The organism is Shewanella sp. SG44-2 (assembly GCF_014164215.1).
Taxonomy (GTDB): Bacteria; Pseudomonadota; Gammaproteobacteria; order Enterobacterales; family Shewanellaceae; genus Shewanella; species Shewanella frigidimarina.
Window position 1 is genome coordinate 173,015 of record NZ_JACJEU010000004.1, and the last position, 57,671, is coordinate 230,685.

A 57,671-nucleotide genomic window follows, 5' to 3' on the forward strand; every position below is an offset into this window, starting at 1 on the left:
CCGTAGTCTAGGCCGTGTTTGGCTAGTGCTTGTTTCTCAAAAGCGGCTACATCGGTAATTTCGGTGCCTGCTGGAATTGAATGCCATTCCATATCAAGTAGCGCAGCAGCTAAGTATTCAACTGTACCAAAACCTTGGTTAAAGGTGTGGGCTTTTAACACTTTGCCTAATAACTCTGCAGGGATCGGCTCACCAGTTTGGTAGTGTTTCGCGTAGTTGGCTAGCACGGCAGGGTCGATGCTCCAGTCTTCGTTAGCTTGTGATGGAAACTCAACAAAGTCACGTGCTGTTAAAGTACCGGCTAGGCTTGGGTAGTTAACTTGTGAATATAAACCGTGAATGGCATGGCCAAACTCGTGGAATAACGTGCTCACTTCGTCAAAGGTTAGCAGTGTTGGTTGACCTTCAGCAGGTTTTGGCACGTTAAGTGCGTTGTATACCACTGGTTTTGTATTTTTTAAGAATGACTGGCTAACGAACTCATCCATCCATGCGCCACCACGCTTACCAGGGCGTGCGTACATATCGAGATAGAATAAACCAATTGAGCTGCCGTCTTTGTTAAAGATTTCATAGCCTGTGACGTCTTTGTGCCACACAGGAAGGTCGTTACGTGGTTTAACTGTAATGCCGTACAGCTTTTCCATTGCGAAAAACAATCCGTCGTTAAGCACTGTGTTCATTTCAAAGTATGGCTTAACTTGGTTGTCGTCTAGGTCATATTTGGCTTTACGTACTTTTTCTGCGTAGTAAGCCCAGTCCCATGGTTCTAAAGTAAAGTCTTTACCGTCTTTAACGATTTCGGCTTGAATGTCTGCCGCTTCAATTTTGGCTTTAACCAGTGCTTTTGGCGCTAAGTCATCAAGAATGCCATAAACCGCTTCTGGGTTTTTGGCCATTTGGTCGCCTAGCGAGTATGCCGCCCATGTTGGGTAGCCTAATAGTTTGGCTTTTTGTGCACGCAGTTGAGCAATTTTGATGTTTAACGGCGCGTTGGTGTCCATGGCGCGATATGCTGAGGTTTCCCATAGCTGTTTACGTACATCGCGGTTTTTAAGGCTAGAAAGCAATGGTTGAGTGGTGGTGTTCACTAAAGTGATCATGTAACCCGTTTTACCAGCAGCTTTAGCGGCAGCAGCTAATGATGCAATGTCGTTGTCTGATAAGCCATCAAGCAGGGCTTTATCTTCAATTATGATCACATCGTCATTAAATGACTTTAATACGTTTTGTGAGAAGCTGGTTTCAAATTTGGCTAGCTCACCGTTTAACTCACGCATTGTTGTTTTGTCAGCGACTGATAATTCAGCACCGGCACGGACAAAGCGGTCGTAATACACTTCAACTAAACGTAAGTCTTCGCCTGTTAATGTGGCTTTGTTTTTATAAATCGCTTGGATGCGCGCAAACAGTTTTTCATCAAGATAGATGTTGTCTTGGTGTGCTGTGAGTTTAGGCACAATTTGCTCTTCAACACTGATGAAGTTGTCGTCTGAAATAAGCCCTGAAAGGTTGAAAAATACCCGTTGAGTGCGGTCTAAAATCGCGCCGGTTTTTTCAAGTGCGACGATGGTATTGTCAAACGTGGCAGCTTCAGTGTTGTTAGTAATGGCAGCGATTTCTGCTTTGTGCTCTTGCATGCCTTGTTCAAATGCAGGTAAGTAGTCGCCCGCATTAAACTTGTCGAACTGTGGTGCCATGTATTGTAAAGGGCTTGGTGTTAATAGTACGTTGTCGGCAGTAGCAGGCGCTTTGGTCATTGTTGTTGATGCATCTGTTGTGGTTTTGGCTGCCATGGCGGTGTCTGCTGATTGCTCTGAACACGCGCTGAGCATCAGTGCAGCACTAACTGCAGTCGTGATAAGTGTTTTACGCATTGAAATATCCTTGGGTCTTGGCCCTTTTAGGTGTTTTTATGCCTATTCAAAATGTGTTGTGCGGCTGAATAGTGACAATAAAAACATAAAGTAATAACCCCAGTACAATACCAAGCCTGCGCCTTGCAGCAAAGGTTAATGGTATTAACTAAGATTAATTATTGTAACTAAAGTTACTAATAGTGATATTTGTTAGATTTTGCGGCATTCCGGCTGTAATTGTAGTGGTAATTTGTGGATATTCGCGTAGCTTAATAGCAATAGATAGCACTACGAGGGTGATAGATGAAAGCGGGTAAACACGATACAAAACTGCTCAAGCTCGCGATGGAGATTGGCATGGGATACGCGCAAAAGCGTGGTTTTGAAGATTTTGGCAAAGGCATTTCGCCAAAAGATAAAGTGGAATGTATTTATCGATTATTAGTGCAAGACAATTTAATCCAACCATTAGCCGAAGATAAAGATGATGGTCCGAATCGTAAACATAAATTGATATTGTGGATTAGTAAGCAACTGCCTAAAGAACATGAATTATTGAACTAAGGTTACCAACCTACACACTAAATTAAGCCCAAATGAAACGATATTTCATTTGGGCTTTTTGTCTTTAGCACCTGTATGTACAGGCGCTAATATCGATTTTACTAACGTGATTCAATTTCAATAATTTTTAAGCTGATTAACTGCTTTTGCCATTGCTGCTTTTTAACACCTTCTACCCAAATTGTATCACTTTGGCGATGCTGACCTTTACGCAGGTAAGTTTCTGGCATACGGAATATAGCTTCCCAGGCTTCAAGCTTTTCTGTTTTGAGCAATGCACCGTTGTCATTGTAAAAACTCACTTCAACTTCAACAACTGTGACATGTTCGTTACTGGTGCTGTCAAAATCGAACACTAAGCCGAGCTTATCGCCTTTCCATTTTGTGTCTGCAAGGGTGATTTTAATGCCGTCTTTAGCCGTACTGCCTAATAATTCTGGTTGTGCTAACGCCGCTGCAGTTAAGCGTGTGGTTGCTACTTGAGAATTAACTGCAGGCGCAGTAGGCATGGCAACCGATTGTGCTGCAACAGGTGTTGTTACTGCAGCTACCGACGCTGCAGGTGCAATTGCAGGCGGTGTTACTCCGTTTGCTTGCTCTGTGATGTCTGCTTTAGCAGCTTGCACTGGTTGGGTTACTGTTTCGGTGATGATGTATTCCCAAGTGAAGTCGTCTTTTAGACGAACATTGGCACCATTTTCTAAGGTGATAACAGCAACATTGGCGGCCATTGCTGCTGGAGCGAGTAATAAAAATAGGGCTGATGCGATCGCATTAAGTTTGGTTTTCATCTATTCATCCTGATTGAAAGTCTTTAACTCTTTTGCTCATTCTACGTACTTTTATAGTAGAAATGGAAATAAAGTGTGGTTCGATATTCATATTTCACAGCCGCATGTTGTAGCGCAATATTTTATGCTTATGTCGCTATTGATAAGTTATGTGTGAATTCATTTTACAATGTTAATTTTAGGTTATAAATCATACTAATTTAAACGCTGTTTGTTGATGTTGATCAAATTTAACTACCCCTTTGTAGGTAACACTAGTCGTGTTTCAAATACATTGAGGACATGTGATGAAAACTTATTATTCAGTATTAATGTTATCTTCAGTTTTATTGCTGAGCGCTTGTGGCAGCGATAGCGATAGCACAACCGATGTAGGGCAATTCTCTTTAGGAGTGTCTGATGCTCCTATGGTTGGAGTGTCTCGATTAGGATTAGTGATGAATGAACTTGTTATGACGGACGCTAAGGGAGAAATACACCGTTATAGCTTACAACATAGGGAGTTCAATTTACTCGATTATCAGGGCATGAATAGGCATCTTGCCATTGATAATATCGATCTACCTGTTGGCCAATATCATAATGTCCACGTGACAATTGATCAGGGCGATGGCAATCAGGGTTGTTACGTTGAAGATGGTCAAGGCCGTCATAGTTTACAAGTTGAAAATGGTTATTTGCCAATAGATGATGTGCAGATTATTGCTAACCGAGAACGTGTGATGACGTTGGAAATTAATTTATTTCGGGGTTTGTTGATGGAGCAAGAGCAATACCAATTGCGTCATCGTGCAATGTGGTCAGTTGATAACAGTCAAATGGGCCATTTAATTGGCGAAGTCGATCCGCAATGGGTTGCCAGTTGTGAAATGGACTACGCAGATCTCACTCCAGTTGGCGGGGAATTTTATCATTTAGCTTATTTATACCCAGACAGTGTCACTTCTATTGATCAAATGGCCGATATGGGAACAACACCTCCAACAGGGCTAACGGCTCCGTTATCGGTGAGCCGATTGTTACAAACTACTGATGGGGATTGGTATTTTGCAATGGGATATTTACCCGAAGGGAACTACCGTGTGGGTTATAGTTGTTTAGGTCATTTAGATGATCCAATCCTTGATGACATTAGCGCAGGCCCATTTATAATGTATAAAGATGCAGACACTATAACGATTGAATCAGGCCCTCTTGGTGGACAACAAACGATACATGAGTGCGGCAACGGCAATGGTGGGCATCATGAAGGGCATGGTGGCCACGGAGGCTAGTGCTGAGGTTAATAGATCTTTCTATCGTTTTATTAATGCTTTATTTGTTCCGGCAAAAGACTTTTTTAACTATTTAATTTGGTCAATCAACTAAATCAGTAAGACATACAGTTAATGATGTCTTACTGACTCTAGCTACGTTATTTTCCCTATATTCATGTTCATTATGTCGCTATAGATATTGATTTTAGCGCGCCATACCCTCCGTTTTCATTCAACAAATACCAATCAATATTAGCGATTGCTGAAGGTGATATGGCTCATAAAATCTAACATTGCTACCAAAAACGGGTTTTGATTTACAGTGTAAAGAGTAAACTCGCTTCTAACATGTAAAATTTATACATGAATAATATTTGAGGAGTAGAGTTATGTTTTGTGTGCAATGTGAGCAAACCATTAGAACACCAGAAGGCAATGGCTGTAGTTACTCGCAAGGTATGTGCGGCAAGTTAGCGTCGACGTCTGATATTCAAGATTTATTAATCTATATGCTGCAAGGCGTGTCGGCTTATGCAGTGAAAGCGCGTGAGTTTGGCATTGTAGACAACGACATTGACACTTTTGTGCCGAAAGCCTTTTTTGCCACGTTAACTAACGTAAACTTCGATGATGAACGCTTAATTGATTATGCCTACCAGGCACAGACGTATCGCGACCAATTAAAAGCGGCTTACATTGCTGCTTGTAAAGGCCAAGGTGTCGAGCCAGAAATGGTGAGCGGCCAAGGTGAGTTATTACTTGCTACCTCAAAACCTGAGATTTTAGCCCAGGCGCCAATTGCACTGCTTAACGGCGGAGACGTAAATGAAGACATTTTAGGCTTACGTTTATTATGCCTATATGGCTTAAAAGGCGCAGCGGCTTATATGGAGCATGCTCGCGTATTAGATCAAACTGATGTCGATGTGGCTGCTGAGTTCCATAAAATCATGGCATTCTTAGGCGAAGACTCTGTTGATGCTGACAAGTTATTTGCTACAGCAATGGAAATTGGCCAATTAAACTACCGCATTATGGCGATGTTAGATTTAGGCGAAACCACCTCTTTTGGCCATCCTGAGCCAACACAAGTGAATACCAAATCTGTTAAAGGTAAAGCGATTTTAGTGTCTGGTCACGACATGAAAGATCTAGAGCTTATTCTTGAGCAAACAGCAGGCAAGGGCATTAATGTCTTTACTCACGGCGAAATGTTACCAGCACTTGCTTACCCAGCATTTAAAAAATATTCGCATTTAGTCGGTAACTACGGCGGCGCTTGGCAGAATCAGCAAAAAGAATTTGCCACTTTCCCAGGTGCAGTAGTGATGACCTCAAACTGTATTATCGACCCTACAGTTGGTGAGTACTCTGACCGAATTTATACCCGCAGTATCGTAGGTTGGCCTGGTGTAACTCACGTTGAAGGTGATGATTTCAGCGAAGTGATTAACAAAGCCCTTGAACTTGAAGGTTTTGCTTATGATGAAATTCCACACATTATCACCATCGGTTTTGCCCGTAACGCCTTAATGGCAGCAGCACCAACCGTAGTTGAAAACGTTAAAAATGGTTCTATTAAGCACTTCTTCTTAATTGGTGGTTGTGATGGCGACAAGTTAGAACGTAATTACTTTACCGATTTAGCTAAATCAGTGCCTGACGATTCAATTATTTTGACCCTAGGCTGCGGTAAGTACAAGTTCAATAAATTAGACTTTGGTGACATCAATGGTGTGCCACGTTTACTTGATGTGGGCCAATGTAACGATGCCTATTCTGCTATTCAGTTAGCGTTAGCGTTAAAAGATATTTTTGAGTGTGACCTTAACGATTTACCGCTGAGCCTAGTGTTGTCGTGGTTTGAGCAAAAAGCGATTGTGGTGCTATTAACCTTGTTATCGCTTGGCGTGAAAAACATCCGTACAGGACCTACTGCGCCAGCGTTTTTATCTGAAAATCTAATGAATATTTTAGAGCAACAGTTTGGTTTACGTGGCACTACCGATGTTGAGTCAGACTTAAAAGCCATGATGAACGTGGCGTAATTAGCCCTAAAAATCGTGCATTTATGTTACCCGTATTTGCACGATAACGATTAAAGCCGATATGAGATTTTCATATCGCGCTCTGTGTTTTTTACTGCGTTAAAGGTGTCAAAATGAGTAGTACTCCCTCAATTGGTTTTTCATTTTCACAAGCGCTTTCTGCCCAAGCGGCAAAAAAGGTGACTCCTGTTATCGAGGCCCCCGTTATCGAGACTCCGCCTACGGTGCAACCACCTGCGTTGACAGGCTCGAAAGCACTTTTGGCTGCTGAGAACTGGCAACGAGGTGAGGTGCAACTGCGCTGTGTTGAAAAATGGAATGAAACCCATGATGTGGTGAGTTTTCGATTTCAAGGGATTGAACCGGTTAAGTTTAATTTTAAACCGGGACAGTTTATTACCTTTAAACTCGACATTAATGGCGACAAGGTTTACCGCAGTTACACTATTTCATCGTCACCTTCACGACCATTTTCGTTAGTGGTTACGGTTAAAAAAATCGCTGGTGGTTTGGTGTCTAATTACTTAACTGAGTCGCTCAATGTTGGCGATGAAGTGACGGTTACTGGCCCTGATGGAATATTTAACTTGATCGACATTGAAGCCGATAAGTACTTATTGTTAAGTGCTGGTTGTGGTGTCACACCTATGCATTCTATGTCGCGCTGGCTTTGCGATACCACTACCGACAGTGATATTGCCTTTGTACACAGTGCCAAAACGGTTCATGACATTATGTTTGCCGATTCGATGGCGTCAATGGCATCACGAAGCCCGAGTTTTAATCTTAATTATGTACTTGAGTCAGACAGTAATAAGCAAGATTTAACCGATAAACATACTTCTACAGGTTGCGAAGGTGGCCGCTTAAGTTTAGAAACCTTAGTCAAGTTAGTACCAGATTATCAACAACGTACGGTATTTGTGTGCGGACCTGAGCCCTACATGGCTGCGGTAAAATTAATGCTTGAAGCTGCCGAATTTGATATGAGTCAGTTTAATCAAGAAAGCTTTGGCGCAAGTAGCGCTCTGGGTTTAAAAGCGGCGCTAGACAGTAATCCATCAACAGAACGGTTTATGCTGAGTATTGGTGGTAAGCAGGTGCAGTTAACTGGCGATCAAAGCCTGCTTGATGGCATAGAGTCTGCAAAATTACCGATGATTGCGGCTTGCCGAACGGGTGTATGTGGTGCATGTAAATGTCAGGTTGTTTCAGGCACTACTGTATCGTCTAGCAAAATGGCATTAACCGCTGAAGAAATCGCTGCAGGTTTTGTATTGGCGTGCTCGACTAAAATGACTTCGAATGTGCAGTTAAAAATGTGATACGGCTTACCGTAGTAAATACAAGCCGACTTTGTATCGGTCGGCTTATACGGTACTCGTTGAGTGCGGAACTATTGCGACACATGCAGTAGATTAAAATAGAGGTGTCATTGAGGGAATTAAGTATTGCTGGGCAAAATCATTGGCATCTACAGGTTTCCCCAAATGATAACCCTGCCATATGTTGGCACCTTGCTTAGCCACAAAATCGGCTTGGAATTGATTTTCAACCCCTTCTGCTACCAACGATAATTGTAAATTATTTGCCATGGCGATAATGGTGTTAACTAACTGTCGGCTTTGTTCTGAAGTTTCAAGATTACGTATAAAACTGCGATCAATTTTAACCGAATTAAACGGGTAGTTTTGCAAATAACTGAGTGATGAATAGCCGGTACCAAAATCATCTAAAGACAACCGGATCCCATGATGGTGTAACTTATTTAATATTTCTTGGGCATGTGTAGCATCGTGTATAAACGCATTCTCTGTTAGTTCTATTTCAAGTAAGTTGCCAGGTATTTTATATAACTCCAGCAGTTGCACAATCTTATCTATCAAGTAACTATCTTTGAGCTGTACAGGAGAAATATTAATCGCTAGGTAAAAGTCTCGGTTATATAATTCACGCCAGTAAGCTAATTGTTTCAACGCATTTCTCAACACAAAATAACCGATTTCAATGATCTGTCCAGATTGTTCAGCATTTTCAATAAAGTCGACCGGTGACACTTGACCTAAAGTTGGGTTATACCACCTGATAAGTACTTCGGCACCAATAACATTTTGGCTTTGGGTGTCGACAAAAGGTTGGTAATTTAACGACAGCTCATCGCGGTTAAGCGCACCTCTTAATAATGACTCCATTTGTATACGATTAGAGAGTTCGGATTCCATTTTGGGGTTAAAGAACTTATAGCCATTGTTATTACTTATTTCACAGTGTGAAAGTGCTGCGCTGGATTTTCTGGAGAGCTCCATAAAACAACTACCATCGTTAGGATAAAATGATACGCCTATTGCGGTGGTAATGGATGCTGGGAAGTCATCAACATGGATAACTTGAGCAAAATGTTGACACAAACGACTGCAAAAAGCCGCCATCTTATCGGCATATAGCTGTTTCTTGGTGGAAATGACGATGCAGAATGTGGTTTCACTGACAGTAGCAAGGTAGGCGTTATTAGTAATAAAGCGCTGTAGCTTCTGAGCCACTAAATTACGCACTTTTTCACTCATGTCATAACCTAAACCGTCTTGAATGACTTTTAAGTTTGTGATGCTGAAATGGACTACTGAAATACTGGTAAATTCATTTTTGGTCGTTAGTTGGTTAAACATCGTTTCGAGCTGGTTGAATTTGGGTAATCCGGTGACAGTGTCGAAACGTTGCTGAATATCGAGTAGTTTTTCTGCCGCTATTCGTGAGTCGATTTCTTGCATTAAATCATTGTTAAGCTTTTCTAATTCAAAAGTGCGCTGTGCAATACGGGTTTCTAATTGTAAATTAGCTTGTGCCAGCTTTTCCTTTTGATCGAGTATTTCTAGATTACTTTCAACATTTTTACGAAAGCACTCCAACAGCATAACAAGATCGGCTGAGTAACCTTTTGCTTTTTTGTCGAGTACACAAATGGTGCCAAAGGCCTCGCCGTTAGGCCAATTGAGCGGTAAGCCGTAATACGAAATCATACCAACAGCAAGATCTGGATTTTGGCGCCAACGAGTATCGGTTAATGCATTTTCAACATGTAATTCAGTTTGTTGCTCAATGACTGATTCACAATATAAGCCATGACCCAGCTTGTCCTTCATCCCAGGAGAATATGGGCTGTCGGTGTTATTGTTGGCAACAAATACTTCCATTTCATCTGCATGCAGTTTCATGATTAATGATGCCGGCACTTTAGCGACCTTAGCGATGAGGTCTACTGTAGTTTGCCAAGACATTAGCATTTCTGGTGGTATCGAAATCGTGTTGTTTTTCAACAGCGGGATTACCTCTTCTATATAGTATTGCGACTCAATAAATAAACCTTAGTTCGATAGATTTAACGATTATAAATACGCTTAATAGTCTATCGTTCTGTAAATTCGATTGTTATGGCTGATAATAGAAGTTTTAAAAACTAAGCCTATAAAAATAAACGAATTTTACTTATACGATGCAAGGCATGTCATTGGAGCTGTAGAGGCTATGGAATGAAGGGGAAATACGGGCAGTGTAATTTCGAAAGCATCCGTGTCTTTGCTGCGTAACGGTTCTGGCTATGCTAAGCGCAGTGGAGGCTCTTCATCCATGAATCTCTTACATTTCTTACATACCATCATAAATATGTCATATAACGGTGTTGAGCATAAATGTTGTCCGAAGACTTAAATTTATGCAGTTGTTATTCATAAACTACTTAAATAATCTAGTTTATGCAAACATTAGTTAAACCGATATTGGGTGAAAAACATTCATTTTGTGATGAGGTTCACGTAAGAGGTTGAGCGTAAACAAACAGCTATGTTGTTTTTATTCTTGATGGCATGCAGATATTTTTTGCGTTTTATATGTGATTTTTAACTTTACATGGCTTTAGCAGATACATAAGTAAGCCTTTAGCGTGCTTATTTGTTGACTTCATCATGCATCACCCGAGACGTTAATATTGATAATTGATAATTGAAAATTGATAATTGAGAAGTGAAGATAGACAGATCTCCTAACTGGCGATCTGAATCTATATTACTAAATATAATCAGAAACTAACAAAGCTAAAGCATGCAGTGTAACGATTTGGGAAAATTCATATGCCACTATAAATGTTTAAATTAGCTTGGGGAACAAAGCTTCGAGATATGCCTTTAAAACAGGATACTTGGCATTCTTTACCAAGCGGCAAGTGGGGAAGTCTAAATCAACTGTATAACTCACCTGTCCGAAGTGCCATTATGGAAATGCATAAAGAGTTATATGGTAAAGCTATAGTGCCCGAATCGTGGGTATTTAATGATTTTGGGCTAATTGCTATTCGTTGGTTTAAAGACCTTAATGGCAATAAATTGCTTGATAGTATAGAGAGTCTTTCTGGTCAAATTTTTCATACTACATCGGATAACGAGGCGGAGACTACATTAGTGTCTCCTGTGCGTCTGACGCTTTCACATGGTTGTATTCATTTAAAACCTAACGATAGAAATCGTTTATTTGCAATTGGTGCGTTTAAACGAGGAACTTCATTTACGGTGCATCAATATCATGAACGTTATAAAGCGAATTAAATTAAGTCGGCTTGTAGGCATATTATTCTGGTGTGCCTTTTATAGCATTAGTGGTTGTTTCGCAGCCGCTTCTATATTTTTGTTGCCAAATGGCGAACGTATTTCGACAGAACTTGACAGCATCGATATCGTTTTCAGTTCGAATAATGGTTGGCTACTTGGTGGTTATAAGGTTGAAAAAAATGGCAATAATCTTGCTTTTGTAAGTTTTATTCCAAGTAACGGCGATCCTGCTGCATATTGGCCTTTGGATGAAGGCTATGCTTCTCAGTTCTTTAAGCATAAGAATGAATTCTATGTGATGAGTTCTGCTGGAAAGGTAATGGAAATTAATGCTTCTGGGCTTTCTGCTACAGACTTTGTCGTTAAGCCTAAGTCTATATTGATTATGGATGAACCTGATTTAATTGCATGCAATCCAAGAGGTTGGGCTAAGTTAAGTGCTACGAATATCGGCAGCTGTTATAGGTTGGACGGTGCTTGGGATATTAAATTATCTTGGACTGACATCGGTTTCCCCCCCCAAATATGTAATGGTGACTTAAACGTATTGGTAACAACCAACAAGAATCGACAGCTAGAGATTTTTGTTATTGATTCAGAGACAGGGGAATTACTTTCAACTAGAAAAATTGATAAGCCTGAGAAAAATCAGTCAATATGTGAGTTATAGAGCCTTTATCCACTAGAGGCTTCTTTAAATTGTTAACGTTTAAGGAGCCTTAGTTCGGCATTGGTTTTTATTTCAAGTTAAACTTTATGAGTCTTTAATAAAATCTCATAACGATTAATGGTGAATTCGCCATCTTGGTATTGAGAGTGATATGTCATGCCTAGTTTAGTGGCCACATTGATTGAGCCGCTATTGGCATCGACAACATCGGCATAGACGATGCCTAAATCCATGTGTTGTTTGGCATATTCGATACAAGCTAGGTTGGCTTCTGTCGCTAAACCAATGCCCCAGTAATCCGGGTGTAAGCGATAGCCAATATCGACGGCATTAATACGAGTTTCATTTTTAAAACCGCAAAACCCAATAACAGTATTGGTCTCTTTAAGTACCACAGCCCAACGGCCAAAACCGTATTGCTGATATTCAGCTAACCAAATATTGGTAATGATGTTTTCTGCGTCGGTTAGTGTTGTGCACATTCCTGCGTCACCGGTATAGAGGCTGACTTGTTCTGGAGCATTAAAATGCAATACTGCAGGTGCATCTTCAAGGGTAAATTCTCTTATAATTAACCTTGGTGTTTCAGTAATGACTGTCATTGGTTTCCCTTATTATTATTTCTCTGACCACACTGACTTAATCACTATGCCACGATTAACCTTATCCCTTAACTTGCGGTTACCTAAAACCCATTACAAAGTGGCTTAAGCTTATGGTAGGTTAACATATTCAAATCCCGACAATTAAGAATAATAATATGACCTGCTTACGTGTTGCGTACCCCTTATTGGCGTTAGTGTTTTCAGCTTCGTCGTTGTCTGTTACTGCTAGCGCGAGCGATCTTGATCTCTCTGTAAGTAAAGTATTACCAAAGCTTGAGCAGCTTTATTTACATCTTCATCAACACCCTGAATTGTCATATCAAGAAAAAGCTACTAGCCAACGTATGGCGCAAGAACTCAAGCAATTAGGCTTTGAGGTTACGTCTAATTTTGGTGGTTATGGTGTGGTTGGTATTGTCAAAAACGGTAATGGACCTGTGGTGATGATCCGTGCAGATATTGATGGCTTGCCCATTATTGAGCAAACGGGAAAAGAGTACGCATCGACCGTGACAACCCTTAATGCGGACAACAGTACCGTTGGTATTATGCATGGTTGCGGCCACGATATTCACATGACCAGTTTAATTGGTACTGCACAGCAACTGATGCTTCACAAAGCCGACTGGCAAGGTACTTTGATGATGGTGGCTCAACCAGCAGAAGAAGTCGGTGGCGGTGCCAAAGCCATGCTTAAACAGGGTTTGTTTAGCCAGTTTCCAACACCAGACAGCATTATTGGTTTGCATGTTAGTGCGTCAATTCCTGCAGGAAAAGTAGGCACGGTAAGTGGTTATGCCCTGGCGAATGTTGATTCGGTTGATATTACCATTAAGGGCAAAGGTGGCCATGGCGCCTATCCGCACGTCACTATCGATCCTGTGGTACTTGCAGCGCGCACAGTACTTGCACTGCAAACCATTGTTAGCCGTGAAGTCTCGCCGTTAGAGCCTAATGTGGTTACTGTTGGGTCTATTCATGGCGGCTCAAAGCACAATATTATTTCAGATGAAGTGAAGCTTCAGCTCACCTTACGCTCGTATAACCCTAAGGTTCGTGAGCAGCAAATAGCGGCGATTAAACGTATTACTACCGGTATCGCGATTAGTGCTGGCTTGCCAGATGACCTTATGCCTGTGGTGTATGTACATGATGATGAAACCATTCCGTCAACCTATAACGATCCTACGTTAGCCGCTAAGGTTAAAGCCAGTATTGAAGCCGAGTTAGGCAGTGACAATGTGCTGGTGGCACCGCCAGTAATGGCTGGCGAAGATTTTGGTTTATATGGGCTCACACCACAGAAACGCCCGATTACTTTATTCTGGCTGGGCGGGGTAGAACCTAGCCAGTATCAAGCGAGTGTTGAGTCTGGCAATACCTTACCGTCTTTGCATTCTAGCCAGTTCGCGCCAGATTACCCGTTAACCATTCGCACTGGGGTTAGGGCGATGACACGCACCGCGATAGATTTATTTAATCAACCAGCAAAATAAACGAACAGTATTAAAGGATAGGATTTCATTCAACGATAAGTGCAATAGCCGCCTTCGGTTCTATAGAATATAATGGCGGCTATTCTCATTTTTGGAACATGGCCGTATATGATTATCTTTAGCACCAACCTTGGCGATTTTACCGTAGAGCTTGAAATGGAACGTGCGCCGGTTTCTTCAAAAAACTTTTTAAAATACTGCCAAGATGGTTTTTATGAAGGCACTATTTTTCATCGCGTTATTAAAGGTTTTATGGTGCAGGGTGGTGGCTTAACCGCCAAAATGAAAGAAAAGCCAACCCGTGACCCGATTGCCAATGAAGCCAATAAAGGTTTGAACAACGTGTTAGGTACTTTGGCGATGGCACGTACAGATGCGCCGCATTCAGCTACTGGGCAATTTTTTATTAATGTCGCCGACAATGATTTTCTAGACCACGCTGCAATGACTAATGCGGGTTGGGGTTATGCAGTGTTTGCAAAAGTGACTGCCGGTATGGATGTTATTCAGCAAATGGAGCGAGTTAAAACAACGACGATGGCAGGCCATGAAGATGTACCGCGTGAGCCGATTATTGTTGAGAAAGTGACGATTGTTGACGAGAAACCTGTCGCTTAAGTGCACTGCACTATGTAAACACTCGTTATTAAACATTAGCTATTAGAACTAGCTTAAAACAACGCAATAAAAAAGGTTCGACATCACTGTCGAACCTTTTTTGATCGGTTTGTTAAACCACAGTACTCACATTAAAGAGTGAAACGAATACCAATGGCAACGCCGTCATCTTCAGACACTTCCATTCTGGCTTGCTGTGCTTTGTCTGCACTAGTGAAATCGCTGTAATCACGGCGAGCTTCAACATATAAAACAGTATCTGGGTCAAATACATAATGTAAACCTACTACGAAAAACTGACGTTTGAATACGTCATCTGGATCGGTATTGTAGTTAGGTTGGATCACGTAGTTAGAGCCAGCATCAAGAATATTGTACGAAATAAAAGTACGAATATTATTATCGAACTTATATGAGAACAATGATTCAACACCCACAGCGTCGTTAATTAAACGACCGATATTGTCGGTGTCATGATTTTCGTTTTTGTTTACGTTGGCAGCAGCATAAAAACCATTTTGCTCAAAGTTGCCCCAAGTGATACCCATGCCGTAAATAAGATCAACAGCAGTGGATGTTCCACCGTTACCAAAGGTCACATCAAACTCACCACGGTTAACACCGGCTGTTAGCACTAGCTTATCAGTTGCTTGGTAAGTTACAGCACCACCATAGGTATAGTTATACTCAACTTGTTGTGCCGACGTTGAACTTGTTGCCCATAACTCTTCACAGGCATCTTGAGTAATATTTTCTACATCACAAGTATAGAAAGCACGGTTTTTAAGTTGAGCTTGCACGGCAAAACTTACGTCGCCAAAGCTGTTACGGTACTGAACTGTTTTGTCGCCACGACCGACACCGTTTACCGCGCCGTCATCTTTGTTATAAGTGTAAACACCCGCAGTGTTTCCGTCCCACACAAAGCCATAGTTTGTGCTGTACACCACGTCATACCAAGCACCCCACTGCTTGCCAATTGTGATGCTACCGTATTTGTCATGCGATAAACCGGCATAACCAAGACGGTTATAGAAAAACTCTTCTTGAATTGATTCAAAGCGATTGTTGTAAACAATGTCTGTGCTACCGACCGGATTTACACCCCACTCAAGCAAGGCGTAAGCTTTCCAGTCATTTTGGAGTTGACGACTAAAACCAAAATTAATGCGTGAAGCACCGTTAACAACTTCTGTTTCACCTTGAGTATTGATCACGCGCGCATCAATAAAGCCGCCAATTTTAACCGCGTTGACATCATCTTTATAAACTTCGATTGCCGACGCTGCAGGTGCGATAAGAATTGTTGAAATCAATGCTGCAATTAATGTTCTGTTCATTTTAATCTCTTGTCTTGTTGTTTGAGTAAGCACAGCTTAGTCCGTTAATATATCTTTCCATTGAGGCGACGGAGAATATCAAACCAATGAGTGACTCACAAAGTGAAATATGCTTGAAAAAGGCGATATAGCTCATAAAATACGTTGTTCAATGACTTAGTAAAATTAGTGTTAGTTTTTGGTTGTCTTTTGGTTAACAGGTGTAAGTGAATGTTGCTTGATGAATGCTTGTACACTTAATATGGTTTTTAACTATTTATTGAGGTGAGTGTTTTTTAAGCGTTTATTTGATGCAGATCGCGACTTTATTTCACCAATGGCATACGCTTAATTTAGCAATGTTATCGATTTTATCGGGGGCGACATTATGGACATGACTTTACAGTTTCACGGCGCAACTCAAGAGGTCACTGGATCTTGCCATTTACTCACCGTCAAAGGGCAGCAAGTGCTACTTGATTGTGGATTAATTCAAGGGAGTAAAGCTGACGCGTTACGTAATCACGATCCTTTTCCATTCGATGCAACACAAATCCATGCCGTGGTATTAAGCCATGCACACATTGATCATTCCGGCCGTCTGCCTTATTTGATTAATCAGGGGTTTACTGGACCTATTTATACTCAAAAAGCCACCGCGCAGTTATGCGATGTCATGTTGCGTGATGCAGCCATGCTGCAAGAAAGAGATACCGACAGGCAAAATAAAAAACGTGCAAAACATGATTTAGAACTGCTAGAACCGCTATTTACCGAGAAAGATGTTGATCAAGTGATGGCGCAGTTTGTGATGGTAGATTATGGTCAACGCGTACAGGTTGCCGATGCGGTAGAGGTTTGTTTATCAGATGCAGGACATATTTTAGGTTCTGCTGTGGTTGAGTTGTGGTTAGGCAATAAACCTGAACAGAAAAAACTGGTTTTTAGTGGTGATTTAGGTCGTGCAGGCATGCCGGTTTTGGATGATCCAACGTTTATTGAACAAGCTGATTTAGTGCTAATGGAAAGTACTTACGGTGATAGATTGCACCGCAGTTGGGAAGATACATTGGTTGAACTGAAATCAATTTTTAAACGAACAACTCGTGAAAGTAGAGGCAATATTTTGATCCCGGCATTTTCTGTTGGCCGATCTCAAGAGCTGCTTTATCTGTTCCATCTATATGCCAAAGAGTGGGACTTATCGCGTTGGCGTATTTGTTTAGACAGTCCAATGGCGATTAAAGCAACTGAGGTATATGTTAATAATTATCCGTTGATGGACGATGACTTTAAGCGTTTTACCCGCATGTCACCAGGCAACCATCCGTTGTTATCTAGTGCTGAATTTGTGTGTAGCACCGAAGAGTCGATAGAGCTGAACGATATTCATGAAGGGTTAATCATTATTGCAGGTAGTGGTATGTGTAATGGTGGCCGAATTCGTAATCATTTTGTGCATAATCTATGGCGTAAAGAAGCCGATATTATTATTTGTGGTTTTCAGGCAATGGGAACGCCAGGGCGAATACTAGTCGACGGCGCTGAAGAGCTGACGATTCATGGCCAAAGTATTAAAGTGGCTGCCAGTATCCATACTGTCGGTGGGTTATCAGCCCATGCCGACCAAGCCGAGTTATTGTCTTGGTATCGCCATTTTGAGCATTCTCCCGCAGTGATATTGGTACATGGTGAACTAGAAGCACAGCAAGTATTGATTGAAGCGCTTAATCAAGACAGTGACAATAAACCGAAAAATAGTGCGATTGCCCAACGAGGAGATTGCCTAGACTTAAACGCGTTACCTGAGTTTGTGTGGCTGAATACGGCGAGTGGGTCTAATGAGCCATCAGAAACTTAATTTGAGTGAATGTGTTATGAGCTGAACGATTGCTTAGCCTGCGGGCTAAGCATCAATTTCGTGTTGCAGCTTTTCAATATCATCTAATATGCGCATAAATTTTTGGCCAAATTCGGTCACTTGGTATTCTACTCTCGGTGGAATTTCAGGGTAATTAATTTTATTCAAAATGCCAAATTCGATGTTTTTTTTCAAACATTGATTGAGCACTTTGGTGCTGAGCCCTTCAACTGATTTTACCATTTCACCAGGACGGTTAATGTTATTGGCTAATAACTGATACACAGTTAATGACCATTTACAGCCGTAAATGGTTTCGACCATACGGGCACTTTTCTCTGGGGCAGACTTTCGCAGAAATAATTTTTCTTTTGTATTCATTAATATGTACCTAAAAGTACCTATAGGACTTAATTGTACTTACTATTCAATCAGATAGTTTGCCAATAAGCTTAACACACTTACTCTTTTATTAGGTGTGTTCAAATGACGAATTCAACTCAAACAACAGCGCTGATTATTGGCGGTACAAGTGGTATCGGTTTTGAAACGGCCAAACAACTCGTGCTTCAGGGTGTTGATACCATTATTGTTGGCAATAAAGCCGACAAACTCAATGCTGCAGTGGCGCAACTGTCTCCACTTGGAAATGTCAGTGGCTTTCAAGCCAATTTATACGATTCGCAAGATCTCAGCCGTTTGATCAATATGATCAACACCATCGATCATAAAATTGATCATTTAGTTAATGCTGCCGGTTATTTTAATCCTAAGCCGTTTTTAGATCACCAAGTGAGCGATTACGATATCTACATGGAGCTTAACAAAGCCATTTTTGTGATTTCACAGGCAGTAGCCAGAAACATGATTAAACATCATGGCGGTAGCATAGTGAACATTGGTTCTATGTGGGCTAAACAAGCGATTAAAGCCACACCATCAAGCGCATATTCTATGGCTAAAGCGGGTTTACATGCATTAACTCAACACATGGCAATGGAGCTGGCGGAGCATCACATTCGCGTTAATGCAGTATCACCAGCCGTTGTGAGTACGCCAATTTATCAAGCCTTTATTGAACCGCAAGATATGGCCGCTGTGCTTGATAGTTTTAATTCATTCCATCCAATTGGTCGAGTAGGTAGTCCGGCCGATGTAGCAAACAGCATAGTATTTTTGTTATCAGAGCAAGCCGCTTGGGTGACGGGCTCGATATGGGATGTAGATGGCGGCGTGATGGCTGGTCGTAACTAATATTCCGCTTACAATCGGGCATTGCCTATTTGAATGATGAATTAATGGGGAGCGATCTTGGTCGCTCCTGATTATCAACTCACTTACCCCCAATAGCATTAGATTAAATCACACTTAATAAGCGTTAATATTTCATTCTATAAATAGCTGTGACGCGTTAAGCTATAGATAAATAAGTGATGTGAGCGGCGTGATGAAGTTAGTTACAATTAATAAAAGCCAGTATCGTTCGGTTAACAATCAAGTACAGATAGGTTTAGTGGCAACATTGGCTATTTTGTCTGTGATATTTGGTCAGTTGATGATCTATTTTTTTGGCGTTAAGCCATTACCCGGTGCAGAGGCTACTGGCAATTTTCATCTTAATTTTACTGGGGTGATTTTGGCGCTAATGGTATGCAGCCTATTAATACGTAACCTGCGTACCAAACAGAAATTTTATGAAGTCTATTATGTGTGGCAACTGAAGCAGCTGCAGAACAAAATTTACCGCAAGCTGAAATCTGTTCAACAAGCTGCCAAAGACAATAACCGTAATGCATTAGTGATACTCAGTTTTTATTATCAAAGCTTGGCACTAGTGTATGAGTTAGATAACAACACGTTAACTATTTCAAACGTCAATAATGAGTTAAATAAACTACAGCAATGTATCGATGCCGCCGGTGTTTCTGTTGATGCTGATGAGTTTACTCCCGAGATGCTACAAGCCTTTTAGATCATCATCTGTTGAAAACCTTTCTTACTAGCTCGACAGCTTGGTTTTCAGTGGATGCCATCAATTCTTACCTTAAATAAGGAGCCATGATGTCAATATTGGCAGATATTCCTTTTTCATTACTCGAACTCGCGCCGATGCGCGAAGACGCCAGCGTCTCTGAAACATTACAAGGTAGCCTACGTTATGCCCAACATGCCGAAAATGTTGGTATTAATCGTTTTTGGTTGGCTGAACATCACAATATGCCAGGCATTATTTGTTCGGCAACCTCGATATTAATTGGCTATATAGCAGGTGGGACTCAACGTATTCGTGTTGGTGCTGGCGGGATCATGTTACCTAACCACGCACCCTTAGTGGTTGCAGAGCAGTTTGGCACCTTGGCCAGTTTGTATCCCAACCGTATCGATTTAGGCTTAGGCCGCGCACCCGGTAGCGACCAAGTGACGAGTCGTGCATTGAATCGTGATGATAGCCGAGCTGAACACTTCCCAGAAGAAGTGAGCGAACTACAGTCATTATTAGGTCCGCGATCGCAGCGTCAACAAGCTGCATCCGCCCAAGTGAGAGCGATTCCGGGCGAAGACACTAATGTGCCAATTTGGTTATTAGGCTCAAGTTTGTTTAGCGCTCAATTGGCTGCTAAACGTGGATTGCCGTATGTATTTGCAGGCCACTTTGCACCGCGTTTTTTATATGATGCAGTTGAGCTTTATCGACGTGAGTTTATTCCTTCAGCAGTATTGAGCAAGCCTTATGTTATGTTGGGATTACCTTTGGTCGCCGCCCCAACAGATGCTGAAGCAGAATACCTTAGTACTAGCTCGAAACAACGTATTTTGGCGTTAATTCGTGGCAATGAAATGTGGCTTAAACCGCCTGTCGATAGTATGGATGGGTTGTGGAGCGAGCAAGAGAAAAGCTACGTTGATAACTTTTTAAGTTTGTCGGTGTGTGGCGGACCAGCAACGATTAAACATCGACTTGAAGTGATTGTTCAACAGCTAGGTGTTGATGAGCTTATGTTTACCAATGACTTATATGACAGTGAACATCGTTTACGCGCCTTGGATATTTTAATGAGCGTGAAACAATAGCGCCGCTAAAGTCATCGAGTTGACTAAGTCAGTGTTGATGGGTTGGCACAAATACAAAAAAACCAAGACATCTGTCTTGGTTTTTTGTTTGTAAGTCAGTAAAACGGGTTTACAAAAAGCTTAAATCGCTTGACCGTTTACGGTTATTTTTACATCGATGTTGCCACGTACTGCGTTTGAATATGGGCAAACTTGGTGCGCTGTTTTCACTAACTGTTCAGCTTCTGCTTGGTCTAAATCAAGTTCAACTGCTAGCGCTACTGTTAATGCAAAACCACCATTTTCATTGGCACCTATACCGACAGTTGCTGTAGTTGGAGCAGCCTTGATAGCGACTTTACTTTGGCTGGCTACATGCAGAATCGCGTTAGAAAAACATGCGGCATAACCTGCAGCAAATAACTGTTCTGGATTAGTAAATTCACCGCTGCCACCCATTTCTTTTGGGTAACTTAACTGTAAATCAACTTTTTTGTCGTCGGTAGAAACTTGACCATTACGGCCTGCTAATGCTGTTGCTGAAGTGGTATATAGTGCTTTCATAGTAAACCTCATGTAAAAGTAAATTAATTTAAGTTGCGCGCAATCTAATTGTGTTCACTATAGCTAAGCCAAAAATAATTTGCAACTACATTGTGCGCAATTTAATTTTTATTGTTGTCTTGTTCTCTAAAAATCACTATCTAAAAATCATTATTCAATGGCTGTAAACCTTAGTTGTACTTCAGTATCAATTTGATTAGCTTGTCATTCTTCTGTCACCTTTATGTCATCATTAGCTCTCACAATAGCCACTCATTAGACCTCTTAGGCTGTGCTAAGCATCGCCACATAATATGCGAACGATAAAAAATAAGGATAGGCTATGAAACGATTTGTAACTCGTCGTGACTTTTTGGCTATGTCAGCTAAAGGTGCTGGGGCAGTAGTGGTGTCTTATGGATTAATGGGCTGTAGCAGTGATGATGACGATGTCGTATCGGGTCAGTTTTTGCAAGGGATTGCCAGTGGCGACCCAGCTGCAGATGCGGTGATTTTATGGACTCGCGTTACGCCTGATGTGGAAGGTGACATTACTGTGTCATGGGAAGTCGCCACCGACAGCAGCTTTAGCCAATTAGTTACTAACGGCCAAATGATAACGAATCAAAACCGAGATTATACCGTTAAAGTTGACGCAGTTGGACTTGAAGCGGGCCAACAGTATTTCTATCGTTTTAAAGCGGGTGAAACGGTATCTGAAATGGGGCAAACACGTACATTACCTGAAGGTAGCGTGGCGTCTGTTAAGTTGGCGGTAATGTCATGCGCTAACTTTCCTGCTGGATATTTTAATGTGTATGAAATGGCTGCACAGCAAAATGATTTGGATGCTGTCGTGCACTTAGGCGATTATTTATATGAGTATGCTCGTGGTGAATATGCCAGTGAACATGCTGTCGAGCTTGGGCGTGAAGTGTTGCCAGCCGGTGAATTATTTTTATTAGACGACTACCGCACCCGTTACAGTCAATATCGTAGTGATGCGAGCTTACAAAAGCTACATGCCAAAGTACCATTTATTACCGTGTGGGATGACCATGAAGTGGCCAATGATACGTGGAAAGACGGTGCTGAAAACCATAACGATGGTGAAGGTGATTTTGATCAACGCAAACAAGCCGCACTACAAGCGTACTTTGAATGGTTGCCAATTCGTCCATGGAGTGAAGGTAATCATGAAGAAATTTACAGAAGCTTTAATTACGGTAACTTGGTTGATTTGCACATGCTCGATACTCGGGTATTGGCTCGCGATAAACAATTAGAATATAGCCAATATATTGATGCGACCACAGGTGCATTTAACAGCAGCACATTTCTAGCGGATGTAACCGATACTGACCGCACCCTGTTAGGCCAGACTCAACTATTGTGGTTACAACAAACCTTATTGCAGTCTACTGCTAAGTGGCAAGTATTAGGTCAACAGGTGTTAATGGGCAAAATGTTAATGCCTGCGGCTATTGCGACTCAGCAAATGAGTATTCCGCAGTTTGCTGAGCTTGGCGGATTAGCGCAGCTAGCGGGCCGTGTTAAAGCGAGCGATCCAACGTTAACCGCAGAAGAGTTAGCTTACTTACAAGCGAATCAAGCCAAGCTGACGCCAGAGGTGATTGCATTACTTCAGCTACCAGCCATTCCATACAACTTAGATGCGTGGGACGGTTACGCCTACGAGCGCGAAGTGATTTTAGCGACAGCAAAGTCGTTACAGCATAACTTGGTGGTTATTGCCGGTGATACGCATAATGCCTGGGCCAGCGATTTAACCGATAGTGATGGTGATATTGTCGGAATAGAATTTGCCACAAGCTCGGTGTCATCCCCAGGGCTTGAGTATTACTTAGGCTTGTCTGATGCTGAAATGCCGGCAACTGAAGCGGCAATAGTCGGTTTGGTCGCCGATCTTAAATACGCTAATTTGAAGGATCGTGGTTACTTATTACTGACATTTACTGAAAATGAAGTCCGCAGTGATTGGCAATACGTTGATACGATTTTAGATAAGACATTTGTTCAGTTAGACGCCCGTGGTTACAGTGCAACCAGTACCGCTGGTAGCCCTAAAGTCACGCCGGTGTCGTAATCAGCTGATGTGAATTCGCAGATACAATTCAGCCACCGTAAAGGTGGCTGAATGATTTTTATAAGCGGCATATCGCTTAATTAAACATATAACTAATTTACTGTTAGTCTATTGTTAGCACGACAATTTTTAACGGATGGTTGTCATCAAATGCGGGGAAGTCTGGGTGGCAATCTAACCACTGAGTCGCAGTGACTTTACGGCCCTGCTTTTCTACACAGCGGACTAGGCTGTCGTACCATGCTTGGCGGTCAACTTTAGCGACATTATTACAGCAAACAATTTTACCGCCGACTTTGGTGGTTAATACTGCTGGTTTAAATAAGCCTTGGTAATCATTGACTAAGTCGACAATACCAAAGGCGCTTTTAGCAAACCGTGGTGGATCTAAAAACACTAAGTCGAACTGAGCAACACGCAGTTTAGGGTATTTAGGCAGCTTTTGATTACGACGACCGCCAATAGGCAACCCCGCTAATTGACGCAATGCCGGAAACGCATCACTTTGCACAAATTCACACACATCAGTGACATTGTTTAGCTCAGCATTTTTTTGTCCCGCAGCTAATGCAAATGATGAAAAGTCGATATTCATGACTTTACGAGCACCGCCCATCGCTGCAGCAGTACCAATACCACAAGTGTATGAAAACAAGTTTAGAACACTCTTACCTTGGCTGTTAGCGCGTACATATTCACGCCCAATACGCATGTCTAAAAATAGCAGCGGATCTTGACCTTCATGGCGCAACTTGGAGGTAAAAGCGATGCCATTTTCATGGATAACTTGCTCTGATTGCGAGAAGTCTTGGGCTTCATTTTCGGCATGATTGACCACACGAGAATGGCTGCCTGAGCGATCGTTATAGACGATATGATAGTCCGCGTGAGCAGTCAGTAGGCTTGATATGTCTTCAAGTTGCTGAGCCGATAAGGTTTGGTGAAATGTTTGAATCAGCCATGCATCGCCGTAACGGTCGATGTTAAGGCCATTTTCACCTTCAACGGTACCGTGAAAAACCCGATAACAATCAGTATTATCTTTGGCAGCTTGCTCAAAAAAAGTGGCACGCTTGGCTAAAGCATCGGCTAAAACAGCTTGAATGGACATGAGGGCTCATTAAATGGTGTGGCTATTGGCGCGGATTATAGCAAACATTCTAACTTAGTGAAGTTGCAGTACAGACTATTAAGCGTCGCAATTAATCTGGTAGATGCACCTTAAAGGTTTTGTCTGCAATGATTTTGCCATTTAACTCCAGCGTCATGCGCCAGTTCCCGACTTTATAAATACCAATCCGCATTGAAGTTTGTTCTTTTAGCGAAAATTATTAGTGTGGTATTCGCGGCAGTCTTTTGAAGCCATAGTTGTTCTACGTCAAGAAAGACTAACAAAGAAGAGCGCACTAATAAATTCGCCCTTCGGGGCGGTGTCACAATACCAATTACTGCCTCAAATGCCCTTGATGGAGATGACTACACCATCAGTCATTTGAATTGTACTTGGTACTGTGACGACGCCTAAAATAGACCATACTTCAATAAGGATTGGTATATTGGCGCCCAAATGCAATCGCCCAGATAAAAGCGCCAATCGTTTTCTTTGATAAATATCTCACCATCAAACGGTGGGCTAACATTACCGTCGTCATCGGTAATGTTAGGGTGGTAAATACAATAAGTGAGTACTTGGTTTTTAGCCTTTTTTATGCGCGTGATAAAGCCAAATTCGGTGTCGATAATCGCAGGCACATGAACTGTTGCCGCTAAAAATCGCGGTAATTCATCACTATCGCTATTCCATTGGCTAAAGAGTCCGCTATAAATAACGCTTACATCGGCTTTTAACTTACTCAAGGGCTATCCCTTTATAGAATGATATTTAGTGTTTATCGCTCAAGTGCTTAATCGCCGCTTGCAGAGCAAAATCATAACCTTGTGCGCCTAGGCCACAAATTACTCCTAGGGCTTTATCTGAAAAGTACGAATGGTGCCTAAAAGGTTCGCGGGCATGTACGTTAGATAAATGTACTTCAATAAACGGAATCGCTACCCCAAGTATGGCATCACGCAAAGCAACACTGGTGTGCGTAAAGGCTGCTGGATTGATAATAATAAATTGAGCGTCGGTAGCATGAATGGCATCAATCAATTGATACTCGGCATTGGACTGAATATGTTCAAGCGTAACGCCAGCCTGAGTCGCATTGCGAGTTAATTCATCCACAATAGTGGTGAGTGTTTGGTGACCATAATGTCCGGGTTCGCGACGGCCTAATAGATTGAGATTAGGACCGTTGATCAATAAAACTTTTGCTGTTTGGCTCATGATGGTTCCTATAAAAATCGCAAGGTAAGTCGGCTTAATATGCAGCACAAAAGAGGGTTCAACAAGCATTCTTACCGAAGACGGTTATCAGGTAAACCAAAAAATGCTCAACTAGGGTAATACCTTAGTCATTGAGTGATGGCGGATTCACTTTGTTGCTAATAATTTGCTAGCGACTTACTAATGATTTATTAACAACTGGCTAATTATTTACTAATTACTTATTAATAATCAGATTTATTTTGGCGCATCGCTTTAGTGGCACCGCGTTGTTTTTTGGTTTCAATGCGTCGCTTTTGGCTGCCTTTTGTCGCTTTGGTTGGTATACGGGCTTTTTGTACTACACCAACGCTTCTTACTAGTTCAATAAATTGTTCCAGTGCGGTTTGGCGGTTAAAATCTTGGCTGCGTGATTGTTGGCATTTTATAATTACTTTGCCACTTTTGGTAATACGGTGATCGGCTTTTTCAAGCAGCTTTTGTTGGTAGAACTCGGGTAAAGAAGATGAGGCAATATCAAAGCTGAGTTGCGCTGCGGTTGATACTTTATTGATATGCTGGCCACCCGCACCACTTGAACGGACAAACTGCCATTCAATTTCGTTATCTTGCAATATGACGCGTTGAGTTATTTGTATCATTCGGTTGTAGTGTTCCCCTTAATTAACGGTCATAAACCTGTAACGCTGCTTACTGTTTTTAACGCGGCATGTTTATGTGCTGTAGTTACATTCTACCGCAATCTGGGAAACTTTTCAGGGTTGTCTGCTGTGACATGTATGGCAAGAAGTGGTTTAGCCTTAGCATGGATATTGAACTAAAAAGCCTGACAGGCCTCAGAGTTATTACATATTTAATGAAATAACTAGAATAGTTTTGTTATCATGAGCGCCATTGTCGCTTTACACGATAACATCACCGTATAAAGTCTGTTCTATGGCCTAATTAGAGGGCCGGAGTTGCCGTTATGTTATGCCAAATCCCCGATATCACTAAAGGTGTCATCAGCTTATTTGTCAGTGGCCGTTTATCGGCACAAGATTACCGTACCCGTTTACAGCCCGCCATTAAGAGTTATCGTAAAGACTGGAATCAAGTGTGTCTTTATATTGAAGCTGATGTGTTGTTAGAAGGCTGGGAGTTTGGCTCATTAACCGGTAGCGGAGAAGTTCAGTTACCTGCGTTTGATGCGTTAGTGTTTGTAGGCGGCCCAGATTGGGTGGGTAATTCTGTTAGGCTGATGGGACCCTTTATGCAGGGCGAAGTTGCATGGTTTCCATTAGAGCGTAAACAAGAAGCCATTACTTGGATTGCCAAACGATCTCTGTGCTAAGGGGCCTGTAAATTATTTGCTGGCACCTTTTTACTCGGTTATCGCTTATTTGTTTCGAACATTGGTACACCATAAGTTCTAAGCTGTAGCTAATTATCACAAACTACTGCAGAATTCATCTCGAAAGGTCATCAGACCCTAGATTTTATTATTTTAGAAAAGGATAGCTTATGTCATTGTCAAAGTTGTTTGCCGTATCAAGTGCATTATTGTTAACTCTTAGCTTAACGGCATGTGCTCCAGAAGTGGGTAGTGAAGCTTGGTGTAAGCAAATGAAAGAAAAAGAAAGTGGTGATTGGACTGCCAATGAAGCAGCTGATTACGCTAAGCACTGCGTATTTAAATAAGCTTGAGTTTACTTTTAGGAGTATTTTTAGTTGAAGTGATTAAAAATACTCTGGATTATGCTTAATAAGTTTTATTATCAAACTAGCATCGATTCCTCACATATTACCCAAAGCAATCGTATGAATATTTTCACCCAAAACTTGTTTGATAAATATTCATTACTCGTCGGATTTTAAGTCAAAAATAAGAGTCGTTTAATACAATCAAGTGACCTTTCACCACATAGAGTAATTATTGAGCACTCATGCGGTTTCCTGACATATCACCTCAATTAACAATCATCTCTTATTGGCGCATATGGCTGATGATATTCTTATTACACATTTTATTTATACAATCAGCAAATGTTGTCATCAACACAAAGCTATTATTGAGTAATGACTAATTATAGGCATTTATTCCTAATAAGTATCTACCGTTTATTTTATGATGATCTATATATTTAAATATTACCCCCCCCCCACAAATCTCAGGTTAAATATTAATCATTTTGCTCAAAAGACATCCTCTTTTAGGGTTTTATAATAGTTATTTTAAATTTGGGATGATTAATGTGAACTAAGTACTTCACATTAACTTTTATTTATGTATATTAAAAAATCAAATTTGATTTCAATATATTTTTAATGATATACACAAATTTCAGGATGAAAGTTATGAACAAAGGACTCTTTGCGGCGACCACCGCTTGCGTAATATTACTATGTGGCTGCTCTACTATTAGACATGCACTTACAACTCCTAAAGCTCCCGTTTCTCAAATAAAACCAGCTCGAGAATCAAATACAGAACACATGAATAGGATTGCCGTTATCCATGATCGGCTTTCACCAGTTGGTGGTTCTATTTTAGAGACAAACCTCAGTGGTATTAAGTTTGATAACTCTCCTTACTTTACTTTAGTCGAGCGTTCACGCATCGATTCTATAATTAAAGAGCAGAAACTGAATGATGGTATGTTAACTAATTCAGCCACACGCATTAAATTAGGCCAATTAACTGGTGCTGATACACTAATTTCAGCTAGTTACTCTACAAAAATTAATTCATCTAATTATTCAGAAGAAAGAAGTGAATGTGTAGAAAAGGGTGACAACTGGTATAAGTGTAAAAAGAGGCGCGAATATACCGTTAGTTGCACAAAAAAAACAGCGGCTGTGATTTTTAAACCTAAAGCTGTTTCTGTTGAATCTGGTGAAATCATATTTTCAAAAAACTACAGTGAAATCGTTGATACTAAATTCTGTAAAGATAAGAGTGAATCAATGGATACTGATGAGCAACTAGTTGGTAAGGCGCTAGCTCGCATTACTAAAGAATTGAAGTTCGACCTAGCACCATATATCGTGACAACTGATGTTGAGTTAATGACAAATGATGATTCAAATATGCCCGAAAATGCTGAGAAGTTATTTAGTCAGGGAATTAACTTTGCGTATGAGGGAATGTTTGAAGGTGCTTGTAAACTATTTTCAAAAGCACAATCAAAATACGCATCATCTATTGCAATCACCTATAACAATGCCGTTTGTGCTGAGTTTTTAGCAGATGTTGAAATGGCTGATGCTTTCTATTCAAAAGCAATGACTATGACTGATGATATCGATGAATTAAAATTAGTTATGGAAGGTGAAACTCGTATTAAGCAACGCTTAATCGATGTTGATGTGTTAAGCAAATTAGCTTCCGAGCGTTTGTAATGCATCCCCTTTTAAACAGCATACTTAGAGTGCGAGTTAATCGTACTCTAAGTCTTTCTCTCCTATCAGTTATGTTGACTTGGTCTTCTTCTGTTATTGCCTGTAGTTGTGGAGAGTATTACTTTGAACGTCCTGAGCCTGATTGGGTGGGGTCGCAAACTGCTGATGGTGTATCTTATATTGCAGCAGGTTCTTCAGAATGTACGGGTCTAAAGAGTATTGATGAAGGAAGAGCGGATAATGATGCAAGGTCTTCGCTTACTAAAATGCTAAACACGGTTGTATCAACTAGTGAAAAAACCTCTGTTGGTGCTATTGGTAATGTTGGTTATTCTCGCTATAAAGCGGATACAAATTTAGAAAGTCAGCAAATATTACAGAATGCCACTATTTTCGATCGTTGGATCGACGGCAAGAACTGTGTTGTTTACGCTGGAATTTCATTACAACAAGCAGATCTTGAAAAAGGTAAAGCGAATCAACTAAAGGCACAGCAAGAGCAACTGATAGCTCAAAATGCTTGTATTGAAAGCTCTGGAGACAATAAGGGGCAAATCAAAGAAATGTTAATTGAACGCTTGTCACAAGAAGGGTTCACTTATAATACAGCTAAGGCTTGCCAAGTTAAATATCAACTAGCTAATAAGATTGTTCGCGCAAGCAAAGATATGCTTGAGAGTAAACTTGTTGTAAAAATGAGTAAAAGTAACCAACCTATTTGGCATAAAACCTATTCAGGGAAAGCCATGAGTTATAGTCAGAAAAGCCGTATTGAATTAATTCAGTTAGCAATCAGTGACAGCTTAGATAACTTCTTTGTTGATTTATCTTCGCTAAAACATAAAAAAATTACTCAATGACCAAGATGAAAAAAGCGGTAGCGCAAATACTTACGGGTTCAACCATAGAAGAAGATGAAAGCCAAGTTGGTTTGTTTTCCAAAATTTCTCGATTATTTATCTATATTGCATTTATTTTAATGGGATTAGGTAATTGGTCTGATACAAAAGAGTTACTCACCGAAGGTTATCAAGGGTTTATTACTCATTTTACAGACAGAGTAGAACAAAAAACGCTTAATACAATCAGAGTGGGTAATTATCTAGCACATATTGAAGCTAGTATTGGTATGCCAACCATAATCAAAAGCTCAACCATCAATGGCGCTTTAAAATATCGATACTATAAACAAGATAAGTACTTACTAACCTTAATTACAGAACAGCAAAGAGTATCTGGAGTTGTAGTACACAGTTTACTTAACAACAGCGTTATATTAGATCGCTTTGCGCCGCAAATCCCCTTTACGGACTTACATTTACTCACGGATAGCATTGAATCAATTACGCAGCGAAGTAATAATTTTTTCTTTGATAGTAATAATTTAATTTATTTTATGACCACCACAGATCTTGGTGCTTCTGGGATGCAGTTACAACTAGCAGCTGGCTTTACAGAGTATGACGGACAACAAGAACACTTCAAATCTACTTTAGATGAGTTAGGTCAGATTTTGATGTTAGATGAAACTAAAAAGGTAGCACCACTAGCTAAAAAGCTTACAGCACAAGCCGCTAATTTTTATGCAGTATATGAAATAGATGAGCAAATCATTGCAGACAGTTTATTAACTCGCTATGAATTTAATGCTTATTTTAAGGATTGATGTTTTCAAAGGATGAAAAACATGGGCAAACAAGTGATATCAAATAAAGCTAGGCCGATACTAATAAGCCTATGTTGTATCGGTGTTGGTTTATCCGTCGGCTCGCTAGTGAGTGCTGCAGATAGTGATTTTGAGACATTTAAGCAACAGCGCAAAGCTGAGGTTTCACAATTTAATCAATCTAAAAATGCCGAATTTAAAAAATTTCGGGATGAATACTTAGCCGAGTTTGACGCTTATCGTGGTGAATTACTGAAATTTTGGAGTGTGCCTGAGCAAAGCACTTCCGAAGTAGAGGTTATTTACACACAAGATAAGCAGACTCGCGTTAAAATAGATGCGTTGACTCAACAAGTGGTTATAGAAAATTTAACTGATGAGGTTATTGATCACGATGTTGTTATTCGAAAGTTAAAAGCAGATCCTAATACGCGAAGCTTTTTAGCCAATATAGAAAGCCCGGCAGCGTTAGCGGATAAAGAAACCGTGCTGAGTATACTAATAGACCAACCATCAGAAGTAATAGCTGAAAAAGTCGTTAATGAACAAATTGATATACAAAAGCAGCAAATGCTTTCACAGCTTGATGCGCAACAAAGTATTGAAGACATAGAGATTGAAATTTCCGCTAAAATTACACCTAGCAATGCCAGATCTCTTGATGCGAATAATAAACTCAAGCAAGTTGATGAGATTAATCAACAATCTCTAAAACGTAAAAAAATAGCTGATAATCAAGTTGAGGCATTAGTTAAAACCAATCCTATATATAAAAAAATTCAAGTAAACACTATGCGTTTACCTGAAGATTATTTGTACAAATTATCCAAGGATTATTTGATTTTCTATCAAAAGCAATCTTCAGAAATGAATATTCCGTTATCGTTATTACTTGCTATTTCATATGCTGAATCAACTTTTGACCCAAAAGCAAAATCTCATATTCCTGCATTTGGATTAATGCAAATTGTGCCAAGATCTGCAGGTATGGATGTTGCTAGAAAGTTTTATCGTAAAAATCAAGCTCCAACTTCGATAGAGCTGTATCAGCCTAATATTAATATTAGTTACGGAGCTGGTTATTTGTCTATTTTAAATGAACAATATCTTGATGGTATTGACGATCCAACAAGCAGGAAATATTGCGTCATAGCCGCTTACAATACTGGCGCGGGTAATATTGCAAAAACCTTTAATGGTGGAAATAATCGCTCTATAAAGCAGGCTTATAGCAAGATTAATGCATTATCGCCCGATCAAGTCTATAGCAAATTAATGAAGCGTTTACCTTACCCCGAAACTCAAAAGTATTTAGCCAAAGTGTCTAAACTTGAAGCTAAATATCAACATCAAATTAATCAATGGAATCTATCCGAATAAGGGAATAATGATGAAAAAAGTGCTACTAATTTCTGCCTCAGTATTAATGCTAGCAGCGTGTAACAGTACTCCTCAGTCACAATCAACACCACTTGCTGACAATGATTCAATTCCAAGTTGGGTATTCATGCCAACGAGCAAAAATGGCTTAGCTTCTTCAAGTTGCGTCGCTTGGGGTGGTAATATGTCAGCTGCAAGAGGCCAAGCGATTGCCACTGCCAAAGCAGATCTAGCGCTACAAATAGAGACTCGTGCAAAAGTCATGGATAAAACTATGAACTCGCAAACTCAGCAAGGGTCTTCTGTTCAAAATAAGTCGACATTTAGCCAAGTGAGTAAGCAGGTTGCTGAACAAAGCTTAGTTGGTGCAATCCCTAAAGAAATTGCTTTTGCACGTATTGATAATCAAAAGAAATTATGTGCTTTAGTTGAAATGGAAAATACCAAGCCATTATTTGATAACTTATTAGCGTCTGCTGGTGTAGCTCTTGATCCATCATCGGAAGCGAGTTTGTATAAAGACTTTCGTACCACAAAAATTACAGAAGAGTTACAGGCTGAGTTGTCTGTAAAATAATTTGACTAAAATTATCTGTTAAATAGTGCCTGTAAATCAGTTAATTTATTGTTTTATATCTTTATAAATTAGGGGCTGTTGATCTTTGTTTGAATTTTGTGCGAAGAAGGTACGCTCGTATAAATTACTTCGCCAAAAACAAATACAACGAGACTACCATGCCCCGATTAATGCTCACTGATGAGAGGTGGTCGAAGCTAAAATCTATTCTGCTTGAAGATAGCGTTTATAAGAAGCGAGAGTATAGATATACGATGAAAGGGATCCTCTATTGATTGCGTGTCGGCTGTCCTTGGCCCGATTTACCTGAATATTTTGGCTTATGGCATACGGTTTAGCGTCGTTTTTTTACTGTGGTCAAGAAAAGGTATTTTACTCAGATTGTTCAAGTCATTATCGACTGATAGCGATAATGCGTGGGAATGTCTTGATGGGAGATATATTAAAGCACATCGACACAGTGCCGGCGCGGCAATAACAGACCTATTGCAAGTCAATACAACACAGAGAGCAGAACAACGAGCAGTTTGATAAACTGAGGTTATTGAGCAAAGAATAGGTTACAGGGTCAAAATCTTGTGTAAACTATTCTAGATTTTAATAAAAAGTGTGTATCATTACACTTTGTTGTTGTAGATTTCCCGTTGCTCAGGATTTTTTTATATTGTTGTCCAATTTACTTTCTCGCTTTTCAATGGCTGGGATATCAAGATTACTAATTGCTTTAGTACTACTGCAATTTGTGGGTGCCAATTTAGGTGCGCATCAATTACATGTGGGTAACAGCAACGAAGAGCAAAATAACCACCCGCATCTTCAGTTCACTACCGAAGTGATAAGCATCGCCGAGTGTGTCGATTGTGCTTGTGCACTAAATGGTTCATTGCTGCATTCTGTTAATGATGACCACCAGCATGTTGGCAATATTACCGATATTGAGCAAGTTGATGTGTGTTTAGATTGTCAGTGTCATGGTGGCCATGTGGCACTTGCTAAGCTTAACGATAATGTAGTTAGTGAACATTTTCATGACCTTTTTGCCGATACCAAACTTAACTATTTACCTCCTGAGTCTTTCCCTACTTATCGTCCTCCTATCGTTTAATCCCTTTAAAGCACGTTTTTACTGTTTAGCTTCACCTCTATATTCGCTGTTATTGTGCTAATGAATGCTTTTTTGCATTCCATCATGGCGTGATATCTCGCTTGAATGACGGTGGCTAAGCCTATTTCCGTTGATATTTATTGTCGACGGTCTAGATTGTTTTTAGGATTAACCATGAAAATCAAATCAGTCCCAGCACTACCTTTATTGGCAGCATTAAATGCCAACGCTATGTTGAGCCATTTAGTGAATCATTTTGTGAATCATTCTCAGTTAAATGTTGCGCCAAGCACTCAGCCCATCTCTCCGCCAAGCATTCGAAAATATGACCGCACTAACTCCAGCGTTTCGCGGGCATTATTGTTCAGTGCAGCGCTATTGTTATCATTATTTGCACTGTCTAGTTCGCCTGTGCAAGCCAGCAGTGAATCAACAGAGGCGGCTCATCAAGAGTCGTTGTTAACCTTAAGTGCAGAGCAGCGCCAACTCGCGGGAGTGGAAGTGGCACAGTTAAGTGCGACCGCGTTTAATTTACAGGCTGTAGCCACCGCTCAGCTGGTTGTAGATAAAGACAAAACTATCACCATAGCGCCGCAATTAGATATGCAGGTGCTTAAGCGCCATGTGGTGCCAGGGCAACAGGTGCAAAAAGGCCAACCATTATTGACTATCGGCGGGGCTGATATTGCTGCGGCGCAAGCCGATTACGTTAATGCAGCAACGGAGTGGGATCGTATAAAGCGCATGAGCCAAGGAACGATTAGTGCCAGTCAGCGGATGCAAACCGAGGTCAATGCAGAGCTTAAACGTGCCATTTTACAGTCGGTAATGATGTCCAAACAACAGATAGCTGAGCTAGCAACATCGCCTAGTTCAATTGGTCAGTTTCAGTTATTGGCTCCCATAAATGGTCGGGTTCAGCAAGATATTGCCACAGTAGGACAAGTGTTAACCGCGGGCACACCTTTGATGCAACTGACTGATGAATCGTATTTGTGGGTAGAGGCAGAACTGACGCCATTACAAGCAGATCAAGTCAATATGGGCACCGATGTTTTGGTGCGAGTGGGAAGCCGTACTCGAGAGGGTGTCATTATTGGGCGTTCGCATGAAATTAACTCGCAAACCCGCACTGAGCAAGTATTAGTGCGTATGGCAAACCCAGGCCATGACTTACATGCTGGCGAGTTTGCCGAATTATACCTTGCAGCAAATCAAGGGGCTGAGCCGCTTGGATTTATTGTGCCAGATGCGGCGTTAACACGCGGTGGTGATGGTGATTGGCAGGTGTTCATAGAGCAAGACGGTGGATTTAGTGCAGTAGAGGTTTCTGTGGTGGAGCGTCAACGCGGACTGAGTTTTATTCGTGGTTTAGTACCACAAACTCGCGTTGTTGTATCTGGTGCGTTTTTCTTAGCATCTGAGCAAGCTAAATCTGGCTTTGATATCCATAACCACTAATCGCTAAGGCATCATTATGTTATATAAATTAATTGAGATTGCCGTTGAAAAGCGGTTATTGGTGTTACTTGGATTACTGGCCACTGTGGTGGCATCGGTATTCATGTTACCGAAGTTAAATCTAGATGCGTTTCCGGATGTCACCAATGTGCAGGTGACCATTAATACTGAAGCGGAAGGTTTGGCGGCAGAAGAGGTCGAGAAGCTGATTAGCTATCCTGTCGAATCGGCAATGTATGCATTACCGGCGGTGACCGAGGTGCGTTCATTATCACGTACTGGCTTATCGCTAGTGACCGTGGTGTTTGCCGAAGGTACTGATATTTATTTTGCACGTCAGCAAGTGTTTGAACAACTGCAAGCTGCAAAAGAGTCGATTCCTGCCGGTGTCGGCACCCCTGAAATTGGCCCAAACACCTCAGGTTTAGGGCAAATTTATCAATACATTTTACGGGCTGAACCCGAAACCAATATCAGCGCATCTGAGCTGCGGAGCTTAAATGACTATTTAGTGAAGTTGATATTAATGCCGGTGAGTGGGGTGACTGAGGTGCTGTCGTTTGGCGGCGAGGTGTTGCAATACCAAGTGCAAGTTGACCCTAATAAACTGCGCAGTTATGGCTTGTCGATGAGCCAAGTTAGCCAAGCATTGGAAAGTAATAACCGTAATGCTGGTGGTTGGTTTATGGACCAAGGCCAGGAGCAATTAGTGGTTCGTGGTTATGGTTTGTTGCCCGCTGGCGCCGCAGGTTTACAGGCCATTGCCGACATTCCGTTAACCGAAATCAATGGCACGCCAATACGAGTAGCCGACATTGCTAATGTGGCTTTTGGTAGCGAAATAAGAGTCGGTGCAGTGACCATGTCGCGCAGGCAGGCAGCGGCTAATGGCTCGTCGTCCGATGTACAAGCGCTAGGTGAAGTGGTTGCAGGCGTTGTGCTTAAACGCATGGGCGCCAATACCAAAGCCACTATTGATGACATCAATTCACGTATTAGTTTAATTGAGCAATCCTTGCCAAAAGGAGTGTCATTTGAGGTGTTTTACGACCAAGCGGATTTAGTCGATAAAGCGGTCACGACAGTGGTTGAAGCGCTATTGATGGCCTTTGGATTTATCGTGATTATTTTGGCATTATTTCTGGTCAATATACGGGCGACATTGTTGGTATTACTGTCGATCCCAGTGTCGATCGGGATCGCGTTATTGATCATGTCTTATTACGGCATGTCAGCTAACTTAATGTCTTTAGGTGGTCTTGCTGTTGCGATCGGTATGCTAGTTGATGGTTCAGTGGTGATGGTCGAAAACATCTTTAAACATGTTAGCGGCGAAACTGGCGCCAACCAATCTGCTGCAACTCATATTGATAGTGATGTTGATAGTGAAGCTGATGCACAAACCCAAAGCATGGCGATTAGGATCATGTTGGCGGCAAAAGAAGTGTGCAGTCCTATCTTCTTTGCAACAGCGATTATCATCGTAGTATTTATGCCGTTATTTGCTCTTGAAGGTGTAGAAGGAAAATTATTTCAACCTATGGCCGTGAGCATTATTCTTGCGATGATGGCGGCATTAGTGGTGGCGTTATTTGCGGTGCCTGCATTGGCGGTGTTTCTATTTAAACGCGGTATTGTGGTGCGTCAAAGCAAGGTGTTGGCCCCCATTGACGCAGTCTATCGACGAGTACTGACACTGGTGCTATCAAGTCCTAAATCGGTGATGTTAGCGGCAGTTGTTTTGTTTGCTGCAAGCATGCTGTTATTACCAAAACTTGGCACTGAATTTGTGCCCGAATTAGAAGAGGGCACCATCAACTTACGGGTGACACTGGCGCCTACAGCCAGTCTGGCTACTTCGGTTAACGTTGCGCCTAAAATTGAAGCCATGCTGCTGGAGTTTCCTGAGGTGGAATATGCGTTAAGTCGAATCGGAGCTCCCGAACTTGGCGGCGACCCAGAACCTGTGAGTAATATTGAAATATATATTGGTCTTAAGCCGATAGAACAATGGACATCGGCAAGCAATCGCTTTGAGCTACAGCGTTTGATGGAGCAACGGCTAGCGATATTCCCAGGATTATTGTTAACTTTCTCACAACCGATTGCTACTCGAGTCGATGAGTTGTTATCGGGCGTTAAAGCGCAGTTAGCGATTAAGATATTTGGCCCCGATTTGAGCATATTGTCGGAAAAAGGTCAGGTGTTAACTGATTTAGTCGCTGCCATTCCTGGGGCGGTTGATGTGTCGCTAGAGCAAGTCAGCGGTGAAGCTCAGTTAGTCGTTCGACCTAAACGTGAAGTCCTTGCTCGCTATGGTATTAGCGTCGATGAAGTCATGAGTTTAGTCACTCGAGGTATTGGTGGTGCCAGTGCAGGCCAAGTGATTGATGGTAATGCCCGTTATGACATTAATCTGCGATTAGCAGCGCAATATCGTAATGCGCCAGATGCGATTGAAGACTTGCTACTCAGTGGTGCCAATGGCGCGATTGTACGCTTGGGCGATCTCGCTGATGTGGTGATTGAAATGGCGCCGCCGAATATTCGTCGTGACGATGTACAGCGCCGAGTGGTGGTGCAGGCTAATGTATCGGGGCGTGACATGGGTTCGGTGGTCAACGATATTTATGCCATTGTGCCGCAAGCGGAGTTACCTGCGGGCTATACGGTTGTGGTGGGCGGCCAATATGAAAACCAGCAACGGGCGCAACAAAAGCTAATGTTGGTGGTGCCCATTTCTATCGCACTTATTGGCTTATTGTTGTATTTCTCGTTTGGTTCACTCAAACAAGTGGCATTGATTATGGCTAACGTACCATTGGCATTAATCGGCGGCGTGGTGGCTTTATATGTCACTGGCACCTATTTGTCGGTGCCCAGTTCAATCGGCTTTATCACCTTATTTGGTGTTGCTGTATTAAATGGTGTAGTGCTGGTGGACTCGATTAACCAACGCAGACAATCATCAGATGAAAGCCTGTACGACAGTGTTTACCAAGGCACGGTAGGGCGGTTACGTCCGGTGTTAATGACGGCACTAACCTCTTCATTGGGGCTGATCCCTATCTTGTTATCATCTGGTGTGGGCAGTGAAATTCAACAACCATTAGCGGTGGTGATCATTGGCGGCTTATTTAGCTCAACGGCTTTGACTTTACTGGTGTTGCCGACGGTTTATCAGTGGTTGTATCGAGATAAGTTATTATCGAAATAAAGCCAATTAGCTAAATAACATTTCAATTTTAAGCCTAATTATCTGATTAGGCTTTTTCATTTTCATTCGTAAATCGCTCGAAAATAATACTTGCTTATTTAAGATTACAGTTGTAATTTAAATAGGCAGATTACATCTGTAATCCATTTATAATCTAATAAGTTCTAACAACAAATGAGCGGTATCGCATGAAAGAAATCAGCAATAGTGAATTAGTCGTGTTGCAGCAGCTTTGGCAGCAGTCGCCATTGACCTCGAGTGAAGTGGTTGATGCATTAGAACAAAGCCATGACATGCATGAAAAAACGGTTAAAACCTTGCTTAATCGTTTAGTCAAAAAACAAGCCGTCAGTTTTGAAAAACAAGGTCGGGTTTACCATTACTCACCATTAATTGCTGAGCAGGACTATACCGTTAAAGAATCGCTTTCTTTTGTGGACCGCATGTTTGCTGGCAAGTTAACCCCATTGGTTGCCGGTTTTGCGCAAAAGAACAAGCTGTCGGCAGAAGATGTCGCCGAACTGCAAACCTTACTTGATGATTGGCAAAAGGAACAAAAGTGATGATTAATTGGTTTATGGAACAAACCATCTCATTGAGCGTGGTGTGTTTGACCTTGCTGGTAATGCACCGGTTGTTATTGTCTAGATTTGGAGCGCACTATACCTACTTTATGTGGATATCAGTGCCACTATTAATCATTGCAGATTTACTGCAAATGATATTGCCTCACCACGTTAACTGGTTTGGCAGTAATAACACCGCCTCAATCATCCAGCAGTATTATGTGTTTGCTAGCGATACTGCAGCGTTGTCGGCAGGCTTATTTGACCTGTTATACCTGCCTTATCTCTACGGTGCCGTTATCACGTTATTGGTCGCTAATATCGTGATGGAATACGGCTACCTGCAACGGTTAATCCAGTGTGGGCGTCAGCTAGATATTCCCTCTGTAAAGCTTAACGTATTAGTCCATCCTGATATTGAATCACCTATGCTCGCTGGGTTTATTGCTCCCAGTATTTTGGTGCCAACAAGCTTTACTTTACTCGAAGAAAGCCAGCAGCAAGCCATTATTCAGCACGAGGTATATCACTATCAACGTGGTGATTTATGGGCAAATGCCCTGGCTTATGGATTAACCATATTGTTTTGGTTCAATCCGTTGATGTGGTTGAGCTATCGCCGTTTTAGACAAGATCAAGAATTGTCATGCGATGCGCAGGTCACTGCCAGCATGAAAGCCCAAGCTAAAATTGCCTATAGCAGAACACTATTGGCCTATTCACAACATGCACCTTTGAGCATGTTACACACCCATTATGGGGATAAAACCATCTTAAAAGAGAGGATCTTACAGATGAAAAAGCAACATGGAAAAAGCACCTTAGCGTTGATTGGAATGACATTAGCTGTTGGTGTTAGTGCCTTTATGTTTAATCAGCAGGTATTTGCAGGCAATAATCTCAACGTTGAAAACAAAACCGACTCTATGGCAATGCCTGTGATAAGAATTGAGCCTAGCTATCCAATTGATGCTGCTAAAGAAGGGCTTAATGGTTATGTTCAAATGTCATTTGATATCAGTCCAAATGGCAGTGTGAACAATGTTAGAGTGACCAAGTCGTCGCCGAAACAAGTGTTTGATGCATCGGCTGTTGAGGCACTTGAACAATGGAAGTATCAACCCTCTGCAATTGGGTTTAAAGACCTACAAGTACAGTTAGACTATGTGATCCATCAGCCTGATAAATCAATTGAGAGAATTACGGTAAAATAACTAATAACAAAGATACTGAAAATGATTCAATGCCTCATTGCTATGAGGCATTGAATCATTTTTATAGATCTGGCTTTTTGGGCTGCAGTTTTAGCCCTAGTTTATTGGCGAGCGGCTCGATAGCGGCGCCTTGGACAATGACCGAAATCAGTACAATGAAAAATACCATGTGGATCATTTCACGCGACCCCTCTACTCCTGCTGCAGCGGGAATAAGCGCGAAAACAATTGGCGTAGCACCTTTTAATCCGATCATAGAAACAAACAAACGTTTGCGCCAATTAGCTTGTTTAAACGGTAAGTAACACAATTGCACAGCCAGTGGGCGCGCGACAACAATAAGCAATATAGCCGGTAGCAATGATGCAATGAACACCGGCATTAATTGCTGCGGGAAAATCTGTAAGCCTAAAATGATGAACATTAATGACTGCGCTAACCACGATATGCCATTAAAGAAATGCTTACTGACTTCAGCGCCCTTCTTTAAATAGTTGCCGATGATCACCCCGGCAATATAAACCGCAATAAGTTCGTTCCCACCCAATATTTCGGTACTTGATACTGTAATGGCAAAGCTGGCCAAAATAAAAACAGGAATAAGTCCGAATTCAGGCAGTTTAATGTTATTAAGTGCCCAAACGGCTAATTTACCCATTATTAACCCAACGACAGCCCCAACACCAATTTGCTGGCCGAGACTCGATAACACTGAAAGTGCTGTGGGTGCGCCGTTGGCACTATTGATAATAAAGTCGGTTAACATCACCACCATTAGTAAGGCTACAGGGTCATTGGTAGCCGATTCGAATTCTAAAATAGTGCCAGTACCGTGTTTTAATTTAAGTTTTTTTGACTCTAAAATAGAAAATACGGCCGCCGCATCGGTAGACGACACTACCGCGGCAAACAACATGCAAGTAATGAGGTTAAAGTCGAGTAACGCATTCAAGATAAAGCCGAAAATAATGGTAGTGAATATCACCCCTGCAGTGGATAACATTCCGCCTTCTTTCCAAGAAAACTTAATGTGTTTCATCGGAGTATTGAGCCCTCCGACAAAGACTATGGTGTTTAATGCGAGGGTACCAATCACTGAAGTAAGCTGTAGGTCATCGTATACAAAACCAAACTCACCATTACCAAATGCTAAGCCGACACCCATAAAGATCAGTAACGATGGTAAACCTAAAGTTTTGGATGGATGATGAAGTAAAATGCCAATGGCGATAAGTATGGAGATCCCTAAAATAATAATATCTGGTGGCATATGGGCACTCCTTGTGTGATGAAGATTGTATCAAATGGCTATTTTAGCATTAAAATCGTCTAAACTTATTTCATGAGCATTTATTAATATTTTTTTATATCTTCAGAGTCAGTTTGATTAATGTCATTGCCGTGTGTTTATTAGACTATAAAAGGGTAATAAATAGCCACCAGCCTTAGCCTTTTTTGTTGAGGCATCTTGCTTAATCATCTTGTTGATAGTGGATGCGACATTTTTAGTTAACATATTTACCTCATTAGTGAGGTGTTAATATTAGCGTAAGCAGTATCTCTTGGAGTTAACATGGCCATATTCATTAGCTTGTGGGGTGTAATAATATTCAGTTTTGGCCTGTTCATGATGTTGGCTCCAGCGCATTTTACAGATCAAATTGTTCGTTTTAGCCATCAACGCTATTTCCATTACATTGAAATTATATCTCGGTTAGTTCTCGGGAGTGTCTTACTACTTGATGCGCATAACACTTCATCGCCATTTGTGTTCGAAGTGATAGGTAATTTATTGTTTATTATTGCAATTATTCTTGTTTTTATGACCGAAAAGTATCACAAAAAGTTTGCTTTATGGTCTGTCTCATATTGTGTCAAAGCATTCAGACCCGCAGGGTTGTGCGCCATTATTTTTGGTTTGTGGACCGTTTATGTTAGCTATTATTAAGTTGATTAGACCTAAAACGTTATATTTTCGCTTTTTTTGTTAAAAATTTATGCCATTCAAATATCCTCCTAAGCTGCATAGCCATTGGATTTGCACATTTCTGTAATGTTAATGAAATGTGACTGTCATGTTTGCGCAGTCTTTTTGTCATTTTTGCAGGTTAGCTTGTCATCCAGCCAACTAACTCACACGCTTAAATCCGTCTTCGGAGATGACAATGGAACTGAAAAACATTTTTAAACTTACTGCACTTTCTACAGCCCTTGCTGCAACATTAGGGCTCGCTGGTTGTGGTGGTGATATTAATATCAATGCGGGTAGCGATACTGTTACACCGACTACGCCAACAACTCCAACTACACCCACTCAGACAGAACAACAAAAATCATACAGTGGCTTTGCAACTAAAAGCACCACCATGACAGCCGTTGATGGTAAAGAAGTTTGGGTATTAAAGGGAACGCTTGCACCTTCTACAGCAGCATCAACAATTACCACTGGTGGCCAAGATGGCGACAAAATCGTATTAGGTAATGACGTTGTATGGCAGCTTGATGGTGCAGTGATTGCCGGTGGCGACAATGCCAATGCGGTTGAGTTATCGATATTACCTGGCACCAAAATCTTAGGTGGCAGCGATTCATATTTAGTGGTTAGCCGTGGTTCTAAAATTATGGCTGATGGTACTGCAACTGCCCCTATCGTATTTACGTCTGTTGAAACGGCTTTAGGCCAAGAAGGTAAAGCGGGTCAGTGGGGTGGTTTAGTGTTATTGGGTAATGCGCCAGTAAACACCTGCCCAGATTTAACTAATTGTTCAGCGTCTTTTGAAGTGGGTAACCACAGCTACGGTGGTAATGACACCGAAGACAATTCAGGTTCAATCAAGTATGTACGCGTTGAGTTTGGTGGTTTCAAAATCAATGACACCCAAGAAATGAACGGTATTAGTTTTGCCGGTGTGGGTGCGGGTACTGAAATTGACCACGTACAAGTTCACATGAATAACGATGATGGTTTTGAATTCTGGGGCGGTAATGTTTCAGTAACAAATATCGTACTGACAGAAAACTTTGATGACTCGTTAGATTGGACAAACGGTTGGCAAGGTAGCGCGCAGCACGTTTATATTCGTCAAGCTGACAACGCATCTAACCGTGGTATTGAAGCTGACAGTAACAGTGACGCAAGTGCTGTACCTATGTCCAAACCAGTGTTAGCTAACTTTACTATTCAGGTTGCTAACGGCACCAACAGTGGTGGTGACGATGCGGAAGGTATTTTATTCCGTAAAGGCACTGGCGTGAATACCTATAACATTCTTGTTAAAGGTGACGTTGATTCTGGCGAATGTTTAGAGGTTAACGATGACAATACCGTTAACAACGCCAACACCGCAGAATTGACGATGCAAAACAGCTTAATTGACTGTGTTGAACCGTTCAAAAATGCCAAGGCAGATGCTGCAGAAGGCCGTACTTTAGCGCTAGATGTTGAAGCTTGGTACAAAGGGCAAGCGGATAACTTAGTTGCAGCAGCAGATTTAACCGATTACATGCCTAATTCATCATCTGTTGCATTAACGGCTGGCAAAGCAGATTTGGCTAACCTTGATGCGCGTTTGGTTAATGCTAACTACATTGGTGCATTTGATGGCACTAACGATTGGACGGAAGGCTGGACTACAGCCATTCATGACGATGTAACGCCAACACCGACAGCATTACCAGTATTAACCTCTTGTCCAGTAGGCACAACAGCTTCAGCTGCAACAGCAGGTTTATATAAAGATGCATCAATTACCTTAATTTGTACCCTTGAAGGCAATGTTTTAAGCAACACGACTCTTCTCGCTGGCCAAAACGTAATGTACAAAATCGATGGCGGTGCAGTAGTAGTAGGTGGAGATAACACCACGCCTGCAACATTGGCTATTCAAGCGGGCACTAAGTTATTCGCGACATCTAACAGCTTTATCGCGGTGAGTCGTGGCTCAAAAATTATGGCTCAAGGTAGTGCAACTCACCCAATTGAAATGACCTCTGAAGAGGATGTGATTGCGGGTGCAAGTGGCGAACGTGGTCAATGGGGTGGATTGGTTATTCTAGGTAATGGTTTAACTAATACATGTCCTGATCATAATGCTTGTTCAGCGTCGTTTGAAGTCGGTGACTTCCCGTACGGTGGTAACAACAACGCTGATAACAGCGGTCAAATCAGCTACGTAGTGATTAAGTATGCTGGCTTTAAAGTGAATGATACTCAAGAAATGAACGGTATCTCATTTGCGGCAGTGGGCAGCGGAACTCAAGTAGACCATATTCAAATTCACGCTAACGGCGACGACGGTGTTGAGTTTTGGGGTGGTGCAGTTAACTTGAAATATGTGTACTTAACTGAAAACTTCGATGACAGCTTAGATTGGACTAACGGTTGGACAGGTAAAGCACAGTTTGTGTATATCACTCACGAAGACGGTAATGCTAACCGTGGTATCGAAGGTGATAGCCATAAAGGTGCTACTGATACCCCAGTGTCGGCGCCAAAATTAGCGAACTTCACTATTTTACCGGGTACAGATATTGCTAACGCAAGTGGCGATAAAGGTGAAGGTATCTTGTTACGTGTTGCTACAGCCGGTGAGTTATACAACGTGCTAGTACAAGGTCGTAAAGGCACTACTGCTGAAACTGAGTCTGGCGAATGTTTAGAGTTAGATGGCTCTTACGCTGGTTTAGTCGACAACGTAAACAGCAAAACGCTAACCATGTCTCATTCAATTATCGACTGTAACGAGCCATTTAAGTACAGCTCTGATAATGCCGCAACAGCAGACGCTGTGAATGTTGAAACCTGGTTCATGGGCCAAGAAGGTAACTCAACAGCTGCAGTGACTATCACTGACGGTATGCCAGCAGCAACAGATACAACGCTACTTGGCAAAGGTAAAGACTTAAGCACTGATGATAGCTTCTTCGAATCAACCAACTTTATTGGTGCATTCGATGGCCAGAATGACTGGCGTCAAGGTTGGGCTTACTTTCCACAGTAATCACCTCGATAACCTTAATCTGTGACCTATTAATAGCCGCCCGCAAGGGCGGTTATCTCTGAACCGCATACAGGATAGTTAAGTATGAAAACCAAGCCGAGTTTTACCGTTAATAAGTTAAGTCTTGCCATTATCTCTGTGATTTCTGCGGCGACACTATTAACAGCTACCCCCGTATACTCGCAAGAACCAGCGCCTGTTCGTGATCCTGGTGAAGTGATTCCAATTGAACCGATAGAAGTGATTTCAGTTACTGGGCGTTTACGTAGCTCTGCATCGGAAGCAACTGAAGAACGTCGTGAACAAATTGCTGTAGCCGATATTATGGGCTCAGAACAAATTTCAAGAACCGGTGACGGTGATGCCGCCGCAGCGCTTCGTCGTGTGACAGGTTTAACCTTAAAAGATGGCAAATTCATTTATGTTCGTGGTTTAGGTGAGCGTTATTCAAGTACCTCACTGAATGGCGCGACAGTGCCATCGCCAGACCCAACCCGTAACGTAGTACCTTTAGATATGTTTCCTGCATCGATCATTGAATCATTATCGGTGCAAAAGTCTGCCTCAGCTAATTCACCTGCCGCATTTGGTGGCGGGCATGTTGATATTCGCACTAAATCAATTCCGGCCGACTTCTTCTTTAAAGCGTCAGTGGGCGGTCGTTATAACACCAATGACTCAAATGACAGCTACACCTACAACGGTGGTGGCGATGATTGGACCGGCCAAGACGATGGCACTCGCAGCATGCCAAGCAACATTAATAACACCATTAATCAATATGGTGGAATTAGCCCAATTGATATCGTGAGCAACTCTAATGGCGCTATAAATTACCCAGCAGCACAAAAAGTTAACCGCGAACTAGCACTAGACATGTACCGCGATATGACGGTACACAGCCAAAGTACAGACCCTGCAATGCGCGGTGATATCGCCATTGGTGATCGTTGGGACATTACCGACGATATTATCTTTGGTGCATTGTCAGCCGTGTCTTACAAGAAGCAAGCTGAAAACTACACTAAACGTGAAGTTGAGCTTGATGGTGATAGCAGCCAAGTACAAGTTGAAAACCAGAAAGACATCGTTGGTACCGACTCAATAGTCCAAGTGTCTGGCATGCTTAACTTAGGCTTAGAGATTGGCTACAACCATAAAATCGAAACCTTCACTACTTACCTGCAAGACACTTCAGATGATGTGTCTATGGGGATTGAAGAAACCATCGATACTTTGGGTGAGCCAAATGCACTGCAAGTTTACGCCATTGATTACGAAGAACGTTCGCTTATCAGTAACCAAATTAAAGGTCATCATTTTATTGAATATTTGAATGACGCTGAATTTAATTGGAAGTTCTCCGATGCGCGCTCAGAGCGTTATGCACCAAATGAAGTGTCGTATACCTACAACGTGATTTTAGACGACAGCAACCAGTTATTATCACGTAACCTCAATACTCAAGATGCACCCAAGTATGTCTACAGTCGCCTAGAAGATGACAGCCAAAACTATGCTTGGGACTTTATGTATCCAATTAATCTAGACGGCGCCGTGGTTAAACTGACTACCGGCTATGAATACTTTGAGCGTACTCGCGAAAGCTATGCAACTCGCTTAGGGTTTGATGTCGATTTAAGTCCAACCGACCCTAATGGCGCTATTTTAGCGGGTGATTTTGATGAGATTTTCTCTGATAAAAACATTACCGACAATACCTTAGGGCTAGAGCTAAAAGACGCATCAACTGACACCGAAGACTACATTGCCGCCGAGAAAAACGACGCTGCATTTGTGAGCATGGACATCGACTTTGATGATGTTTGGCGGGTATATGCTGGTATTCGTTATGAAGATTTTCGTCGCGTCACTTTGCCTATCGACCCCAATGGTGAAATATCAGATGAAGGTGGTCGTTATCAGTTATCTGACTACGTGATAGCAGAAGACGGTTGGTTCCCATCGTTATCATTAACCTGGAAACAAACCGATACTACTCAATGGCGTTTTGGAGCGAGTAAAACTATCGTTCGTCCAGATCTTCGTGAGGTATCACCGGTTCGATTCCAAGATCCGGTTACTGGTTTTGACTTCTTCGGTAACCCAGAGTTAAAGAGTTCAGACATTCTTAACTTAGATTTACGTTGGGAATATTATTCTGATTCGGGTAATAATTTCAGCATGGGCGCATTCTATAAAGATGTAGATGCACCAATTGAGCCGATTCAACGTATTTCAGAAGCAGGGCGTCAGCTCAAGTTTTATAACGCGCAGTCGGGTTATGTGTACGGTCTTGAAACCGAGTTCTTACAAGAGCTTGAGTTTTTAGGTAGCGAAGGCAGCATTTGGGAAGACTTCTTTGTTGCAGGTAACTTAACCCTTGGCGACTCAGAAATCGATATCGCTGCTAACGGCGAAATTGACCCAACCAATAAAACCCGCCGCATGACCGGACATTCACAATGGGTGGCTAACTTACAGTTAAGTTACGACTCGTCAGACAGTTATCACAGTGCCACATTAGTGTATAACGTGTTTGGTGAACGTATTGCTTATGGTGGCCGTGGTGGTTTAGACGATGTATTTGAAAAGCCATTCCATAGCCTTGATTTTACGTATAGTTTCTTTCCGACAGATAGCGTTACGGTAAAAGTAAAAGCGAAAAATATCTTAGGTGAAACCACTGAATACGAACAGCAAGATCTGCAAGTGTACGCTAAAGACCCTGGCACAGAGTTCACTTTGCAATTTAGCTATGAGTATTAATAGGTGTAATCGTTACGTGTAATAGTGCGTTCAAGAGTCACTTATAAAAGAGTACTTGTTTTTAGCGGTTTTTATTCATCATTTCAATCGCTAAAAATGTGCATGGCCACTTTCTTCGGAACAAAGAAAGTGGCCTTTTTTTGTTTAATAACAAGATAACGCTACACAAACTCAGCTTATGTAACGGATAAATAAATTAACCTCAGTGTAAACATTGGCACTTTTCTATTTCAAATTGGGTAGAATACTGGCTTGCTCGTTACTGATACCTCAATGGACCCGTGTTAATGCCCACAATACTGCCCCTGTTCACCCCGTTAAAGCTGTGTATATATGTGATGTTGGCGTTATCGACCAGTGCATGTGCTATGCCGATAGGCATGACCCAAGCGGGTAGCATTACTGCTCCGACTATTGACGAAGCCAGTGGTTTAGCGGTATCGAGGCTCAACGACAATATACTTTGGGTACATAACGACAGTGGCGACACCGCAAGGATTTTTGCCATTGATACCCAAGGTCATCAGTTGGCGACAGTTAACATTACAGGCGTTAAGAATAACGATTGGGAAGACATCGCCTCGTTCGTTTACCAAGGTGAATCGTATTTATTGATCGCCGATGTGGGTGATAACCAAGCGAAACGATCGCAATATCAGCTACATCTGATCAAAGAGCCTGATTTAAGCCAACTGAATGGCCAAAAAACACTGTCGGCTAAACCCGTTTGGAGCATGACATTTACCTACCCAGATGGTACACACGATTGTGAATCTGTAGCCGTTGATGTGGCTAAACAAAAAATACTGTTACTGAGCAAACGCGATAAATTACCAATATTATTCGAGTTGCCATTAATGGCTCCAGCTTTAGGACAAAGTGCTTCCAACAATTCATCGGTTCAAATGGTTAACAAGCAAGCCAAAAAGCTGGGCGAAATCGCGCCATTACCAACCGCCATGCTCGATTACGCCAGTATCTATACCTGGATTGGTTTTGCCGGAAAACCTACAGCCATGGATATATCAGCTGATGGTTTATCGGCGGTGGTATTAACCTACACTCACGCGTTCTATTTTACTCAAACTGAGCCAGGTGATTGGTTAACGTTGTTTTCTACGCCGCCACAAGAGATTTCTCTACCAGCGATAAAGCAAGCTGAAGCCGTGGGTTTTAGCCCAGACGGTAACAGCATTTTTATCACCTCTGAAATGATCCCTGCACCCTTGTATAAAATGGATTTGAAAGGTTTTCATACTCAACAGTAGGTGATGTGTGCTCGCGCTGCGATTAAATCGCCGTAGATTGAATAAATGTTAATCCCTAAGGTTCAACAATCCTAGGGCCGATAGCTCTTTTCTAACAATGTCAGCCCCTGCACTTAAGGCTTGTAACTTACCTCTTGCTACATGATGAGGTAAGGGCGCCATGCCACAATTGGTGCATGGATAAAGCTTATCGGCATCTACGTACTGAAGTGCTTTTCGGAGGGTATTGGCGACTTCCTCTGGTGTCTCAATCGTATTGCTTGCTACATCTATGGCACCAACCATCACTTTTTTACCTCGAATGAGTTCAAGCAGCTCAATTGGCACATGAGAGTTGTGGCATTCTAGTGAGATAATATCGATATTAGACTGTTGCAGTTTAGGGAACGCTTTTTCATACTGTCGCCACTCTGAGCCCAGTGTTTTTTTCCAATCAGTATTGGCTTTGATGCCATAGCCATAACAAATATGCACAGCCGTTTCGCACTTTAATCCTTCAATGGCTCTTTCTAAGCAAGCAATGCCCCAATCATTTACCTCATCAAAAAAAACATTAAATGCTGGCTCATCAAATTGAATAATATCAACACCTGCGGCTTCTAATTCTTTGGCTTCCTGATTAAGAATTTTAGCAAATTCCCACGCTAGCTTTTCACGACTTTTATAATGGTCATCAAAAAGCGTATCTATCATTGTCATGGGACCAGGCAAAGCCCATTTAATGGGTTGCGTGGTTTGCTGACGTAAAAACTTGGCATCTTCAACAAAAACTGATTTTTGGCGACTAACAGGGCCGACAACCGTTGGTACACTGGCATCATAGCGATCACGAATTTTAACGGTTTTACGCTTATTAAAATCAACACCGTTAAGATGTTCAATAAACGTAGTCACAAAATGTTGGCGTGTTTGCTCACCATCACTAACAATATCAATGCCTGCGTGTTGTTGATCTTGTAATGACAAACGTAAAGCGTCTTGTTTGCCCTCAATTAATTCCTCACCTTGTAGTTTCCAAGCTGACCAAAGTGTTTCGGGTTCAGCAAGCCAAGAGGGCTTAGGTAAACTGCCTGCAGTTGAAGTGGGTAGTATTATTTTGTTAATCAATGTTTTCATAATAAGTCATGCCGTATGTTGGGTGTAATGATTAAACGCAGCGATTAAACGTAATTGGCAGACCATTGCTCAAGCACCGTTTGATAGGGTTTGATGAAGTGCTTCTCAGCAAACTTTCCCTGCTCATTAGCCAACTGGCTACGTTCTTCTCGATCATAAACAATTTGCGTTAATGAATGATCTAGGTTCTTCAAATTGGGTTGATAGGACTTTCCAGCAGCGGCATTCGCATTATAAATCTCTGGTCGGTAGATTTTTTGAAAGGTTCCCATGGTGCTGATGGTGCTTATAAGCTCAAGATTAGTGTAATCATTAAGTAGATCACCAAAGAAATGGAAAGCCAACGGCGCAACACTATTTGGCGGCATAAAATAACGTACCTGTAGTCCCATTTTTTTGAAATACTGCTCAGTCAAAGACGACTCATTTGGCTGGTATTCAACCCCCAATACAGGATGCTGATTTTCAGTTCGATGATAGGTCTTGTTATCTGAAACACTAAGGCAGATAACAGGTGTTTTCTTAAAATTTTGTTTGTAAGTTTTTGAATTAACAAAATACTTAAACAGCTTGCCATGCAGCTCACCAAAGTTATCTGGAATGCTAAAGTTGGGCTGGTCTTTATTATGAGCCTGCAGTAATACGCTAAAATCATAATCCCGCACATAAGAGGAAAAATTATTTCCTACAATACCTTCAATGCGTTGGTTAGTTTGATGATCAACAATATTCGTTTTCAATATTTCAATTGATGGGAAGGTTTTACCACTGCCTTCAATATCCATATCAACAGAAATGATTTCAAGTTCGACGGAGTAACGATCGCCTTTAGGATTATCCCAATTCGCTAAGGCATTAAAACTGTTATCAATCATCTTTAACGCGTTGCGCAAGTTTGCTTGGCGATAGCTTCCTCTGGCCAAATTAGCAAAGTTGGTGGTGATACGTGTACTGTCTGATGGATGATAATCTTCATCGAGGCGAATGCTCTTAATCGTAAATGTGAAATCTTTATTCATGATGATCTGGTATCCAATTTGTGATTTAAAAGCCTGAATTTACGTTTTGCTGTTTATCGATATGTTCTATTAGTGCTGATTTTCTCAACAAGTCGCTGTTACAGCTTTGTCTGCTTTGTGCCTGATGGCTTAATTAGGGATCCGCTGTAATATTGTTTGGCGCTAAAAGCATGAGTAATTTATACGTGGGTTGGGACATGAAGAAAAACGGTTTTATTTCACCTGCAGCATGAGCAATATTCATGATTATAAATAAGCGTTAGTACCTAGAGGTTATTTGCGGTGTCGGACGATAATCTTGAATAATATGAGTCTTGAATCACAAGGTCATCTAACCTAGTTGGCTAGTGCTTGTTGTCTAGTGCTTGTTGTCTAGTGCTTGTTGTCTAGTACTTGTTGAAGAGAGCGGAGGTATTATTTGTACTAAAGCCTGCGGCAGGTAATTAGTTAGGATGAAAGTGCAGGATTTTATCCTGCACTTTCATTCGGCACTGGCCAAAGGGATCGCAGTATTTACATTACTGTTGTTTGGTTTGATATTGCTGTTTTGCATCTTCTATCAGTTGTTGCCATTGAGGATATTCAGCAAAGCTTTGTTGTAAGTCGCCCCAAGGTGTTAGTGCTTCAGCCATTGACGGCGCTTTGTTGTGGCGGGCTTGGTATAAGTAATAAAAGGCTGAGGCACGATAATTAGCCGCGCAATGCACTAGCACTGGTGCGTCGCCATTTTGCTCCATCAGGCTAAAAAATTGCTGTAGATTTTCTTGTGTAGGCTGCTGCCAGTCCACGCTAACATTGTGATAATTCATACCGAGTTGAGTGACGATTTGCTGCTCATTGATTAAGGCGTTTGGATTATCATTAGGAATGAGGTTAATCACGGTTTTAATACCCGCCTGAGCGAGCTGTGCAAATTGCGGCTCTGTGGGTAAACCCGCGGTAATCACTTGCTGGTTATTAAATTTAACCGCTTTTATGTCGCCAAGCTTGCTGGTATCAATGTTTGCTATGCTGCTTGCGCTGAACACTCCCGCACTAAAAAAGAAACAACACATTAATATGCTGGTGGACAGTAGGCGAAAACGTTGCAATATATTCATGTGATCCCTTGGGTTAATTTAATACGTGATAATGCGTGATGAGTTTTTTACTCTGTTGATCTGTAGCGCGATAATTGCGGCGTTTTTTCACGATAATTCGATTTTCGACTATTCCACATTCAACTGATGATAAAGTCTAATTTGAAACGCTGTCCAATAATTTTACTCTATTGGATCTAGTTGTTGCATACATTTTTTAATCTTGCAGGTTACTCAAATCTATTGATAGGATGTAAGTAATTAATCATCAATGACTTATACTATTATGCTCTTATATCGATACAGGTCTTCAACTGAGCTATCCTTTAAAGAACTCCTTTATAATGAATTGTACTTTGCTTCTCAAGATGAATTGAACGATCCATTTGATGGGGAGAGCTTTTACCATTTCCCTTCGGATAAAGAATTATGGATGAGGCTCTTAAATGAGGTAAATAATCGCATAAAAGAGATGTTTTGGGGGGATTCAGAAATAAATGAGTACTACATCGAGATACTTGCAACAGCTTTATCTATAAGAACTCCGATCACTTATGGAGAAATAATGGCTGGTAGATTAATTAGCATCTTTGACAATATAGTTTCTGAACTTGAAAACCACAATGCAGTATCAGAGGATGTTGCTTATTTTGCTAAGGAAGTACAAAGATATTTATCTTACTCAAGTCCCAAACTAGGCTATTTTGTTTCATTCTCGTCTAAGAATAATGACCATCTTATGTGGGGGCATTATGGAGCACAGCACTTCGGTTATAGCCTTATTTTCAGAACCATTGATGGAACATTAAAGCAAGACCCTTCCAACTGCATAAACTCAGTAGGGATCACAGAAACATACAGAATCTCAGTGCCTAGTTCTATACCATTCTCAAAAGTTAACTATTCTGAAAATATTGACTTTCATAATGCATGCTGGCTACTTCCCCGAGAATTGGTAAATAACCTAACATGCGTCGACTTAAATGAAATAAAAAACCATTGGGATAAGTCGGACAGTTTTTTATGTTCAAAGCATCGCAGTTGGGAGTATGAGCAAGAATATCGTCTTATCCTTAATGGTGGCTCACTTTCTTCCGAGCGTCTGTCTCCCTTACAACGACTATTACATTATGATTTTTCTCAATTAGTTGGAGTAGTTTTTGGCAGTAAAATGTCAGATAGTCATAAAATGAGAGTTAAGGAGATAATTAAATATAAGAAAGAAAGCTTTCTGCCACAAAATGGTCCAAGACATGTATTTCCATTTGTATTTTTCCAAGCCAGAAGATCTTTCAATAGAGAGATTGATGTAACTCCAGAAGAGGTTTTTGACTGTAATTTTAAAATCCAACTTACTACTGAAGATAGCAAGAGATGCCTAAAACAATGGGAAGATGGTTATGCTCTGAGATTCGATGCTAATGGAGGATGCACACCAGTTATTGTCATATAAATTGATTAAGAAATTGTCTTTTGTATTCGAATATAAAAAAGGTAGGTAACGATTGCAGCTCGTACAGAGGATTAAGCTGCAAACATTACCTACCAGTTCCCTCAACTCCTTACAGACCCATTTCAGCTAATAATGTGCTTCGCGCAGGCGTTAACTCTTCAGGATTAGCCTGGCCGTAAATCTTGTTTACACGTCCTCCGTAATAACCATCACCAACACCGCCTTGCATACTGTCACAATTAACCATGCTACCCATTGTTAAATTTCTGGAACGAGCTGTATTTTGAGTACTTTTTTAGGCATTCGTTATTCTGGATCAGCATTTTACATCTAGCGCTCAATTTTTACATTTGAATAGGACTGATACCTAGCAATCAAAGTTAAAAGCAGTTATGTTAATTAATAGTAAAAGTGGGGGCATAGTTTTTGTTCGTAAACTCACTGCGACAATTATCTGTTGGCTTGGTGCAATGGTGGTCAACTGTTAATTGCCCCTAAGCATTCGTTATCCGCTTAGCATATATAAAAGGAATTTCTGTGTATTCTAATATAAATACAAAACTTACTAACTATTTTCTCATTAGGTTCATCATTTGCATTGCCTTCGTAATATTGTGCGGTTGTGGCGGCACTTCTGAAGTGGAAGGCGAAAGTATAGCTCCTCCCATTGTTTCTGTGCCTATTGATGATACATTAGACCTTACTGGTTCATGGTTATCAAATTGTGGTCAAAGAAACAATTTGGCATATTATACAAATGAATTAGTCTTAACTAGTGACAATTTAGAAATAATTGAACATAAATATAATACCTCTGATTGTGCAGGAACCCCTGTAGAATCTATTTCACAAACAATTAATCCCTACAGCTATCCCGAATCGAATCGTGATACAAATGATAAATTTATTGTTGTCGAAGTTTTTCAAGAGCCTCTATGGGAAATGACTGTAAACGTAGAAATTTATAATAACCTTTTGTATTTATCAAATAACTTATCAATTACCTATGAAGGCTATGCTTTCGAGTCAAATCATACAAATGAAATTAACTATGTTAATTATTTAACAAAGAAAGAATAATCTTTTGTACAAGAAGTCATTAAAGCAGGACAATAAATAGTTGTTTTTTTGATCATTCACTACTTCTTTTAATCGCTTATAAAAGTGGTAAAAGTGAATTTAAAGGTGAATTTAGTGGGGCAGGGTAAAGGCGATAACCATGCCACCCATTATTAAATTCCCATTATTAAATTCCCATTATTAAATTTCTGGAGAGAGCTGTATTTTGAGTACTTTTCTAGGCATTTGTTTACTGATACTGCCATTGATTTTTTTTGGCATTTATTCAAATCATGAATTCGATTTATCGCTTTCGGATAACTTAAAAAAATGGAAATGGGGTAAGTATTTTGCCGTTATTCTTGTACTAATATACATAGTCTATTTGCTAATGTATGGGCACAGTTACGTTGTAATGGGTGTCGATGAAACAAGCACGTATTTAGAAGATTGGGTGCTGTATTATCTTGTGCCAGGTTTATGCTTAGCGGCAGTAATATACTCCAAACCGGTAGGTTACTTTTTTGGTGATAATAGCTCAGAGTTTGGCTCATCGATTAAAGAAGATGTTGCTTTTATGCTTGGCCTTCTGTGGTTGTTATTTTTTACTTGGCAAATATTCTTAGAAAGCTTGTAAACGACACGAATTAATCATGGCATCTATTGTTAAATTTTTACCTAGCCTTTTAAAGCCAGCTAGTAAAGTGAAGCTAGACTGTTCACCCTTTACTATGATGAAGTGCCACGCAGGCCATAAATGCAAAGAGTAAACACTTGGATTCCGGCTCAACCGCATTGCCGGAACGACGGTGAAAAAGTAAGGTTAATCTACCTGCATCCAATCGACTTGAACGCCTGCTTGCTCAAACATATCTTCGCTGACTTTAATCTTATCTCCCCAGCGTGACAGGAAATCTTCGTTGGGTTGCGGGCTATGCACGGCACGTAATCCTGTTTGGATAATCTTGGCGGCGCAGTTTGGGCAGGGGAAGTGGGTTACCCAAATCTCACAGCTACTGAGATCTCGTTTGGCATGCAGAATGGCATTTTCTTCTGCATGGAGCGTTTTTAGCAGTTTCATTTCACGGTTATCGGTTTCAGCACTATCTGATATTCCGTGAGGATAACCATTAAAACCTAGCGAGACGATGCGATTGTTTTCAGTGATCACCGCACCAACTCGGGTGGAGGGATCTTTACTCCAAGATGCTACGAGCTCGGCCATTTGTAAAAAGCGTGTCGCCCATTTTGTCATCATCTTATTGCCGTTCCTATGCTTTATGCATCACGTTAATTATTATTTCAATTAGGCGCTATTCTCTATGCAGAACAATGATAAATCAACCTTCAATATTCTAACCATGGACCCACTTACTCTTTCTTATATTAAGTAGGGCCATGATGCGCCTGTATAGCAGAATTTGACTGCCAATTATTTAAGCTGCGTTTAGTTATTCCAATGAGATAGCCCTAGTTACTCTTTAATACCTACTCTTCATTACTAAGAATAAAGTTGCTAATCGCTTTTGATATTAGGTCTTTCTTCATTGAAGTGCGGGTAACGGGTTCGTTGAACCAGAAACTCATTGGTTGATCAAAACCGATACCGTGCATGTAGTTGTAGATTGCTTTACGCAGTCCTTCGCCAAGCATTTCATGATCTGTTCCGGTCGGGTCGGTGAAGTCGACATCGTTCTCAGCAAATAAAATTTCAGGGCGTTCAGCAAGGGTGATACCAAATTGCTCTGGATTCATGCCTATCGGGCTGTGAATGGTGGCGACAAAACGATGCCAATAGGCTGACTGGAAACAACATTGTTCCATCATCTGACGCACCATTTCTAGCGAGTCTATGGTTTCTTGTTCGGTTTGTGTCGGGAAGCCATACATCAAGTAAGCGTGAACCAATATTCCGGCATCACTGAATGCTTTAGTGACGTGGGCGACGCGCTCAACACTCACGCCTTTTTTCATCAGTTTAAGTAGACGATCTGACGCCACTTCAAGGCCGCCGCTGACGGCGATACAACCTGAATCTGCCAGTAATTGGCAACGTGCTGGGCTAAAGGTACGCTCAAAACGGATATTGCCCCACCAACTGATCACTACGCCGCGTTCAATGAGACGTTTTGCAAACGCAAATAAGGTTTTTGGTGGTAAGGCTTCATCGACAAAATGGAAACCAGTTTGTCCGGTTTCTTCAACAAGCTCTACGATACGGTCAACCAAGGCATCGGCGCCAGCGGTATCGTAGCGGTCGATATAGTCCAAACTGACGTCGCAGAAGCTGCATTTACGCCAGTAACAGCCGTGGGCGATGGTCAGTTTGTTCCAGCGTCCGTCACTCCAAATGCGGTGCATTGGGTTGAGCATTTCACATAAAGACAGGTAGTCGCCCAATGGCAGACCGTCGTAAATGGGGGTGCCGACCTCAGATTGTGGAATATCGTGCAGCTGATCATTTTGATTTAAGTGGACATAAGGTTGGCCATTTTCATCTTCTGCAAGGAAGTAAGTACGCACTAAATCGTCTATTTCACGTTTGCCTTCAAAGTATTCCAGCAAAGTGATGAGCGGGCGTTCGCCGTCATCAAGACAGATAAAGTCGACAAATTCAAATACGCGC

51 protein-coding genes (2 of these 51 running past the window's edge) are annotated in these 57,671 nt (G+C 41.3%); 32 read left to right on the forward strand and 19 right to left on the reverse strand.

From position 1 onward, the window contains the following. Positions 1-1,877, reverse strand: partial view of a M3 family metallopeptidase gene (locus H5181_RS04725; RefSeq protein WP_011639030.1) — the 5' portion only. The gene continues 280 nt to the left of window position 1, outside the view; the window shows 1,877 of its 2,157 coding nt (coding positions 1-1,877); its start codon is at positions 1,875-1,877; its stop codon lies off the left edge, out of view. A gap of 285 nt (positions 1,878-2,162) precedes the next feature. Between H5181_RS04725 and H5181_RS04730 the strand changes: the two genes are divergently transcribed. Then, positions 2,163-2,423 (forward strand): DUF5062 family protein, encoded by a 261-nt coding sequence (locus H5181_RS04730; protein WP_011639029.1) that lies wholly within the window; start codon positions 2,163-2,165, stop codon positions 2,421-2,423. 101 nt (positions 2,424-2,524) lie between these two features. Here the strand turns inward: H5181_RS04730 and H5181_RS04735 are convergent, their stop codons facing one another. Further along, a complete protein-coding gene (locus tag H5181_RS04735; protein ID WP_182750370.1) occupies positions 2,525-3,214 on the reverse strand; it encodes a DUF3157 family protein in 690 nt (229 codons plus the stop codon). 287 nt (positions 3,215-3,501) lie between these two features. Between H5181_RS04735 and H5181_RS04740 the strand changes: the two genes are divergently transcribed. The 3 genes from H5181_RS04740 (at position 3,502) to H5181_RS04750 (ending at position 7,843) form a co-directional block, all read left to right on the forward strand. Then, positions 3,502-4,488: a DUF4382 domain-containing protein gene (locus H5181_RS04740; RefSeq protein WP_182750371.1), complete on the forward strand. Its 987-nt coding sequence runs from the start codon at positions 3,502-3,504 to the stop codon at positions 4,486-4,488. A gap of 371 nt (positions 4,489-4,859) precedes the next feature. Then, the gene (gene hcp, locus H5181_RS04745) at positions 4,860-6,518 is read left to right on the forward strand and encodes a hydroxylamine reductase (protein ID WP_182750372.1); all 1,659 of its coding nucleotides are present in this window, start codon (positions 4,860-4,862) and stop codon (positions 6,516-6,518) included. A gap of 113 nt (positions 6,519-6,631) precedes the next feature. Then, positions 6,632-7,843, forward strand: coding sequence for a hybrid-cluster NAD(P)-dependent oxidoreductase (locus tag H5181_RS04750; RefSeq protein WP_182750373.1), 1,212 nt, complete (start codon positions 6,632-6,634; stop codon positions 7,841-7,843). Between the two features lie 93 nt (positions 7,844-7,936). On the opposite strand, the gene H5181_RS04755 is transcribed toward H5181_RS04750, so the two are convergent. Then, positions 7,937-9,832, reverse strand: a complete 1,896-nt coding sequence (locus H5181_RS04755; RefSeq protein WP_182750374.1) for an EAL domain-containing protein — start codon at positions 9,830-9,832, stop codon at positions 7,937-7,939. A gap of 858 nt (positions 9,833-10,690) precedes the next feature. Here H5181_RS04755 and H5181_RS04760 point away from each other — a divergent pair. Together H5181_RS04760 and H5181_RS04765 are read left to right on the forward strand one after the other, a co-directional pair. Next, on the forward strand, positions 10,691-11,113 hold the full coding sequence (locus tag H5181_RS04760) for a hypothetical protein (protein WP_220491653.1): 423 nt from the start codon (positions 10,691-10,693) through the stop codon (positions 11,111-11,113). After that, positions 11,091-11,786 carry a hypothetical protein gene (locus tag H5181_RS04765; protein WP_182750376.1) on the forward strand — a complete coding sequence of 232 codons (696 nt, stop codon included), beginning with the start codon at positions 11,091-11,093 and terminating at the stop codon, positions 11,784-11,786. The genes H5181_RS04760 and H5181_RS04765 overlap by 23 nt, the downstream gene beginning before the upstream one ends. 77 nt (positions 11,787-11,863) lie before the next feature. Here H5181_RS04765 and H5181_RS04770 read toward each other — a convergent pair whose 3' ends face one another. Then, positions 11,864-12,388, reverse strand: coding sequence for a GNAT family N-acetyltransferase (locus H5181_RS04770; RefSeq protein ID WP_182750377.1), 525 nt, complete (start codon positions 12,386-12,388; stop codon positions 11,864-11,866). Positions 12,389-12,546: 158 nt separating this feature from the next. Here H5181_RS04770 and H5181_RS04775 point away from each other — a divergent pair, with 158 nt between their 5' ends. Together H5181_RS04775 and H5181_RS04780 are read left to right on the forward strand one after the other, a co-directional pair. Continuing rightward, positions 12,547-13,887, forward strand: a complete 1,341-nt coding sequence (locus H5181_RS04775) for a M20 family metallopeptidase (RefSeq protein ID WP_182750378.1) — start codon at positions 12,547-12,549, stop codon at positions 13,885-13,887. 108 nt (positions 13,888-13,995) lie between these two features. Further along, a complete protein-coding gene (locus H5181_RS04780; protein WP_041413233.1) occupies positions 13,996-14,505 on the forward strand; it encodes a peptidylprolyl isomerase in 510 nt (169 codons plus the stop codon). Between the two features lie 131 nt (positions 14,506-14,636). Here the strand turns inward: H5181_RS04780 and H5181_RS04785 are convergent, their stop codons facing one another. Continuing rightward, positions 14,637-15,845 (reverse strand): porin, encoded by a 1,209-nt coding sequence (locus H5181_RS04785; RefSeq protein ID WP_102036275.1) that lies wholly within the window; start codon positions 15,843-15,845, stop codon positions 14,637-14,639. 367 nt (positions 15,846-16,212) lie between these two features. On the opposite strand from H5181_RS04785, the gene H5181_RS04790 reads away from it, so the two are divergent. Then, entirely contained in the window at positions 16,213-17,685 is a 1,473-nt protein-coding gene (locus tag H5181_RS04790) for an MBL fold metallo-hydrolase RNA specificity domain-containing protein (protein ID WP_011639019.1), read from the forward strand. Positions 17,686-17,730: 45 nt separating this feature from the next. Here the strand turns inward: H5181_RS04790 and H5181_RS04795 are convergent, their stop codons facing one another. Continuing rightward, on the reverse strand, positions 17,731-18,066 hold the full coding sequence (locus H5181_RS04795) for a helix-turn-helix domain-containing protein (RefSeq protein WP_011639018.1): 336 nt from the start codon (positions 18,064-18,066) through the stop codon (positions 17,731-17,733). A 105-nt stretch (positions 18,067-18,171) separates the two neighbouring features. On the opposite strand from H5181_RS04795, the gene H5181_RS04800 reads away from it, so the two are divergent. The 3 genes from H5181_RS04800 (at position 18,172) to H5181_RS04810 (ending at position 20,757) form a co-directional block, all read left to right on the forward strand. Then, complete coding sequence (locus H5181_RS04800; RefSeq protein ID WP_011639017.1) at positions 18,172-18,939, forward strand: SDR family NAD(P)-dependent oxidoreductase; 768 nt, start codon at positions 18,172-18,174, stop codon at positions 18,937-18,939. A 193-nt stretch (positions 18,940-19,132) separates the two neighbouring features. Continuing rightward, positions 19,133-19,657 carry a DUF3087 domain-containing protein gene (locus tag H5181_RS04805; RefSeq protein ID WP_011639016.1) on the forward strand — a complete coding sequence of 175 codons (525 nt, stop codon included), beginning with the start codon at positions 19,133-19,135 and terminating at the stop codon, positions 19,655-19,657. An 89-nt stretch (positions 19,658-19,746) separates the two neighbouring features. After that, on the forward strand, positions 19,747-20,757 hold the full coding sequence (locus H5181_RS04810; protein WP_182750379.1) for an LLM class flavin-dependent oxidoreductase: 1,011 nt from the start codon (positions 19,747-19,749) through the stop codon (positions 20,755-20,757). Between the two features lie 120 nt (positions 20,758-20,877). Here the strand turns inward: H5181_RS04810 and H5181_RS04815 are convergent, their stop codons facing one another. Continuing rightward, on the reverse strand, positions 20,878-21,300 hold the full coding sequence (locus H5181_RS04815; RefSeq protein WP_182750380.1) for an organic hydroperoxide resistance protein: 423 nt from the start codon (positions 21,298-21,300) through the stop codon (positions 20,878-20,880). 322 nt (positions 21,301-21,622) lie between these two features. Between H5181_RS04815 and H5181_RS04820 the strand changes: the two genes are divergently transcribed. Beyond that, positions 21,623-23,386 carry an alkaline phosphatase gene (locus H5181_RS04820; RefSeq protein WP_182750381.1) on the forward strand — a complete coding sequence of 588 codons (1,764 nt, stop codon included), beginning with the start codon at positions 21,623-21,625 and terminating at the stop codon, positions 23,384-23,386. Between the two features lie 103 nt (positions 23,387-23,489). On the opposite strand, the gene H5181_RS04825 is transcribed toward H5181_RS04820, so the two are convergent. From H5181_RS04825 to arfB, 5 genes are all read right to left on the reverse strand, one after another. Next, a complete protein-coding gene (locus tag H5181_RS04825; RefSeq protein WP_182750382.1) occupies positions 23,490-24,497 on the reverse strand; it encodes a class I SAM-dependent rRNA methyltransferase in 1,008 nt (335 codons plus the stop codon). A gap of 91 nt (positions 24,498-24,588) precedes the next feature. Further along, positions 24,589-24,690: a DUF3859 domain-containing protein gene (locus tag H5181_RS20870; RefSeq protein WP_404948489.1), complete on the reverse strand. Its 102-nt coding sequence runs from the start codon at positions 24,688-24,690 to the stop codon at positions 24,589-24,591. Positions 24,691-24,907: 217 nt separating this feature from the next. After that, a complete protein-coding gene (locus tag H5181_RS04835; RefSeq protein WP_182750383.1) occupies positions 24,908-25,243 on the reverse strand; it encodes a DUF3859 domain-containing protein in 336 nt (111 codons plus the stop codon). A gap of 25 nt (positions 25,244-25,268) precedes the next feature. Beyond that, positions 25,269-25,715 carry a type II 3-dehydroquinate dehydratase gene (gene aroQ / locus H5181_RS04840; RefSeq protein ID WP_011639010.1) on the reverse strand — a complete coding sequence of 149 codons (447 nt, stop codon included), beginning with the start codon at positions 25,713-25,715 and terminating at the stop codon, positions 25,269-25,271. 224 nt (positions 25,716-25,939) lie between these two features. Continuing rightward, positions 25,940-26,356 carry an alternative ribosome rescue aminoacyl-tRNA hydrolase ArfB gene (gene arfB, locus H5181_RS04845; protein ID WP_182750384.1) on the reverse strand — a complete coding sequence of 139 codons (417 nt, stop codon included), beginning with the start codon at positions 26,354-26,356 and terminating at the stop codon, positions 25,940-25,942. A 326-nt stretch (positions 26,357-26,682) separates the two neighbouring features. On the opposite strand from arfB, the gene H5181_RS04850 reads away from it, so the two are divergent. The 12 genes from H5181_RS04850 to H5181_RS04905 all read left to right on the forward strand — a co-directional run bounded on the left by H5181_RS04850 (position 26,683) and on the right by H5181_RS04905 (position 40,282). Next, positions 26,683-27,048: an STAS/SEC14 domain-containing protein gene (locus tag H5181_RS04850; protein WP_011639008.1), complete on the forward strand. Its 366-nt coding sequence runs from the start codon at positions 26,683-26,685 to the stop codon at positions 27,046-27,048. A 170-nt stretch (positions 27,049-27,218) separates the two neighbouring features. Beyond that, the gene (locus H5181_RS04855; RefSeq protein WP_011639007.1) at positions 27,219-27,395 is read left to right on the forward strand and encodes a DUF3012 domain-containing protein; all 177 of its coding nucleotides are present in this window, start codon (positions 27,219-27,221) and stop codon (positions 27,393-27,395) included. Positions 27,396-28,052: 657 nt separating this feature from the next. Continuing rightward, the gene (locus H5181_RS04860) at positions 28,053-29,096 is read left to right on the forward strand and encodes a CsgG/HfaB family protein (RefSeq protein ID WP_182750385.1); all 1,044 of its coding nucleotides are present in this window, start codon (positions 28,053-28,055) and stop codon (positions 29,094-29,096) included. 71 nt (positions 29,097-29,167) lie between these two features. Continuing rightward, the gene (locus H5181_RS04865; protein WP_182750386.1) at positions 29,168-29,956 is read left to right on the forward strand and encodes a hypothetical protein; all 789 of its coding nucleotides are present in this window, start codon (positions 29,168-29,170) and stop codon (positions 29,954-29,956) included. A gap of 5 nt (positions 29,957-29,961) precedes the next feature. Continuing rightward, the gene (locus tag H5181_RS04870; RefSeq protein ID WP_182750387.1) at positions 29,962-30,762 is read left to right on the forward strand and encodes an ETEC_3214 domain-containing protein; all 801 of its coding nucleotides are present in this window, start codon (positions 29,962-29,964) and stop codon (positions 30,760-30,762) included. 21 nt (positions 30,763-30,783) lie between these two features. After that, a complete protein-coding gene (locus tag H5181_RS04875; RefSeq protein ID WP_182750388.1) occupies positions 30,784-32,142 on the forward strand; it encodes a transglycosylase SLT domain-containing protein in 1,359 nt (452 codons plus the stop codon). Positions 32,143-32,149: 7 nt separating this feature from the next. Further along, a complete protein-coding gene (locus tag H5181_RS04880; protein ID WP_259396941.1) occupies positions 32,150-32,719 on the forward strand; it encodes an LPP20 family lipoprotein in 570 nt (189 codons plus the stop codon). A 694-nt stretch (positions 32,720-33,413) separates the two neighbouring features. After that, entirely contained in the window at positions 33,414-33,824 is a 411-nt protein-coding gene (locus H5181_RS04885) for a hypothetical protein (protein WP_182750419.1), read from the forward strand. 174 nt (positions 33,825-33,998) lie between these two features. Further along, complete coding sequence (locus H5181_RS04890) at positions 33,999-35,285, forward strand: efflux RND transporter periplasmic adaptor subunit (protein WP_259396943.1); 1,287 nt, start codon at positions 33,999-34,001, stop codon at positions 35,283-35,285. Between the two features lie 16 nt (positions 35,286-35,301). After that, positions 35,302-38,502: an efflux RND transporter permease subunit gene (locus tag H5181_RS04895; RefSeq protein WP_182750390.1), complete on the forward strand. Its 3,201-nt coding sequence runs from the start codon at positions 35,302-35,304 to the stop codon at positions 38,500-38,502. Positions 38,503-38,690: 188 nt separating this feature from the next. After that, positions 38,691-39,065: a BlaI/MecI/CopY family transcriptional regulator gene (locus tag H5181_RS04900; protein ID WP_101085084.1), complete on the forward strand. Its 375-nt coding sequence runs from the start codon at positions 38,691-38,693 to the stop codon at positions 39,063-39,065. Then, on the forward strand, positions 39,065-40,282 hold the full coding sequence (locus tag H5181_RS04905) for a M56 family metallopeptidase (protein WP_182750391.1): 1,218 nt from the start codon (positions 39,065-39,067) through the stop codon (positions 40,280-40,282). Before H5181_RS04900 ends, H5181_RS04905 begins: the two co-directional genes overlap by 1 nt. Positions 40,283-40,343: 61 nt before the next feature. Here H5181_RS04905 and H5181_RS04910 read toward each other — a convergent pair whose 3' ends face one another. Continuing rightward, positions 40,344-41,552 (reverse strand): potassium/proton antiporter, encoded by a 1,209-nt coding sequence (locus H5181_RS04910; protein WP_182750392.1) that lies wholly within the window; start codon positions 41,550-41,552, stop codon positions 40,344-40,346. A gap of 303 nt (positions 41,553-41,855) precedes the next feature. Here H5181_RS04910 and H5181_RS04915 point away from each other — a divergent pair, with 303 nt between their 5' ends. From H5181_RS04915 to H5181_RS04930, 4 genes are all read left to right on the forward strand, one after another. After that, a complete protein-coding gene (locus tag H5181_RS04915) occupies positions 41,856-42,230 on the forward strand; it encodes a hypothetical protein (protein ID WP_182750393.1) in 375 nt (124 codons plus the stop codon). A 217-nt stretch (positions 42,231-42,447) separates the two neighbouring features. After that, entirely contained in the window at positions 42,448-45,282 is a 2,835-nt protein-coding gene (locus H5181_RS04920) for a hypothetical protein (protein WP_182750394.1), read from the forward strand. Between the two features lie 84 nt (positions 45,283-45,366). Then, the gene (locus H5181_RS04925; protein ID WP_182750395.1) at positions 45,367-48,051 is read left to right on the forward strand and encodes a TonB-dependent receptor domain-containing protein; all 2,685 of its coding nucleotides are present in this window, start codon (positions 45,367-45,369) and stop codon (positions 48,049-48,051) included. Positions 48,052-48,338: 287 nt separating this feature from the next. After that, positions 48,339-49,319, forward strand: coding sequence for a hypothetical protein (locus H5181_RS04930; RefSeq protein ID WP_182750396.1), 981 nt, complete (start codon positions 48,339-48,341; stop codon positions 49,317-49,319). A 48-nt stretch (positions 49,320-49,367) separates the two neighbouring features. On the opposite strand, the gene H5181_RS04935 is transcribed toward H5181_RS04930, so the two are convergent. The 3 genes from H5181_RS04935 to H5181_RS04945 form a co-directional block, all read right to left on the reverse strand. Continuing rightward, positions 49,368-50,435, reverse strand: a complete 1,068-nt coding sequence (locus H5181_RS04935; RefSeq protein WP_182750397.1) for a methionine synthase — start codon at positions 50,433-50,435, stop codon at positions 49,368-49,370. Positions 50,436-50,479: 44 nt separating this feature from the next. Next, positions 50,480-51,454, reverse strand: a complete 975-nt coding sequence (locus H5181_RS04940; RefSeq protein ID WP_123884025.1) for a DUF1852 domain-containing protein — start codon at positions 51,452-51,454, stop codon at positions 50,480-50,482. A 518-nt stretch (positions 51,455-51,972) separates the two neighbouring features. Beyond that, positions 51,973-52,554 (reverse strand): protein tyrosine phosphatase family protein, encoded by a 582-nt coding sequence (locus H5181_RS04945; protein ID WP_182750398.1) that lies wholly within the window; start codon positions 52,552-52,554, stop codon positions 51,973-51,975. Positions 52,555-52,804: 250 nt separating this feature from the next. On the opposite strand from H5181_RS04945, the gene H5181_RS04950 reads away from it, so the two are divergent. Next, complete coding sequence (locus tag H5181_RS04950; protein WP_182750399.1) at positions 52,805-53,986, forward strand: DUF2971 domain-containing protein; 1,182 nt, start codon at positions 52,805-52,807, stop codon at positions 53,984-53,986. Between the two features lie 109 nt (positions 53,987-54,095). On the opposite strand, the gene H5181_RS04955 is transcribed toward H5181_RS04950, so the two are convergent. Continuing rightward, complete coding sequence (locus tag H5181_RS04955; RefSeq protein WP_182750400.1) at positions 54,096-54,242, reverse strand: hypothetical protein; 147 nt, start codon at positions 54,240-54,242, stop codon at positions 54,096-54,098. 281 nt (positions 54,243-54,523) lie between these two features. Here H5181_RS04955 and H5181_RS04960 point away from each other — a divergent pair, with 281 nt between their 5' ends. Next, on the forward strand, positions 54,524-55,066 hold the full coding sequence (locus tag H5181_RS04960) for a hypothetical protein (RefSeq protein WP_182750401.1): 543 nt from the start codon (positions 54,524-54,526) through the stop codon (positions 55,064-55,066). Positions 55,067-55,271: 205 nt separating this feature from the next. Beyond that, entirely contained in the window at positions 55,272-55,682 is a 411-nt protein-coding gene (locus tag H5181_RS04965; RefSeq protein ID WP_011638989.1) for a hypothetical protein, read from the forward strand. Between the two features lie 186 nt (positions 55,683-55,868). On the opposite strand, the gene H5181_RS04970 is transcribed toward H5181_RS04965, so the two are convergent. Beyond that, positions 55,869-56,303 carry a dCMP deaminase family protein gene (locus tag H5181_RS04970; protein WP_123776657.1) on the reverse strand — a complete coding sequence of 145 codons (435 nt, stop codon included), beginning with the start codon at positions 56,301-56,303 and terminating at the stop codon, positions 55,869-55,871. Positions 56,304-56,533: 230 nt separating this feature from the next. After that, on the reverse strand, positions 56,534-57,671 hold the 3' portion of the coding sequence (locus H5181_RS04975; RefSeq protein ID WP_182750402.1) for a radical SAM protein. It continues 797 nt past the right edge of the window; only the last 1,138 of its 1,935 coding nucleotides appear in the window; its start codon lies beyond the right edge, outside the window; it ends in the stop codon at positions 56,534-56,536.

Coding starts and splice junctions, on each gene's coding strand:
- H5181_RS04730 (WP_011639029.1), top strand. CDS start 2,163: ATGAAAGCGGGTAAACACGATACAAAACTGCTCAAGCTCGCGATGGAG.
- H5181_RS04735 (WP_182750370.1), bottom strand. CDS start 3,214: ATGAAAACCAAACTTAATGCGATCGCATCAGCCCTATTTTTATTACTC.
- H5181_RS04740 (WP_182750371.1), top strand. CDS start 3,502: ATGAAAACTTATTATTCAGTATTAATGTTATCTTCAGTTTTATTGCTG.
- hcp (WP_182750372.1), top strand. CDS start 4,860: ATGTTTTGTGTGCAATGTGAGCAAACCATTAGAACACCAGAAGGCAAT.
- H5181_RS04750 (WP_182750373.1), top strand. CDS start 6,632: ATGAGTAGTACTCCCTCAATTGGTTTTTCATTTTCACAAGCGCTTTCT.
- H5181_RS04760 (WP_220491653.1), top strand. CDS start 10,691: ATGCCTTTAAAACAGGATACTTGGCATTCTTTACCAAGCGGCAAGTGG.
- H5181_RS04765 (WP_182750376.1), top strand. CDS start 11,091: ATGAACGTTATAAAGCGAATTAAATTAAGTCGGCTTGTAGGCATATTA.
- H5181_RS04770 (WP_182750377.1), bottom strand. CDS start 12,388: ATGACAGTCATTACTGAAACACCAAGGTTAATTATAAGAGAATTTACC.
- H5181_RS04775 (WP_182750378.1), top strand. CDS start 12,547: ATGACCTGCTTACGTGTTGCGTACCCCTTATTGGCGTTAGTGTTTTCA.
- H5181_RS04780 (WP_041413233.1), top strand. CDS start 13,996: ATGATTATCTTTAGCACCAACCTTGGCGATTTTACCGTAGAGCTTGAA.
- H5181_RS04785 (WP_102036275.1), bottom strand. CDS start 15,845: ATGAACAGAACATTAATTGCAGCATTGATTTCAACAATTCTTATCGCA.
- H5181_RS04790 (WP_011639019.1), top strand. CDS start 16,213: ATGGACATGACTTTACAGTTTCACGGCGCAACTCAAGAGGTCACTGGA.
- H5181_RS04795 (WP_011639018.1), bottom strand. CDS start 18,066: ATGAATACAAAAGAAAAATTATTTCTGCGAAAGTCTGCCCCAGAGAAA.
- H5181_RS04800 (WP_011639017.1), top strand. CDS start 18,172: ATGACGAATTCAACTCAAACAACAGCGCTGATTATTGGCGGTACAAGT.
- H5181_RS04805 (WP_011639016.1), top strand. CDS start 19,133: ATGAAGTTAGTTACAATTAATAAAAGCCAGTATCGTTCGGTTAACAAT.
- H5181_RS04810 (WP_182750379.1), top strand. CDS start 19,747: ATGTCAATATTGGCAGATATTCCTTTTTCATTACTCGAACTCGCGCCG.
- H5181_RS04815 (WP_182750380.1), bottom strand. CDS start 21,300: ATGAAAGCACTATATACCACTTCAGCAACAGCATTAGCAGGCCGTAAT.
- H5181_RS04820 (WP_182750381.1), top strand. CDS start 21,623: ATGAAACGATTTGTAACTCGTCGTGACTTTTTGGCTATGTCAGCTAAA.
- H5181_RS04825 (WP_182750382.1), bottom strand. CDS start 24,497: ATGTCCATTCAAGCTGTTTTAGCCGATGCTTTAGCCAAGCGTGCCACT.
- H5181_RS20870 (WP_404948489.1), bottom strand. CDS start 24,690: ATGCGGATTGGTATTTATAAAGTCGGGAACTGGCGCATGACGCTGGAG.
- aroQ (WP_011639010.1), bottom strand. CDS start 25,715: ATGAGCCAAACAGCAAAAGTTTTATTGATCAACGGTCCTAATCTCAAT.
- arfB (WP_182750384.1), bottom strand. CDS start 26,356: ATGATACAAATAACTCAACGCGTCATATTGCAAGATAACGAAATTGAA.
- H5181_RS04850 (WP_011639008.1), top strand. CDS start 26,683: ATGTTATGCCAAATCCCCGATATCACTAAAGGTGTCATCAGCTTATTT.
- H5181_RS04855 (WP_011639007.1), top strand. CDS start 27,219: ATGTCATTGTCAAAGTTGTTTGCCGTATCAAGTGCATTATTGTTAACT.
- H5181_RS04860 (WP_182750385.1), top strand. CDS start 28,053: ATGAACAAAGGACTCTTTGCGGCGACCACCGCTTGCGTAATATTACTA.
- H5181_RS04865 (WP_182750386.1), top strand. CDS start 29,168: ATGTTGACTTGGTCTTCTTCTGTTATTGCCTGTAGTTGTGGAGAGTAT.
- H5181_RS04870 (WP_182750387.1), top strand. CDS start 29,962: ATGAAAAAAGCGGTAGCGCAAATACTTACGGGTTCAACCATAGAAGAA.
- H5181_RS04875 (WP_182750388.1), top strand. CDS start 30,784: ATGGGCAAACAAGTGATATCAAATAAAGCTAGGCCGATACTAATAAGC.
- H5181_RS04880 (WP_259396941.1), top strand. CDS start 32,150: ATGATGAAAAAAGTGCTACTAATTTCTGCCTCAGTATTAATGCTAGCA.
- H5181_RS04885 (WP_182750419.1), top strand. CDS start 33,414: ATGGCTGGGATATCAAGATTACTAATTGCTTTAGTACTACTGCAATTT.
- H5181_RS04890 (WP_259396943.1), top strand. CDS start 33,999: ATGAAAATCAAATCAGTCCCAGCACTACCTTTATTGGCAGCATTAAAT.
- H5181_RS04895 (WP_182750390.1), top strand. CDS start 35,302: ATGTTATATAAATTAATTGAGATTGCCGTTGAAAAGCGGTTATTGGTG.
- H5181_RS04900 (WP_101085084.1), top strand. CDS start 38,691: ATGAAAGAAATCAGCAATAGTGAATTAGTCGTGTTGCAGCAGCTTTGG.
- H5181_RS04905 (WP_182750391.1), top strand. CDS start 39,065: ATGATTAATTGGTTTATGGAACAAACCATCTCATTGAGCGTGGTGTGT.
- H5181_RS04910 (WP_182750392.1), bottom strand. CDS start 41,552: ATGCCACCAGATATTATTATTTTAGGGATCTCCATACTTATCGCCATT.
- H5181_RS04915 (WP_182750393.1), top strand. CDS start 41,856: ATGGCCATATTCATTAGCTTGTGGGGTGTAATAATATTCAGTTTTGGC.
- H5181_RS04920 (WP_182750394.1), top strand. CDS start 42,448: ATGGAACTGAAAAACATTTTTAAACTTACTGCACTTTCTACAGCCCTT.
- H5181_RS04925 (WP_182750395.1), top strand. CDS start 45,367: ATGAAAACCAAGCCGAGTTTTACCGTTAATAAGTTAAGTCTTGCCATT.
- H5181_RS04930 (WP_182750396.1), top strand. CDS start 48,339: ATGCCCACAATACTGCCCCTGTTCACCCCGTTAAAGCTGTGTATATAT.
- H5181_RS04935 (WP_182750397.1), bottom strand. CDS start 50,435: ATGAAAACATTGATTAACAAAATAATACTACCCACTTCAACTGCAGGC.
- H5181_RS04940 (WP_123884025.1), bottom strand. CDS start 51,454: ATGAATAAAGATTTCACATTTACGATTAAGAGCATTCGCCTCGATGAA.
- H5181_RS04945 (WP_182750398.1), bottom strand. CDS start 52,554: ATGAATATATTGCAACGTTTTCGCCTACTGTCCACCAGCATATTAATG.
- H5181_RS04950 (WP_182750399.1), top strand. CDS start 52,805: ATGACTTATACTATTATGCTCTTATATCGATACAGGTCTTCAACTGAG.
- H5181_RS04955 (WP_182750400.1), bottom strand. CDS start 54,242: ATGGGTAGCATGGTTAATTGTGACAGTATGCAAGGCGGTGTTGGTGAT.
- H5181_RS04970 (WP_123776657.1), bottom strand. CDS start 56,303: ATGATGACAAAATGGGCGACACGCTTTTTACAAATGGCCGAGCTCGTA.